We start from the raw sequence: 57,671 nt of genomic DNA, 5'->3' as shown, positions 1-57,671 counted from the left end.
TTTCTTCTTATAATCTAAACTTCTAACAATACTCGCCATAACCTCTTCAAGTTCTTCTTCATTTATTGGCTTTAATATATAACTTTCAACACCGTATTTTATTGCCTCTTTTGCATAAGCAAATTCATCATATCCAGTAAGGATTGTAAATCTTGTTTTTGAATTTATTTTTCTTATTTCACTAATTAGTTCTAATCCTGTTAATTTAGGCATGCTAATATCTGTTACAATAATATCTACTGCTTTTTCCTTAAATTTATTTAAGGCTTCTTCTCCATTATGTGCTATTTCTCTTACCTTTAACCCGAGGTTTTCCCAATCAATAATATTCATTAGCCCTTGTGTTATTAATTTTTCGTCATCAACTAACATAACATCATACATAATCATACCTCTTTACATAATATTTTAACTATTATAGTTATTCCTTTATCATCCTTTTTTAATATTTTTACTCCATACCCTTCCCCATATTCATTAATAATTCTCTTATTCACATTTGCTATACCTATCGAATTACCATCTTGTTTGCTACTTAATAATTTATCATTTATTTCCCCTAATTTTTCATCAGAAATTCCTCTACCATTATCTATGATTTTTATAAAAATATCATTTTCTTCTTTAGTTACATCTATCTTTAATTTATTATCATAATCTTCAAATCTAATCCCATGTATAAAATAATTTTCTATTAATGGCTGTATCGAAAATTTTATAATTTTATATTTTTCAAGATCATTTGGACAATTTATTTCAAAATTAAAATTGTCATAGTATCTAAATTTAAATATTTCTATGTATTTACTGCAATAATCTAATTCATCCTTTAATGTTATGATATTACTATCCTTTACTTGCTTTCTAAATAAGAAAGAAAGTGTATATAACATTTTTCCAACTTCTTTATCTCCATTGCAAATAGCTTTCATTCTTATTGACTCTAAAGTATTATATAAAAAGTGTGGATTAATTTGATTTTGTAACGCTATCATTTCTGCCTTTTTTTGTTCAATTTCTGCTAAATATATTTTTTTAATATATTCATTTAGGTCTTTACACATCTCATTAAAGTTTTCTGAAATATAATTAATTTCATCATTATCTGATGTTATTGGTATTTCTATATCTAAATTACCACTCTTTACTTCTTCCATAGCAACTAATATATTATCTGTTCTATCACTTAAGAATTTTAATTTAATGTATAAGATGGATAGAGAGATTATTAAAACTAAACTATCAACAAAAACTAAAGAATTAATTAATCCTATTGAAATTTTATTAACATCACGCTTTACCATTTTGGATACAGACATTATTGCTGACGAATTCACACTCTTATTTATATAATAGCTTTTATCTAATTTTACCTCTCCATCACTTTTTACTATTTCATCGTAATATTCATATTTTTCATAATTATAGTCTCCATCAGAGTTATAAATAATATATCCATTATTATCAAACACCATAACTTGATGTTCATTTTCATATTTTTTTACTATCTCTTTTATATGATTTAAATTATATGTAAGAATTATTATACCTTCGCTCTTTAAGTTAACTGGATCTCTTACTTCTCTTATAAATTTTAATGTATTTTTATCCCCAAAAATATTATTAAATCCTTCTTCTATTGGTATATCTTCCTTATTAATACTTGTTATTTTTATTTGATTTTTTCTATTAAAAGAACTCTTCTCCATTCTACTGTAACTTATAAATGCGATTTCCTCTAAATTATAATTTAAATTAAACGAAGATCTTACAAACCTTTCAGTACCATTGTAGTAATAACTAGAGCTTTCAGATAACCTGTCCAACTTATTTTTTAAATAAGAAATTGTATCTGTATTCATAAATCTAAGTATATCTTCAACAACACTCAAATCACTATACATATTTCTTACAATTAAATCACTTGAATTATTTATCTTATTTATTTCATCATTAACATCGTAAACAACTTTTTCATTTATATAGGATTTAGCATCTCTATTGTTATCTAAAAACTTTTTTACAAAATAAAAATCCAATGTTGCTATTAAAAAAATAGTAACTAATATATTAGCTGCAAATAACCTTTTATATACTGTTGACTTTCTTATTTCCATATCATCTATCCCTTCAGAGCATCCTATATATACATTTAATCATAATAATTTTCTTATTTAAAGCTTTTCATAAGTGCTGATTTATATTTTTATTGTACTTTTTCTAGATAAAAATATAATTTGTACATAAAAAATTGAATTTATGAATTCATTAAACTATACTACTTATTACAAGTAAACATTTACGGAGGGATTTGTGTGTTTGGTAATTTCTTTAATTTTGAAAAAATCTTTGATTCATTTAACTATGTTTTCTGGTTTTTCTTATTGAACTTATTTTTTATGCTATTTAATATTCCTTTAATATTATTCTTCATATTTATAGGTATCAGTAATATTTTTAGATACTTTCCTTTATTTTTAGTTTGTTTACTTCCAACCATGCCAGCATTTACAGCATTACTTTATTGCATGAATAAAATAGTTGTAAATAAAGATTTAAATATTATAAAAGATTTTATAAATGGAATTAAACTTAATTTTAAACAATCACTTCTAATCTGGTTCTTTGAACTATCACTAATAATTATAATTTACTTTAATATACGATTTTTCTCATTACTAAAGTATAATATTGTTTTAGTTTGTTTATTTTCTGCAATTGCTATTATCTTAGCTGCTGTTACACCTTTTATTTTTATACTTATCAGTAGATTTAAAATGAAAAATATTAATATATTAAGAACAGCTTTTATTTTATGCTTTACAAGACCAATACTAACTATAACAAATTTGTTATTATTTATTTTTTCACTTATTTTATTTGAACTAACTCCAGGAACAATAATATTATTTATTTCTAGTCTACTATCTTTTTCTTTACTATTTATAAATAACTCATTATTGCAAGAACTCGAAAGTCTATCAAAAAAACAAAATGTTTCTTAATTTAGATTATTGGTATTTTATTAGTATTCTAGATTACATTTATATAATAAATTTAATGTATAAACTCTAAAAATATATAACTTTTTCTAGAAAGTATGCTCATTGATATTTTATTTAAAAATGAAAACATATACAATGTGAATGTAAAGTTTAAACAATCTAAAATATTAAATTCTAAAGAAAATACAAGTTGTATATTACAAACTTCATATTGCAAATTATATCTTGTAAGCTTAATATTACAATCTTAATATTACAAGTTATATTATAGGAGGAAAATTCATGAAGAATATTAATAATGAAAAGCTAATTATTTTTAAAGATACATTAAAAGAAATAGGAACAAACCTTTCAAAATCAATTAAAGATGAGAAACTCAAAAAACTATTTTTCAATTGTTTTATAAATACTATTGATACAACTATGCTTTATGAAGAAAATGACACTTTTATAATAACAGGAGATATTCCTGCAATGTGGCTTAGGGATTCAACTTCTCAAGTAGAGCACTACTTACCGTTTGTTAATGAATATCCTATATTGAAAGATTTATTTACTGGATTAATTAATAGACAAGTTAAATGTATTATGATTGATCCTTATGCTAATGCTTTTAATAAAGAACCTAATGGTCAAAAGTGGGACAATGATATAACTAAAGACAGCCCTTGGGTATGGGAACGAAAATATGAAATTGATTCTCTTTGTTTTCCCGTAAGATTAATTTACAAGTACTGGAAAACCTCAAATGATACAAGCTTTTTTAACGATACTATTAAAGAGGTTTTTTATTCAATCATAAATTTATGGGAAATTGAACAATATCACTTTGAAAAATCTGATTATTCATTTCAAAGATTGAACTGCCCAGAAAGTGATACTTTAACTAACAATGGATTAGGAAATCCAGTTACTTTCACAGGAATGACATGGTCAGGTTTTAGAGCTAGTGATGATGCATGTAAATATGGCTATTTAATACCATCTAATATGTTTGCTAGCATTGCTTTAAAATATATAGAAGAGATTTCTGAATCAATATTTAATGATTATTCTTTAAGTCTTAAAGCTAAATCTCTAAGAACACAAATAGAGGAAGGGATCGAAAAATTCGGTATAGTTGAACATGAATGTTTCGGTAAAATTTATGCCTATGAAACGGATGGACTTGGTAACTATAATTTGATGGATGATGCTAATGTACCTAGCCTTTTATCTATACCATATTTAGAATATAGACCAATAGATGATGAGGTTTATCAAAATACTCGTAAATTTATTTTAAGCAAAAATAACCCTTACTATTATGAAGGTACATCCGCTTGTGGAATAGGTAGTCCTCATACTCCTGATCAATATATATGGCATATTTCACTTTCAATGCAAGGATTAACATCTAATAACGAATTAGAAATAAATGACTTATTGGAAACTTTAATTAATTGCGATGGAGATACTAACTATATGCATGAAGGTTTTAACTGCAACAACCCTAAAGAATTTACAAGAGAATGGTTTGCTTGGTCAAACTCATTATTTGCGGATTTTATATATAAAAAGTTCATTAAGTAATTTATATTTTAAAGGCTCCAGGTGCAATGCTCCTGGGGCCTAAACAAATTAAAAATTATATATCAAGGTACTGTGATTTATATAAATTATAGTACAATCCTTTTTGTTTTATTAATGAATCGTGAGTTCCCTCTTCTAATATTTGTTTTTCTCCTATATACATTATCTTATCTGAATTAACTATTGTTGATAATCTATGAGCTATAACAAAAGATGTTCTTCCCTTAAGTAGTTCTTCTATTCCCTCTTGTAATAATGCTTCTGTTTCTGTATCTATACTTGATGTAGCCTCATCTAAAATTAGTATCTTAGGATCAGATAATAACACTCTCGCAAATGATATAAGTTGCTTTTGTCCAACTGAAAGTCCATTTCCTTGTTCATTTAAATATGTGTTATACCCGTCCTTAAAATCTTTTATAAAATCATCAGCTTTAACTATTTTAGCTGCATTCATAACTTCTTCATCTGTGGCATCTAACCTTCCGTATCTTATGTTTTCCATTATAGTTCCTGAGAAAACAAATGGATCTTGTAGCATAACTCCTATTTCTTTTCTAAGGGATTTTAACGTAACCTCATTTATATCTACCCCATCTATAAGAATATTACCTGATTTTATCCTATAAAATCTTGATAAAAGATTTACTATAGTTGTCTTTCCTGCTCCAGTTGGTCCAACTAAAGCAATTTTTTCTCCTGAATTTACCTTCATATTTATATTTTCTAAAATAGGACTATTTTCTTCATATTCAAAATATACATTTTCAAAGTTTACATCACCATTAATATTTTGTAATGATATTGCATCTTCCTTATCGAATTCAGGTTCTTCGTCCATTGCTTCAAATATTCTTTCTAAATATGCCATTGCATTTATCAATGTATTATAGAAATTACCTATGTTAGTTATTGGTGCCCAGAATATCCATACATAAGATATAAAGGCTGTTAAAAGTCCAAGAGAAACACCATCTACAAATACTAAAATTCCAAATATATAAATAAGTGAAATTGATGTAACTGATACAGTTTCTATACTAGGCCAAACAAGAAAGTTTAACCTTACAGCCTTCATCCATGAATCACTACATTCATTGCAAAGATCTTTATATATTTCCATATTTTCTTTTTTTCTAGAAAATGACTGTGTTACCATTATTCCATTTATGCTTTCATGTATATAAGCATTTAAATTTGATTGCTTTGCACTTACTCTTTGATGAGCCCTTCTTTGTGCATTTTTAATAGATAACATAATGACTAATAATATTGGAATGCAAATAAGAGTTACTAATGTTAATTTTATACTTAAAAATGACATAAATATTATAGTCATAACTAAAGTAACCATATCTGCAATTAAATTAACAAATCCATTAGATAAAATATCGCTTAAAGAATTTATATAGTTTACAACTCTTACTAATATCTTTCCATGAGGTCTAGAATCATAATAGTTAAATGGCACATATTGAAGATTTCTAAATAAGTCATGTCTAATATCCACTAGAATATCTTGTCCCACTTCTCCCATTGTGTACATTCTATGTCGCATAATTACTGCTATGGATATAAATATTATCACATATAAAATAGACAATACTACAAGTCCACCAATATTTTTATTTGGAATATATACATCTAATGCAGTCTTTGCTATTACTGGTCCAATTAATGAAATTGAGCTTGATAATAACATTAATAATATTGAAGTGAAAATTTTAGTTTTATAAGGCTTCATATATTTTAATAATCTTTTCAAGTACTCTAAATTAAAGCCAACTTCTAATTCTTCATCGACATTATATTTATTTCTTGCCATTTATACTCCCTCCACTTCTAAATTCAAATTGCCATATTGAGTATAAAATATATTTGAATAGTATCCATCTTTCTTTACAAGCTCATTATGAGTTCCTCTTTCAACTATTTCTCCATTATCTAAAACTAATATTAAATTAGCTTGCTTTAATGAGGATATTCTATGAGCAATTATAAATGTTGTCTTTTTTTCTTCCATATTTTTAAGTTCATGTTGTATTTTCTTTTCTGTTTCCATATCAACAGCAGATGTAACATCATCTAATACAAATATTGATGCATTTTTCATCATTGCCCTTGCTAAAGATACCCTTTGCTTTTGACCTCCAGAAAGTCCTACTCCTCTTTCCCCTATAATTGTTTCATATCCCTCATCTAATCTCTTTATAAAATCATGAGCTTGAGCTTTTTTAGCTATACCTTTTACTTCTGTAAAACTTGCCCGTGGATTACTAAAAGCTATATTATCTTTAACTGTATCTGAAAATAAGAATATATCTTGCATAGCAGTTGCTATATTTCCTCTTAATATATCTAAATCTATATCCTTTATATTAATTCCATCTATAAAAATCTCCCCTTCAGTTGTATCATGAAATCTAGATAATAAATTTATTATTAAAGATTTTCCTGAACCCGTATGTCCAACTAGCCCTATTGTTTGTCCTGCTTTAACTTCAAATGAAACATTGTTTATAACTCTTCTTCCATCTAAATCTAGGCTTACATTTTTAAAGCTTATATCACCTTTAAATTTATTAAGATTAATTGTTTCTTCATTATTTTTTATATTACTTTCTGTTCTTAGTAACTCCATTATCTTTGCTGATGACGCTATAAATCTTTGAGTATCATTTATTAAATATCCACACATTCTCATTGGATTATTTAATGCCCATAATAAGCTATTAAAGATAACTAACTCTCCAAGAGTTATTTCATTTGTAACAACTAATATTCCTCCAACTAATATCATTACGACAGATAAACTGTTTGATAAAAACTCTAGCTTAGGAATATATTTTCTTGTAACCTTAATCGTATCTAAATTTCTATCTTTATAATTTTTATTCTCTACATTAAACTTATCTATTTCAAAATTTTCTCTTCCAAAAGCTCTAACAACTCTATTCCCACTTATGTTTTCTTGAACAACAGAATTTAATCTTGAATATGCTTCTCTTATATTGTGAAATGTAGGTGAAATTTCTTTGCTCATTTTAAAAGTAAAGAATCCAATTAAAGGTGATATCAAAAGCATAAATATTGTTAGAGTAGCATTTACATACATCATTGATATTATTGCAAATGCAAAAGTTGTTATAGAAGCAATAATATTATAAACTACCCATGCAACAAAGTGTCTTATGGCATCAGTATCCCCTGTCATTCTTGCCATTAGATCTCCAGTTTTAACTTTACTATAGAAATTAACATCTAATTCTAAAAGTTTATCGTATAAGTCCGTTCTTATTTCAAACAAAATATCTTGTGAAATCTTCTCTAATATCATTTGATATGCATAAGTTATAAATCCTTTAAACACAACAATTGCAATCATAATTAATATAAGCGGTATTAATAAATTTGTTTGCTTTGCTCCTAATACCTTATCTACTATTCTTCCTGATATAAATGGATTAACCATATTAATTGCTGATGTGAATAGTACTAATAATAGTGCAAATAAATATTTTAATTTGTACTTTTTTAAATAACTAAATATCCATTTTAAACTGTCCATAATCAAGCCTCTCCTTATATTATTTATTCGTAAATTTTCCTTTTTTAATAATTAAATACCCTCTTAAAAATATCCATAACCAAGTTCTCCTTATATTATTTATTTCTAAGTAAGATTATAGCTAAGTTATTGAAAATAAAAATGTATTATATTAAACTTTAAATGTATATTATTATACTAATTGAAGTAATTATTTTTGGAGATGTTAAAATGAATAGAGTACATGCAAATATAGATTGTTATAATCCTCAAATACTTTTTGTAATTGATGGATGGTGTTCACCAGAAATACCAGTTCCAGAAACTAATTATCACTGCCATGAAGATTTTATTGAACTTTCTTTTATTACTTCTGGTTCTGTAGATTATTTAATTGAAGGTGAAAAATATACACTAAAAAAGGGACAAGTGCTTATTTCTAATCCTGGAATATATCATAAGGAGCTATTCGATTCCAATACTAATTGTAGAGAATTGCATATTGGGTTAACTAATTTAAACTTATTTAGTAATATAAAAAAAGACTATATTGATACAGGTGATAAAAACGTTCTCACTTTTACTAAATATAAAGATGCAATATTGAAGAGTTGCTTAGAAATTGTTGAAGAACAAAAAAGCTATAATCAAACTTCTCCATTTATGCTTAAATCTTTAGTTATGAAATTGCTTATTTTGTTATATAGAGAAATAAATGATGAAGATACTATTATTGACTCCAGAGAATTTTCATTTAAATCTCGTGAAAAGAAAGCATTAGTCGAAAGCATAACAAAGTACTTAACTGAAAATTATACAGAAGACATTTCTTTGTATACATTATCAAAAAATATGTATTTAAGTCCTGTTTATATCTCTAAGATTTTTAAAGAGCTTATGGGAGATTCACCTATAAATTATTTAATACAAATAAGATTATCCAAAGCAAAGGATTTATTAGAAAACTCTAAGCTTTCAATAAAATCTATTGCTAAAATGGTTGGATATAGTGACCCATATTACTTTAGTAAACTTTATAAAAAGTATTATGGTGCTTCACCTAACAAAGCTAGAAAAACAAGCTAATAAAAATTTTTATGCTTAACTTTTACAACTAAAAAATAGCTATGAAACTTTAATTTCATAGCTATTTTTTAGTTACTTTGTTAATATATAGATTTTTGGATTAAATATTATTTAGTCTTTTTCCATTCATCTACTTGCTTTTGCATTTCAGTTATAACTTTATCTATTCCTTGCTCTTTTAACTTAGCATTTAATTTTCCTAAGTATTCATCAATATCTACTGATCCACTATAAAGAGTTGACTTAAATTCTTCTAAGACATTATTTATAGCTGCAATTTCATTAGAAACACTTGAAGAATCAAATTTAAATCCTAGTGCTGGTGATACTTTTGATTTATCATTAAAATCTTTAAACTCATCCCACTTAGTTGCAGGCTCACCTTCTAATTTATAAGTTATAAATAAATTTCCTAATGAGAAATATGGAACATCATAATTTTTTTGATCTGGATTAATTATCTTTATATTACCGCCATCTACTTTTTCATAATGAACATCTTCAACACCATAGTTTATTAAGTTTCTTAAATATTCGTCTGTATTTAATAATGTTAAGAATTCAAAAGCTTTATCTTTATTCTTTGAGTTGTTTGATATCGCAATTAATGATCCTGTTGTTGATCCATTAGTTATTAATGTATCAACTATTGGAGATGATACTACTGGATAATTCAATGCTTTTGACCAAAGTGTATCTGCATACGGTTGTCCATCGCCCTTTGTTACAAATCTCTTAACAGATTTATCATCTTGAGCTGTAGCAGAATCTGCATTTATATATCCAGCTTGATAATACTTCCTTAAAGTATTTAATCTATCTTTCATTTCTTGTGTTTCAAACATATTCTTTATAGTTAAAGATGTATCGTTAGCTTCTACTCCAACTGGATCTACTAATTGGTCAAAGAATACTGTGTAAGAGAATCCTTTAGTTATATATAAAGGAACTACTCCTGGTTCATTTTCCTTTATAACTTTTAGCCATGGTTCTAAATCTTCTAAACTGTGAATATCTTGATATGGTATATTGTATTTATCAACATATTCTTTAGTAAATGTCCACATAGGAGCTACTCCTAATTCTTTTTGATTTGGCACCCCATAAATCTTACCCTCTATAGTTGCTCCTTCCCAAAATCTAGCATCAACAGTTTCTTTTAATTTTGTTCCTGTATCAGAATTTAAATATTCATCTAACTCTAAGAAAGCTCCTTTTCTTGAGTTTCCTAAATAATCTCCAGCCCATGAGCATGTAAATGCTAAATCGTAATCTTCTCCTGAATTAATTACTACGGACATCTTTTGATTATAGTCACCAAACCCTATAAATTTCATATCTAGATTAGCATTTATTTTATCACCTAAATATTTATTGGCTTCAGCTAATACTTTATCAAGATCTTTTGGCTCCTCTCCAATTGCATACCAAGTTAAAGTAGTTAGCTTATCTCCATTTGAGCTAGAAGTCCCTGTTGACTTACCACATCCTGTGAATATAGCTGAAGTTGCCATTATTGCACAAGTTGCTAATGCAAGCATCTTTTTTATTTTTCTCATTATCTTTTCCCCCTTAATTTAATAACGTTTACAAAAATAATTATAATATTTTACATTAACACTTTATAGTGTACTTATTTCATATTTGATTAACTAACTCTAGGTAAATTCTATACTTTAAATGTAAAAAATAGGCCTTAGGGACACTGCCCCTAAGGCCTAAAAATCGTAATATACACAAGATATTTACTTTAATATTTCCTCAATACTTTCAAGTTCTTTATCACTAAAACTTAAATTATTTATTATATTCTTATTGTCTACTATTTGTTCTGGCTTACTAGCACCTATGAGAACTGTTGTAACAGCATCATTTCTTAATACCCAAGCTAATGCCATTTGTGCTAAAGTTTGTCCTCTTTTTTGTGCTATATAATTTAATTGTCTTATTTTTTCAATCTTTTCAGCAGTTATATCTTTTTCATTTAAGAATTTACTATTTACTTTTTTAGCTCTTGAATCTTCTGGAATTCCATGAAGATATTTATTAGTTAATAGCCCTTGAGCTAAAGGTGAAAATGCTATTGAGCCTATTCCTTCTTCCTTATGAACATCATGTAAGCCTTCTACCTCACTTAAGCGATTAAACATACTATAACTAAATTGATGGATAAGACATGGAGTACCGTTTTCCTTTAATATTCTAGAAGCTTCTTTTAATTCTTTTGGATGATAATTTGATAAACCTATATATAATGCTTTTCCTTGCTTTACTATATCAGTTAATGCTCCCATAGTTTCTTCAAGTGGTGTATCTGGATCTGGTCTATGGTGATAGAATATGTCAACATAATCTAAGTTCATTCTTTTTAAACTTTGATCTAAACTCGAAATTAAATATTTTCTTGAACCACCATTTCCATAAGGGCCTGGCCACATATCATATCCTGCTTTTGTTGATATTATCATTTCATCCCTATATTGATTAAGCTCACTATTTAGTATTCTGCCAAAGTTCTCTTCTGCAGAACCATATATAGGACCATAATTGTTTGCTAAATCAAAATGTGTTATTCCATTATTAAAAGCCTCAAATATTACTGTCTTTTGATTTTCAATTGGATCTACAGATCCAAAATTATGCCATAATCCTAAAGCAACCCTAGGTAAATACAACCCACTATTACCACATTTAATATATTTCATTTCATCATATCTGTTTTCGTTTATATCGTGCATATTCTCTTCCCCTCCATTAAAGCGGTGTATTCTCAATTATATTTTATTTCTTTGTAAATAATTAAATAATGCTCCTAATAAATTTGCATCATTTTCAAATTTACACTTTTCAATTATAGGCCTAACCTTTGCTTCTTTTACATTTTCCATTATTATATCTAATTTTTCATTTATTTTATCTATGAAATCCGGTCTACTACTTATCGCCCCTCCAAGAATAATTTTCTCTGGATCATACATATATTGAATATTGAATATCCCCATTGCGTTATTTAAATAAAACTCATCTATAGCATGAATACAATCCAAATCTCCATTTTCAGCTAACTCGAAAACTTTTTTTCCATCTATTTCATCTATAGCAATATTTTTTAATTCAGCTACATTTTCTAATAAAGCTCCAACAGCACCTGTCTTACTCCAAGTTTTAAAGCTTACTTTATCGCCTTCATAAACTCTATCTAAAATACAATATCCAAATTCTCCACCATGTAGATTATTTCCTTTATGAATTTTTTTATCTTTTATAACTGCTCCACCAATTCCTGTACCACATACTACAAATAATACATCATTATTATCTTTAGCAGCACCTTTCCATACTTCTCCTAAGGCAGCACAATTTGCATCATTTTCTATTTCTAAAGTTAATCCTAAGTCTTCCCCAAATACTTTTTTAAAGTTTGGTCCATGAATACAAGGTAAGGCACTTGCTCCTCCAATTAATCCTGATTCACTGTCTACTCCCCCTGGTGCACTTATTGCCACCCCATCTATGTTATGTTCTTCCTTTGCTTTATTAATTACATTAATCATAGATGCTTTGAATAATTGAAAATCATCTTTTTCTGATTTATAGCTTCCCTTTGATACAAATTCTCCTTCTTCTGTTATAATTGCATACTTTACACTACTTCCACCAATATCAAATACTATATATTTATTCATACTTTTCCATCTCCCATTATTAAAATTTTTATATAATTATAAAAACGTTTTCTGCAATTCCATAAACTAAAAACTACTTGCTAGTAGTTTTTATAGGCAAATAAAACTTTATATAATATACATCACTTACGCTTAACTAAATTATATTAAAACTAAATACCTAATATTATACTATATCAATATTATAACAAATATCTCTATCTTTATGAAGTACATATATACTTTTAAATCTATTATCATGCTTAATCTATATTAATTTTTCTTTGTTAATCTAATTTATTAAATAAAAAAATATCCCTATCTTACGATTATAGCTTTAAATTCATATGTATCATATCTATGTCTTGAAAATGAATATTCAAATACTTTACCATTGTCTAAATATCCTATTCTTTCAACTTCTAAAACTGGCTCATCACTCTCTAAATTTAAGTATTCATTATCTATTTCATTTGATTTTCTAGCTCTAACAGTTGAGTGAGAACTTTGTATTTTTAACTTCATCTTATCTTGTATATAGCTATATAAAGATCCCTCTGCATCAGATTTTTTTATTCCAGGGAAAAGATATAATGGCATATATGTCTTTTCAATTACTACAGCTTTTTCATCTACATATCTAACCCTATGTATAAAACATACAAAATCATCTTCATCAATTTTTAGATTTTCTGCTATTTTTGAATTTGCATTTATAATTTTAAAATCTAATAATTTACTCTCTATCTTATGTCCAGCATTTGATACTGTTAATCCTGCAAATTGATTTTTAATTGATAAATCTTCAATTTGATCCTGAGACATATCTTTTACAAATGTACCTGCTCCTCTTCTTTTAACTATTAATCCTTCCATTACTAATAAATCTAATGCTTTTTTTACAGTCATCTTACTAGCATTAAATTTTTCACAAATTTCCTTTTCAAAAGGTAATTGTTCATTTGCTTTATATTCGCCACTAATAATTTTTTCTTTTATGTAAATAGCTATTTGCTCATACTTAGTCATACTATTCTCCCTCTTATATATCAATATTATTTAATTTACCTTAAACATAAAAGATATATATTATAAACTATAATTTTACATTGTTAAATTTCCAATTTAATTACTATTATATACTAGCAAAGATATAGCTACAATCAAATTATACCCCTGATGCATAAATAATTGGAAACTTCCAATTTTTATTGACCTCAGGGGCATTAATTAACTAATTGTTATACTGGATAACTCTTTAAAACAGTAATATTACCTTTTATTTTATACTCTCCTAAAGTTGCTGGAATTAGATAGCTATCTCCCATTTTTATAGTTTCTGAAAAATCATTGCCTTCTATTGTTCCTTCTCCTTCAACACAAGTGTACATATCAAACTTTTCAATATCACTTGCATCTTTATATTCTGAAGTAATTGATATTTTTTCTATTCCAAAATACTCATTTTTGCATAATAAGCTATGATTATATCCATTATGCTTTACTACTTCTTTTTCACTTAGGTTTTCACATTGAAGATCAAAATTTATAACATCTAATGCTTTTTCAACATGAATTTCTCTTGGTCTTCCATAGTCATACACTCTGTATGTTACATCACTATTTTGTTGGATTTCTGCTATTATAACCCCTTCACATATAGCATGAACTAATCCACTATTTATTAAGAAACAATCACCTTTCTTAACTTCAATTTTATTTAAATAATTTTCTACATCATTATTTTTTATAGCTTCTTCAAATTGTTCTTTAGTACAATCTTTTGTTCCTACTATTAATGATGCACCTGGTTTAGCATCCATTACATACCAAGCTTCTGTTTTTCCATAATCCCCCTCATACTTTGCTGCATATTCATCTCCTGGATGAACTTGTACAGATAATTTTTCTTTTGAATTTATAAGTTTTATAAGTAAAGGGAATTTTTCAAGTGTTATCTTTTTTCCAACAAGTTTATGTTTATATTCTTTTATTAAATCATCAAATCTAGTTCCTTTTAATGACCCATTTGCAACAATTCCTATTCCATTTGGATGACATGCTATATCCCATGTTTCTCCTATTTCACCTTCAGGCATATTATTCCTAAAAGTTTCAAAATCTCTACCACCCCATATTTTTTCATAATAAAGGTTTTCAAATCTAATTGGATACATTAATCTTCCTCCTCTTGTAACTATGCTTATACTATTACTATTTTATAGTATACAATAAAGATATATACTTTTAAATATTTTTTCTATATTTATTGTATTTTTCTATACTTTTAAAATATTTTTTCTAATCTATTTCATATTATATAACCTTTTATAAACTTTCATAATAATATTATTCAAATACTTATTATTATGCAAATATCCAAATAATTTCTAACTCTATATTTTATACTCTTTATTCTATAAAATATATTCTTTTATACAATCTGCTACTGAATCAACTAAATATGATGCATGCTCCTTTAGTTCTTCTTCTACATGATGAAATGTAAATGAATTTTTAGTTATACTAAACATTGTAACATCATTCCACGAGTCACCTATAGTAAATATAACATCTTCTTTTATAAGTTCCTGATTTGCAAGATATTTTATTCCATTCCCCTTTGAACATCCTACTGGTACTATATCTATATAAATATCATTTCTGTATGCAATTATCTTATCTCCATATTTTTTATTAATTTTATTTTTCAATTCTTCTATTTCTAATTTATCTTTTTTAGGACTATATATAGAAATTAAGCTTAATTCATCTTCTATTTCATCTATGGAATTTACTCTTTCTTTTTTAGGATATGGTAAATTATCTCCATCAGTTAACAAATATGTAATAAAACCTGATTCCACCGAAATAGCTACATTTTCTTCTCTTATTTCATTTATAATACTCTTAATTATATCCTTTTCAATTATTTCTTGCTTAATTTTAGTTCCTAAACTATCTACTATTAAAGCTCCATTTAGTAATACATAATAATTTGCAAATATCTTATATTCATTTTTTAACATTTGTATTCCATTATACGGTCTTCCTGTTGAAACTACTAATAAATTTTTCTCTTTTTGAAGTTTACGTATAGCCTCTCTATCACATTCTGTAACTCGATCATTATTTATTAGTGTTCCGTCAAGATCTGTCGCTAGTAATTTAATCATTTATTCCTCCAGTAATATATTTATATTTTTATACTATAATATTATCATATTATTACTTAAGTTTTTACAAATAAATTTTTCAGTACTATATTTTAATCCCAAATAATCTTTTTGCATTTTTAGAAGATAATACTAGGAATTAAAAACTTCATATTTCAAATAATATAAGTATAAGGAGGGATTAATATGCCAACAAAACCTAACAACAAAAAAATTTATTTACCTAATGAGAGAACTGGATACGCTCCAGAAAAGCACGCTTTAGTGAGTCATGGAAAAATAGAAGGACCATCAAGTCCATTACCTAGCACAGTAGAAGATAATATAGTTGTAAATAATATTGCTTATATGGAGTTTGATTACACAGAACAACCAGAAGTAGATCTTGAAATTGATACAAACGCTCCAAATAAATAAACTATATTAATTGTATAATACCCTAAGAAAATAATTTATATGTTAATATTTCTCTAGTTTTTAAAATAATAAATTTATTATAAAGGAGAGATACAATATGTCTAACAATAAGAAAAAAAGAACAGATGGTAAAGCACCAATGAAAAATAAAAGTTTCGCGATTCCTGTTACTTCAAATAATACCTCTACCTCATTTTATGAATATACTAAGAAAGAACAAGTTGCTAGAAATACTAATAAAAATCAATTATATTAAAATATAAACAAATATTACATTTAAATGGACAACTACTAAATTATTGTGAAAATTTTCCGATAATTAAAGTAGTTGTCTATTTTCTTATTTTTATATAATTTATTTAAAACAATTTATATTTAGAATCTATGGGAGGTCATATGAAAAACTTTTTTGAAATTAAAAATAGAAATAAAGAAAAAAAATTTAAATTACAAAAAAATACAAAAATAAAAAGGCATAAAAAAACTAAAAATAAGAGAGCACATAAAATATCAAATAGGCTTATAAGCTGTTTCCTATTAACTATAGTCTTAATAATATTTATTTGGAGACTAGGACTTTATAATATGAAGCAAATTAATGATGCATCTGAAAAGCTCTATTTTAATAATACTTTAGGCATAACTTACATAAATGAACTATCAGAAAACTCCACATACAACTATCTTGCCAGTAAACAATTAATTATAAGTAGAGATGATAGTAATAATAAATTATTGATGCAAAATATTTATTATAATGATCAAAGAAATGAACAGCTTATACAGTTATATAGTAATTCAATTAGCAAAGAAGAAGATAGACAAAGATTTGATGAAATAGTATCTTCATTAAAGGCACTAGAAGAAACAACTAATAAAATAGTTTCATTAGTTAAAGAAAATAAATTTCCTGAAGCAAACGACTATGCATATGATTTAGATACTAATCGTGGATATTTTATTATAAAAATAGATAGATTGGTGGAATTAAATAGTAAGTGGGCCCAAGAGTCTATTGTATCTAATAAAGCTATCTATAATAATTCATTAAAACTTACTTCAATTGTAATAGTAATTTCAATATTAATAATTTTAATATCATCAGCAAGAATTACCATTAGAATTACGAAATCACTAAAGAAAATAATGTCTTTATCTAATAGAATTGCAAAATATGACTTAACAGAATCTATAGATGTTACTTATAATGATGAATTTGGAGCTATTGGTAAATCTCTAAACACAGCTCAAGAAAACTTAAAGAATATAATAAATTCTGTTAAAAACAGTACTGAAATGGTTAACTCTTCATGTGAAAATTTAGCTATATCAATAGAAGAAGTAACATGTCAATTTGATTTGATAAACGAATCTTCTAATGACATTAATTGTACAATTCAAGAAACTAGTGCCATAACTGAAGAATTATCAGCTTCAATTTTAGAAGTAAGCTCTAGTATAGACGTACTTTCAGAAAAGGCTAATGATGGAAATATGAATTCTGAAAAAATTCAAAAACGTTCAACTAATATTAAACAAAATACTGAATATGTTATTGATAATACAAGCAACTTATATAAAGATGCTGAAAACGATATAAAAGTATCAATTGAAAAAGGAAAGATAGTTCATGAAATAGTTAATATGGCTAACTCAATTGAAGAAATTGCTGAGCAAACTAATCTTTTAGCTTTAAATGCAGCAATAGAAGCTGCTAGAGCTGGTGAACAAGGAAAAGGATTTGCAGTAGTGGCTGAAGAAGTTAGAGCTCTAGCAGAACAATCTCGTTCATCAGTACAAAATGTAAAAGATACTATAAAGCAAGTTCAAATAGCCTTTAATAATATAACTGATAGTAGCAATAAATTATTACAATTTATGAATAATGAAATTATGAAAGAATTTAAGGGATTTATTAAAATTGGTGATAAATACGAGAAGGATGGAATATTTATAAAGGAAATGAGTGAAGATATTGCTGCAATGTCTGAAGAAGTTTCAGCAACAATGAATGAATTGAATAATGCTGTTCATTCTGTAGCCTCAATGACACAAAACTCATCAGCAAATGTAAATTCAGTTAAAGATAGCATAAATGATACTACAAATGCAATAATAACAATTTCCGATACTGCGCAAAAACAATCCCAGTTAGCTCAAGAACTTCTTGAATTAATTTCACAATTTAAACTTTAACAAAATAAGGGGCATTTTGATACACAGCCCCTATTATTTTTGCCATCCATATTAGAATCTCATCATAGACCCAGATCTTCCCCAAGATCCCCTACCTCTATTTCCTGAGTTAAATCCATATCCATTTCCTTCTTCGTTTCTTTGTTCTCTCCCTTGATATCCTTCACCATAATAATGACAATTTTGATTTCTCCAACTAGAATAATTCTTATCATCACTTATATTATAATCTTCATTTATATCAGAATTTTCTGATTCACTTATTACTGCTCCCCCTGTAGTATTTATTTTTGGACTATTTTCCTCTGTTGCAGAAGCTATAGCCCCTGTCCCTATTGTAATAGCACCTATTATTGATAACGATAAAATTAATTTTTTCATAGTTCTTATACCTCCAACAAATATTACTTTAATAAAATAAATATTTCTTTAACAAGCAAGTATTTTCATTAATTATCTTTACTTATTAAATATCTTTAAAGATATAATAACTTTTACTTTTAATAAGTTAATGATTAATTTGTGATGAATTTGTGAAAACTTATTTTTCTTTTATTAAAGTTTTAGGAATAATAAAATAAAATTTACTTCCTTCTCCTATATTGCTTTCAACTCCATAATTAAATCCATGTGCTAATATTATCTCCTTAGAAATTGCTAACCCTAAACCCATTCCCCCACTTTTATCTTCCTTATAATATCTATCCCAAATATACTTAATAGATTCTGGCCCTATTCCCTTTCCATAATCCTTCATATATATTTCTATATTATTTTCTACTTCTCTCATTCCAAATACTATTTTATCCTTACTTTCAGAATGTTTTATAGCATTAATAAAAAAGTTAGATACTACTCTAAATAAATAATTATTATCTATGGTCGTAAAGATATTCTTATTATCTAATTTTTTATCTATTTCAAGTTGTAACCTATAATTTTCATAACCCCCTTTAATTAAATAATTACTTAACTTATTATAGCTCTCTTTTATGAATTTCTTTATCTCATACTCTAATGGCTTAATTATTTTTTTATTATCTCTTAGTTTCGTTAAAACTAATATTTCTCCTACAAGTTCTGTTAACATATCAACTTCTTCAATTATACTAGAAGCATATTCAACAACTTCTTCACCAGAAACCAACTCATCCTTTATAACTTCACTATTAGCTCTAATTACACTTAATGGAGTTTTCAAGTCATGACTTACATTTGCAATAAATTCCTTTTGCATATTGTCTTTAATTTTAAGCTCATTAGCCATATTATCTATACTATCATTTAATTCCTGAATCTCATCTTTCGTATTAATTTCAAACTTACTACCATATATTCCTTTAGAGATATCATTAGCTCTTTTTCGTAAAGATATTATTGGCTTTGTAAATTTTTCTCCAAGGTAAATAGCTATAAAAGTGGATATAATTAATGAAAATATAAATATTGATATCATTATTAAATTAACACTCTTTATTAATGATTTTGTTCCTTCATAGCTTTTATAAACCACTATATCACCATAACTAGAATTCCTTTTAAGACCTATATATGTATTGCCATCACTAGACTTAAAAACCTGCCTACCTTCTATACTCTCGTAATCTATGGAATTCATTTGCCCCATCATGCCCATCTGACCCATTTGCCCCATATGCTCATGTCCATTATTAGCTTTACACATATTCTTAACTTTCCCATTATTAATTAATACAGCATATATATTTGCCAAATCTGTAACAGTATTATTCTTTGCTGCTTCCAAAACATACTCACTAGCTTCTTCCAAATCAATATACTCATTATTTATGTAAATTTTCGGTAAAATAAATGATGTTAAAATCAATCCAATTATCGCCACTACTAAATTCATTAATATCATATACTTAACTATTCTTTTACTTATCTTATTCATTATTCTATAGTAAGGCTATAGCCTACCCTCCATACAGTCTTTAGGTTTTCCCTAAAAAAGTCTAACTTTTCTCTAAGCTTTTTAACATGAGTATCTACAGTTCTAGTGTCTCCATAAAAATCATATCCCCAAACTCTAGTTATTAAATCTTCTCTTGTAAAAACCCTATTCTTATTTTTTATTAAAAACATTAATAAATCATACTCCTTAGGAGTTAAAATTATTTCTTTCTCATTTTCAAAAACTCTTCTATTATTATCATCTACTCTTAAATTGCCAAAGCTAATTTCCTTCATATATTCACTTTTACTACTATTAATCCTTAACATAACTCTTAAAATTAATTCTCTCATACTTATAGGCTTTACCATATAGTCATCTGCTCCAAGCTCAAATCCAAAAATCCTATCTTCCTCTTCACCTCTAGCACTAGTTATAATAACCTGTGTTTTATTATTTAAAGATTTTACTTTCTTTAAAAGGTACCAGCCATCCTTATTAGGCATCATTATATCTAATATAACTAAATCATATATATTATTTTCAATTAAGTCCTCTGCTACTTTGCCATCATTAGCTAAAGTAACCTCGTACCCCTCTTTTTCAAGATATAATTTCATAACTTTACTTATTTGCTTCTCATCTTCTGCTACTAAAATCTTTCTCATATATCCTCCAATTATAGAACATAAAATATAAATTATAAGATATTAAATATACTCATTAAATATAAGACATATAACATTTAATAATGAAATAAATATATATCCATAAGCAATTCATATTTTCATCTAATAAAAAACTTTACATTTTGCATTATTCTATATTTTTTACACATTTATATATTCTTTATTAACATTTCTCACTAATTATTTATAAATAATATATCATACCTTAAAAGATATATACAATTATTCAAGTTACAAAATAATTACCATATATTCATGCCATCGAACTCTCTAATTAACTCTATTCCATACTTCATACTTTTCCCTATGTAGATGTGTTTTAAAAACGTGTTGTTTTTAAATATTATTAAATTCTCATTGATTAATATATAACTTAATTGTCTAGAATTTAAATGTATATTATATACCCCTAAAAGAAAATATACTATTTCAATATTGAAAATAATAATATTATTAAGGATGATTAAAATGGACTGTAAAACTAAACCTCTAATAGAATATAGCAATGATCCTGTAAAAGAAAATACTATTAAAAGTAACTTTAACACAATTAATGATCATTTAAATTATCTTAACACAATAGACATATTTAAAAATAAAGAAATCAATTCTTGTCCTTATTGTCAAAATAGCAATTTTATTAAAAATGGAAAATTTAAAAACATTCAAAGATATAAATGTAAAAATAGAAACTGTTCTAAAACATTTTCTGCAAAAACTAATTCTCCTTTTAGTTACTCAAAGAAAAATATTACCTTATGGATGAGATATTTATCCCTTATGAATAGCGGCATGTCCATCAGGTCTTGTGCACACATTTTAGGAATAAATATTGCAACCTCATTTTATTGGAGGCATAAAATACTTGTTGCAGAAGCTTCTAATAATAATTTCAAGATTTTAAAAGATTATGTTGAAGCTACTAAAATAATGATAAAGGAAAACTTTAAAGGAGATAGAAAAGCTAAAAATATGAGCAAAGAAAAAATATTCATAATCTGCGCCATGGATAATAACAAATACATATTATCTAAAGCAATATGTAGATATTCTATTTCTTTAGCATCAATATCAAAAAACTTCTATCCTAATTTAGATAAATCAGCCTTTTTGGCTACCTCTGGGGATAGATGTTTAATTGCATTTGCTAAAAAGCATAACTCTACCCTCCCTAAAACAAAAGTAGATAAATTAAATGAAATTAAGTTTGGAAATTTAAATACTAAAAATACTTTTTCCTATACTGACTTGCCTCATATCCATAGTTTCTCTTTTAACATTTATAGATGGCTTAAGAGGTTTAAAGGTGTTGCAACAAAATATTTAGAAAACTATTTAAGCTGGTATATTCTTGATTATAAATCTAACCATTCTCTTGGTAACTCTAATCAAATTCTCTTATTCAGGAAACTGAGTTCTGAAACTACATATTTAAGAATCAAGGATTTCTCAACTTTTAAATTATCATATCAACATACTTGTATTGGTAATTATTAATTAATTTACTATACAATCAATTATTAATTGAAACAAATTTTATAGCCTATTTTTTATCTACTAACTTATATTTATTATAAAAGTTTCATAGTATTAAACAATTTTCACTATTGAAATTTAATATTAATTTGTATATTATTGTTTAAATTTATATTACTTTTATATATATTTATATTGTTTATATTGTTTTTATTATTTTTATTGTTTTTATAGTGACTCCCTATAAGCTCCTATAAATTTCCTGTAATACTCTCTTCATTTCTTTATAATCTTCCAAATTAATAGCGATATAAATTTTCATTGTTACTAACACATAAGTCTTTATTTCTATATAACTATTTTTATACTTTCAATTTATAAAAACAACAATTTGTTAAAACACATATCCATAGTATTAATATTTAAATCACATGTATAGATGTTATGCTAATATGTGTATGTAATTATCATTGTTCTAAAAAACCTATTTTTAAGGATAATATTCTTATATAATAATATTAAATTATATAATTCATAAACTTAATATTAAGCTCTTAAATTATTTAATTTATAAGCTTAACAAATAATACCTTTTATTTAAAATAAAAAATAGAGCAATGAATTTATTACTCTATTTTATATAAATACTTCTTAATATTATATAATTAATACTTTTTTTATCTGATATGAATTTCCTGATTAATAAGTATTATTTATATATCATTATATTACTTTGAGATAAAATCAATATTTTAAATTTATTTTTACTTTTACTATTTATATTCTACTCCTGCATCTACTTTTGTAACTTGAACTGCTGTCATATTTTTTTTATTCCCATTTGTAATTTCATGCCATTCTCCTGTAGGTATAAATACTGTGCTTCCTATACTAACATCAAATTCATTTTCTCCAACTTTCATTTTTCCTTCGCCTTTTAAAAATATAAATATTTGTTCTCCGTTTGGATGTCTATGTTTTTTTAGAACTTGACCTGGCTCAAAAAAATAAACTTCTGAAGTTATATCATTTCCTGAAAAAACTGGTATCTTTGGAACTACCATATCGTTATATTGCTCTATTGTCCCATTTAAAAGTTGTTTATTAATATCCATACTAAAACCTCCATAATTCTAAAGCTAAACACTATTTATTAAAGCTCTTTAACTTTAGTATTACTTTTCAGCAGTATATTATTCTATATAAATGTTATCATTCAACATTAATTTGAATGCAACTTTTATTAATTAACTTTAATTTATTTTATATAAATTTATATAGTAGTTTATTTCATTATCTATTCAATATAATTAGTATATAAAAATATATTAGATGTAGGAAAGTTTTATATGACAACTAAGTAATTATAACTATTGTAATAATATTTATTATAAAAAAAGATACTCATATAACATAAATCCGTTTATGAGTATCTTTTCTATATCAATATCTATTCGTTATCTTTAAATTAATATTTTAATTATAATAACATTAGGCTACTATTTCTGATTTTCTTCCTTCTATCTTTCCCGCTATTTTTTCACCAACATTTTTCAATGCTACAGAAATAGCTAAAAATACTACTAGTATTAATCCTAAAATTAAGAAATCTTTTCCTATTACGCCATAATTAATTACATCAGCAGAAATAACTTCTCTTAAAGCTTCAACTGCATAAGTAAATGGCATAAATGGATTTATAACTCTAAAGAATTTAGGTACTACTTCTAATGGGAATGTACCTGCACATGCAGTAAGTTGAAGTATCAATAATACTATACCTAATAATCTTCCAGCATCCCCTAATAATGAAATTAAACATTGAATAATTGAAACAAAAACCAATGATAAGAAAATATTAGTTCCTATATATGCAAGTACATTGCTTGTCTCTAACCCAAGCATTATTACTACTATGCTTACAAGAATAGCTTGTAATACACCTACAAATGCATAAGATAAATATTTGCCTACTACTCTATCAAACTTAGATAAATTTTCTTCATCTTTTATCTTAGCTGGTATTACAAAGAACATCATTATAGCGCCTATCCATAATGAAAGTGGAATAAAGTATGGTGCAAATCCTGTACCATAGTTTGGAACCTTATTTATTGAATCAAAATTCATATTAATTGGTTCTGATGCAAATTCACCCATTGTATTTGATGGATTTACTAAACCCTCTTTCATCTTATCTGCACCTTCATTTAGTTTAGTTGTTAATTCATTACTTCCATCATAAAGCTTTTTAACTCCATCACTTAATTCTGGAACACTTGATGTTAATTCTGATATACCATCATTTAATGCTTTTTGTCCACTTACTAATTGATTTGAACCATCAGCAAGTTTAACAGAACCATTGGCTATTTCATTTGAACCATCGTAAAGCGCTGTTATGCCTGATGCTAATGTTGGAATATTAGATTTTAAAGCACTAGTACCATCATTTAATTGTGATGCACCTGCGTTTAGTTTATTTAATCCGGCATTTAAATTTCCCATATTATCTGAGATAGCCTTTAATCCTAATCCAAATTCACTAGCATTAGGATCTAGATTAGCATATAAACCATTTAACCCTGTGTTTAATCTAGAAACTCCATCTTTAACAGTTCCAACTTTTGAAATTAAGCTAGTAGTTCCTGATGCTAAATTTTTTGATCCTTCTGCATAATCGCTTAATTTAGTTTTAAGTGTAGCATTTCCTTCTATTAACTTTTTAACTTCTGGTTGATTTTTTACAGAATCAGCTTGTATTTCTTGAAGTTTTGCCATTGCTTGATTCATAAACTCATCTTTATCCTTAGTATTATCTGTAGCTAATGCTTTATTTAAAAGCTCTTGTATTTCTACAGTTTTCTTTGTTGAAGCTGATGCTCCTAATACTAAGTTATTAATTCCATCACTTATTTGAGAATATCCTGCTACTAAAGGATCTGAACCATCAGTTATTAATTTTGCTCCCTCATTTAACTTAGCTATTTCATCTTGTCCTGCTGACAATCCTGAATTTAGTTCGTTAACTCCTGCTTTTAATTGACCAATAACTGGATATATTTTTCCTGTGTAAGCATTATATATATTTTTACTTCCATCTGATAATTGGTTTGCTCCTAATGAAGCTTCAGAAATTCCTGACTTTAAATCTCCTGTTCCTTTTGCTAATGCATTTACTCCATCACTTAATGTAGGAACTTTTTCATATACTTGACCAATACCTGAATTTAATGCTTTAGCTCCACCTATAAGTGTTCCTATACCATCGTTTAATGCTACTTGTCCATCTAATAATTGACTTGATCCATCACCTAGTTTATTTGCCCCATCGACTAATGTTGGTACTTTTTCATTCATTGTGCTTAGACCATCATAAATTTGTTTACTTCCATCAGCAGCTTGAGTTAATCCATCCTTAGCTTCATATAAACTATCGAATGCTACTTCCACATAATTACTAGATATTTTTTTAGTAATCTTAGCTTTAAGTTCTGCTTCTACTTTTGAGTTTATTTGTGATGCTAAAAAGTTTTTCTTATCATTTGATATAAAATCAACTTTTGCTACTTGTGGTTCACCTTCTTTTGCTGATATTACGTTTGATGAAAAATCTTCTGGAATAACTACTTTTGCATAGTACTCTTTTCCCTCTAAGCCTTTATTTGCTTCTTCTTCTGAGGTTATTTCCCATCCAATTTCTTTATTACTCTTAAGTTCTTCTTCCACGTCTTTACCATAGTTTACTTTGGCTCCATCTAAGATGGTCCCTTCGTCTTTATTTACTACTGCAATGTGGACATCTTCAAGTTTTGCATATGGATCCCAGAAAGCATATAAGTATAATAATGAGTATAATAGCGGTACTACAATAATTGCAATTATTGATACTCGTATGAATCTGTTTTTAAATATGCTCTTGATGTCTTCCCCTGCAATCTTTAGGAAATTCATACAATCACCTTCTGTTTATTTTTTGTACTGAGTAGTCAGTCAATCAGTATGATATATTTATACTACTTTTGTACTGAGTAGTCAATATAATTTTTGAAAATATATTTGTATTTTTTCACTAAATTTTGAAACATAGTTTGAAAGCATTTATTTATTTATTTATTTATTTATTTATTTATTTATTTAATAAATTTGTTAAATTATTTTAAATAAAAGCATACTATATAACATATACTCTTTTATTTAATAAAAATAAAAAGATTAGATTTATATATTTAATGTAAATCTAATCTTTTTATATTTCTATTTTTAAATATAATAATTTCTTATTTGAATTTATTTCTATATAACTAAAGTAATTATCTTTTTAATTTAGTTATAAATGACTTTTTAAATTAACAAAAATTGATATTTAAATTATAATTACTCTACATTTTTATTATCCTTGCTGGATTTCCACCAACTACAACATTATCTGGTACATCTTTTATAACTACTGAACCTGAAGCTATAATTACATTATTTCCTATAGTTACTCCTGGATTTATTGTTGAATGTCCACCAATCCAAACATTATCTCCTATAGTTACACTTTTTCCAAATTCATATTTTAGTCTTTCGTTTGGATTTATTGGATGCGTTGCTGTATAAATATGTACTCCTGGTGCAATAAAACAATTCTTTCCTATTCTTATTTCACATACATCTAACATTATGCAGTCAAAATTAGCATAAAATCCATCTCCAACATGTATATTATATCCATAGTCACATTTAAAATTAGGCTCTATATAAAAATTTTCTCCTGTAGATCCTAAAAGGTCTTTTAAAATCTTTTTACGTTCATCTCGTTCTGTTTCTATAGTATTATTAAATAATCTAGTTAATTTTCTTGCTCTTAATCTTCCATTTTTTAATTCTTCATCACTTGGATCATATGGTAAACCCTGAAGCATTTTTTCTTTTTCTCTCATATATTCTCTCCTTAAATATCCTTATTTTATCCTTACATGTTCTTATAAAAACAAACTCTATTTATATACAACTAATTTATTTTGGCTTAATTAAATAATAATCTTTTTATTTATCTATCTATTAAATATTTATAATTTGCTATATTCATATTTGAATTTATAAAAGAACGATTTCATTATCTTTTTACATTTATTCCATACTCAAAATACCTCATGAATTTCTCAACTACTTCCTCATGATCATATTTGTCTTCATTTAAGATTTCATAAAGAGCAGAAGAAACTAATACACCTATTAATCCATAGCTTAATAACATAGGATCATCATTTTCTATAACTCCCCCATCCATTACAGCTTTAAACTTAAGTGAACTTTTTTGTATAAGACTCTTTATTTCTTCTCTTAGCATACTATTTCTTTCACCAGTTCCCCAAAGTTGGCTAATTATTACTTTAAATAAATCCTTATTTTCATAAACATACTTAAGTTGAACTTTTGCTGAAACTTTTATTATTTCATACGGATCTTTAATATCTCTTGTTGCTTCGTCTATTTCCTCATTTATAAGGTTTATTCCTTCTTTAATTATAAAAATAAAGAGTTCTTCTTTACTTTTAAAATGATAATATAAGCTACCTTTTGCGACTCCTGCTCTAGCTACAACTTCATCCATTGTTGCTCCTGTATAGCCATAATTTGAAAAGACCTTTATAGCTGATTCAAAGATAGCTTTTTTAGTTTTATTCATTAAGATCTCCACCTTCTTAGAAATTATCTTTTCGTATTCTACCATAATAATCTATCACATTTTTCTCGTATTCTTCATTAAGCTTATTAGAGCTTAAAACAAAATCAGCTGTAGATTTACTCATTGCAACTATTACATCATATAATACAGCTATCCTAAGTAAGGCCTTAACATCTGGATCATGCGGTTGTGACGTTAGTGGATCCCAAAAGAAGATCATTATATCTATATCTCCATTTACAATGGCAGCTCCAATTTGTTGATCGCCTCCCATTGGTCCACTTTTAAATCCATAAACATTTAATCCAGTTTTTTCGCTAATTAGCTTAGCTGTTGTACCAGTCCCACAAAGTGTATGCTTTCTTAATATTTCCTTATTTTCATCTACCCATTCAATCAAAGCTGACTTTCTGTTATCATGGGCTATAAGTGCTATTTTTTTCACATCACCCATTTTATATTCATTCATACTTCTCCCCCTAATTCTACCGATAAAACAATTTAATAACTACATATAAAATAAATTTTCAATACTTATTTTATTAATTTTCTTATTCATTACTAAAATTATACATAACTAATTCTTATTTTACAATCTCACTAAATTTTTAAAGTACATTAATTTTTAAATTTCTCTACTTTATATTTTATTTTACCTTTGTATTATAATTGTAGATATGATAATAATACCTAAGCTCTTAGATATTATATTAAATAATAAGAATATTGCAAAAGTATAAGAATTATTTAAGATAAGGTTAAGAAAAAATAAATAGTTTCTAATTATAATTACAATTGACAATATTGATTATGGGAGATGAAACTTTTGAAAATAAAAGATAAGTATTTAACCGTAGTATTATTTGCATTATATTTTTTATTATTAATATGGATTATTTTATTTAAATTCAATTTTACATTTGAAGTTGGTAATTATCGTGACATTAATTTAATTCCTTTTGGAGGTTCATTAATAGTTAATGGAAACATTCAGTTAGATGAAATCATTAAAAATATCCTTATTTTTGTACCCTTTGGTATATATATATGTATGTTAGAACCTAAGTGGTCTTTTATAAAAAAGATTATGCCAGCTTTCTTTACAAGTTTAGTAGTTGAAATACTACAATATATATTTGCTATAGGAGCTACTGACATAACTGAGCTTATTGGAAATACTTTAGGTGGGATTATTGGTGTAGGAGTTTTCTATCTATTTGCAAAATTATTAAAGGAAAAAACTAATAAGTTTATAAATATTTTAGCTCTGATAACTACTATTATTGTGGTTTCGTTTTTGTCACTCATAATAGTTTTAAACTAAATATATGAACTATATATAAAAAAGCCATCTTACTGATATTTATATTTCAGTAAGATGGCTTTTTTTATCATTGTAATTTTATATTACAATTTTTTATTGCTGTAATTTCTAGGTCGTAATTTTTATATTATGACTTCTATATTAAGACTTCCTTTATCTTTTGGAATTAAATCATTATTAGCTTTTTCTCCATTGATTATAATTCCTTTATTGTCACCACGTTTAACTTTTATGTTGTAATCTTCTGTATTATTTTTAATATTTATATCATATTCATTCCACATTTCTGGAATACATGGTTCAATTTTATAGCCTTTTCCTTCTATTTTCTTTAAGCCTAATATATCTTCAAGTCCTACTTTATACATCCAACCTGAAGCCCCAGTGTACCAGCTCCATCCACCTCTTCCGCCATGAGGTTCTTTTATATATACATCAGCTGACATTACATAAGGTTCTACCTTATAGCTTCTTGCTTCAAGTTCTGTATTAGAATGATTTATAGGATTTATCATATTATAATATTTCCATGCCTTATCTCCTAAGCCAAGCTTAGTTAAAGCTAAAATAACCCATACAGCTGCATGTGTGTATTGCCCTCCATTTTCTCTAACACCTGCTACATATCCCTTTATGTATCCAGGCTCTAATGAAGATTTATCAAATGGTGGGGCCAATAATTTTATAAGCCCTTTATCCTTATCTACAAGATATCTATCAACTGCTTCCATAGCTTCTTGTGCTCTTGCTGATTTTGCTGCATTTGAAATAATTGACCAGCTTTGAGATAATGAATCTATTTTACATTCATCATTTTCTCTTGATCCTAAAGGCGTACCATCATCAAAGTATGCTCTTCTGTACCAGCCTCCATCCCAAGCATTTTTCTCTAAGTTTTCTATTATAAATTCTTGGAATGTATTATATTCATCTTCCTTTTCATTATCTTTCTTATAATTACAAATTTCTTTAAAGCCATCTAATATCTTATATAAGAACCATCCAACCCAGACGCTTTCTCCTTTTCCCTTGTTTCCTACAGTACTCATTCCATCATTCCAGTCACCACTACCCATAAGAGGAATATTATGCTCTCCAAATTTTAAACCTCTATCTATTGCTTTTAGACAATGTTCATATATGGTTCCTTTTTTATTTGATTGATTTACTATAGTATACCTTTCATCTTCTCCATTTCTTAATGGTTCATCCTCTAGGTAAGGAGCTTCTTCATCTAAAATACTATAATCACCTGTAGACTTTATATATTCAATAGTTACATAAGGTAACCATAATAAATCATCTGAAAATCTAGTTCTTATACCTGAATTAATTACTGGATGCCACCAATGTTGTACATCACCTTCAAGATACTGCCTTGACGCACTTCTTAAAATTTGCTCCCTTGTTATAGTCGGATTTAATATACCTATAGACATAGAATCTTGAAGTTGATCTCTAAATCCATATGCTCCACCACTTTGATAAAATGCTGTTCTTGATAAATATCGACAGCTTAAGGTTTGATACATAAGCCATCCATTTAACATATAGTCCATAGATGCATCTGGTGTCTTTACTTGTATATTTCCCAGGAAATTTGACCAATATTCTTTTACATTTTCTAATTCTTCATCAACATTCTTTATATTACTATATTTATTTATTTTTTCTTGTATTAATTTTTCATTTTCTTCTTCACCAAATATTATTACAATCTCTTTTTCCTCACCAACTTTTAACTCTATATCTAATGAAGCTGCTAAACAAGGATCATAAATACTTCCGGACACATTATTTAAGCTGTCCTTCAACAATGCATCAGGGCTACTTAAATCCTCACCAACTCCTAAGAAACTCTTTCTATCCCCAGTAAAACTTTGATTCTCTTCACCATTAATAGACAAATAAGCTTTTAATTTTCCAAAGTATTTTGAATAAGGATTTTGACCATATATATATTTGCCTTGGACATGGGTGCTTATATATTTAGCACTTCCATAATTATATACACCAAGTACTAACTGAGCATAATAGAACAATGATAAACTTTTATCTACATTTGATAAATTCTTAAGTGATATTTTACATAATTTTATCTTTTCATCTTGAGGACAAAATACCTTCATTTCTCCCCTTATATTATATGCAGTATGCTTAAAAGTCGAGAATCCAAAACTATGTTTTATAATATATTCTCCACCATCTCTTATTGGCATCGGAGTTATTGTAAAATATGCTCCACTACTATTATCTCTTATATATAAAGCTTCTCCTGTTGGATCTACTACCCAGTCATTGCTCCAAGGCGTTATTTTGTTTTCCCTACTGTTTCCACACCAGGTATAAGTTGAACCCACCTCGGATATATGGAACCCAAAATCCTTATTAGAAACTACATTTATCCATGGTGCTGGAGTATTTTCATAATCTTTAAGTCTTATAACATAACTTTTATCTGATTTATCAAATCCTCCATATCCATTAAAGAAATCTAAATCACCAACATTAAAATGTTCATTTCTAAGTTCATTTTTCCTTAATCCGTCTAATTTATACTCTTTTTCTTCATTAACATCATTAATCTCATTTATTTGTGTTGATTTGTCTAATTCATCATTATTATTTATTTCTTTATCTACAAAACTCTTTATATAATCACTTTCATTTATATTTACTTTTATTCTATTAATAGGAGCTATATCTTCGTTATTTATATATTCGTCAATATTATAATTTACAGCTTCTATTAATTGATTAGCTAAAGTTCCTTCTTGTGAATTTATATATAGCTTAGAAATACCAATAATAAAGTTTTTAATTTCATCACCCATAGTTGATTTATTATGAATAAAGATACCACCTGATTTATTTATATTTTCTCTTTCAACAGAATTTTTAACTGTTGATATAATATTCTTTTGAAGTGGCTCTTCATATGATATTTCTTCTTCATTATAAATTATTAAATCTGACTTTATTCCTTTATTTCTAAAATAATAGTGCATATTAATAACTTGCCTTAATAAATCTATATCATCTTCACCTTCAATAACTAATAGTATAATAGGTAAATCTCCGGATATTCCATAAGCCCATAAATTTTCTTGATTCATACTTATATTTCTTATATAGGTTTCTCTATTTTTTCTACCGCTATGTAAATATAAAATATATGAAGCTAAACTTTGATATATATTTGCTTGAGCTGATCTAATTCCTATATGCTTAAGCTCTAATTGATTTGAGTAATTATAAGCATTAGCACTTTTTTCTATCATTGGAACTTCCTTATACCTTCTAATAAGTTCTAATACTTCTTCTTTAGATTCCCCAACTCCTGTTAAATAATATATCTGCTTTTCCTCTCCAGGACTCAAAGTAATTCTACTTCTCATACTCATTATAGGATCTAGTACTGTTCCAACTGTATTTTGAAGTGGAGCATCATTATCCATAACTTCTGGTGATTTTAAATTTCTATTTCTTCCTATAAAATTTAATCTTGATGTTTCATAAGTTAAATCACCATCTAAATCAAAATTAGTAGCTATTGTATGGAATATATAATGAGTAGTTGCACCTTCTGCTCTTGGTCTTCTATTTCCAATTAAGCTTTTAGTTTCTTCATCATATTCTGTGCTTATAAATAAATTAGAGAAACTTGGATGCACCGCATCCCCTTCAAAGGATTGCAATGTTACTTCTAAATAACTTGTTATTTCTAAAGTTCTTAGTTTTTCACCTGTATTCTTTAAAGATAATTTTCTTATTTCCAAGTTGTCTTCACAAGCTACTGTAACTTCATAACTAGTTTTTATACTTCCATCTTGTCTTTCATATTTTGCTTTATCAAGTGTGAACTCTACTGCATAATCATCATTACTTTCCTTACAAGGTTCATAAGTAGCACTCCAATAGTCATTTGAATTTAAATTCTTTATATAAAAGAACATTCCACTGGAGTCAGATGTACTGTCTCCCTTCCATCTATAAATAGTCATATCATCTTTTTTAGAATATCCACTACCACTATCAGTAACCATTGTAGAGTAGCTGCCATTTGATAATAATAAAACTTCTGGATTTTCTCTTTTGCTTCCTCTAAATATTCTTGGGATAAAGTCTTCTTTTTCTAGTTTTTTATTATTAACACTACTTATATCAATTTCTCTTTCAAATGTTATATTTTGAGGAATCTTTTCTTTTAATAAAAGTTCTACTGCTTTTATCTCTGGAATGCTATGAAATCTTTCTTTTAATATATTGTTATTTAAAACATTATCTAAAGCTAAAAGAGACATCCCTAAGTGGTGAACCATATAGCATCTTACTTCTTTAGCTTCATCTTTAGCTTTTTCTTCACTATAATCTATTGCTTCTATAAATCCATATCTTCCATAAGATTTATTATTATATAACCTTCTAAGGTTTTCTATTGATCCTTTTTTATCATATGGAAGTGTCATAATTGATGAATAAGGTGACACTACAACTTCTTGTTCAAGTCCTCTCTTTAAACCTATCCCAGGTACACCAAAGGCTTTATATTGATAATTTTGGGCAACATCAAATTCATAATAAGCCGATTCTGATATTCCCCATGGGATATTCTTCTTTTCTCCATATATCTTTTGTGCATTTACAACTGAAGAATACGTTAAGTCCCAAATTGTATTCTTAAAATCCTTCATTATTTGGAATGGCATAAAGTATTCAAACATTGTACCACTCCAAGAAACTAAGCTCTTTTGACCAAATGCTTTTGTCATATTTCTACTTAAGTTATACCAGTGCTCCTTAGGAACTTCACTTCTTGCTATTGATAAGAATGATGCTATTCTTGCTTCCGATGCCATCAAATCATAATAAGAATTTCCTAAAGATTTTTCTTCAACATTATATCCTATTGCAAAAAGACCTCTATTCTTGTTATATAAGAATTTAAAATCCATATCGTCCATAATACTATCTATTTCAGATGCTAAAAGTTTAAGTCTTTCATCAAATTCTTTTAACTTATTTATCTTCTTATTCAAGATTTCTTTAAATTCTTCACCTGACGCACTCTTTATATCTTCCAACAAATCTATAATTTGCAATAGACTTGGAGCTTTGTAACTTTTAAATGAATCTATGACTATTTTTTCTATTCCATCAAATATAAAATCATAAAAATCTATTTTAGTTTCTATTTCTCTTTTCAGCTTCTTTAACCAGTAACATTCCCTTTTATCCTTTTTATCTTTCTCACTATTTTCTTCATTTTTTTCTAATTTGTCATTTATTCTTTTTAATTCATCTAACAATATATTTTTATAATCTTTTAAATCTATAACATCAGGTAATCCATCATAAAATTCTTCTTTTTCATCTTTTCTGATTAAGTTATATGTATCTTTTATTGCTAAAACTTCTTTTTCTCTAATTATAGGATCATTAGTAATACTTCTAATACTTTCTTTAATTATCCACAGGTATCCTAAAAGGTTTCCACTATCTACTGTTGATACATATCTAGGCCATAGTGCTTCCTTCGTTTTAGTATCATACCAATTTAAATAATGACCATTATACTTTTCTAATCCCCTCATTCCATCTAGTATTGATTCTAATCTAAAAATAACTTCCCCTATTGATATATAGCCTAAGTCATAAGCAGTTAAATTAGTAATTAAACCCATACCAATATTAGTTGGAGATGTTCTGTGAGCAACTCCTTTAAAAGGCTTTTCTTGATAATTATCTGGAGCTAAATAATTATTTTCTTCATTAACAAAGTCTTCATAATAAGCCCATATTCTTCTGCTGCTTTCTCTTAAGAATTCTTCATCTTCTAACTCTAATCTATCCTTTATAACTACTTCTTCTTTTGATATTCTGCATGCTATTGCAGGTGCTATAGCCCAAAGAATAGATATTAACAATGTAGCTATTAAAATTTCTATAGAATTATCTAAACTAAGTAATAGTACTACTAAAGCTATTCCTACTGATATCCACATTTTTTGATAGTACCACATATAAGTATTTTTGACTGACTTCTCAACTCTATCAGCAGTTTTCCATTGAAGTAAATTCTTTTTAGATATAACTAATCTATAAATTGTTCTAAATATAGCATCAAACATTAGCCAAGCTTGATATGGAGTAAAACTCAATATCAATAGTATTTGCTTTAGAGTTTTAAATGTACCCATAAGTTTATTTTTAGGAGTTACAACAAAATCAGTTACAGTAAATACTAATGGCGTTATTAATGCTAAAAATAGTAATACTGATATTTGAACTGCTCCGCTTAACACTGTTAATATTGCAATAAGTCCTAACAATAAACTTGGTGCAAGTAAACTTCTTCTAAGATTATCAATAATCTTCCATTTAGATATTGTTGATATCTTCTTTGAAAAAACAAGGCTTCCTATCTGCCAATCTCCTCTTACCCATCTATGAAGTCTTAAAGCACTAGCTAAATAACTAGATGGATATCCATCTATAACTTCAACATCTGTTACTAATGCACATCTTGTTAAAATACCTTCAATTAAGTCATGGGATAAAACTCTATTTTCTGGTATTTCATCTTTTAATACATTATAAAATGTATCTATTTCTATTATACCTTTTCCAGTAAATATTCCTTCTCCAAATAAATCTTGATATGTATCAGATGAAGCTGTAGAATAAGCATCTACTCCTGCATCTCCAGCAAAGATTTCTGAGAAATATGTTTTATGCTTATCTTCTAAATTAACCCCAACTTTAGGTTGCATTATGCTATATCCTCTAACTACAACCTCATCTTCTATATATGGAGTATTTAATATATGTCCCATTGCCCCTATAAGTTTCTTTGCACTTCCTATAGGTAAAAATGTATCACTATCTAATGTAATTATGTATTTTGCACTTATTAATGGCTCTATATTGCTACTTATTATATTATAAGTAGTTTTTTTACTTCCTCTAATTAGTGCCATAAATTCCATGAGCTTTCCTCTTTTTCTTTCGTAGCCCATGTAAACTCCCTCTGAGTCATTATATAATCTTTTTCTATTTAAAAAGAAAAATCTATCTTCTCCATCGTTTGCATATTTCTTGTTTAGCTTATTTACAAAACTTATTCCTTCATCATTTATAGCCTTATCTTGAGGCTCATTTTCATTACTGCTATCACTTAAATCTCCAAGTAAAGCAAATAATATATTTTTATCTCTATTTGCTAAATAGTATATTTCTAATTTGCTTATTAATTCAATTACACTTTTACTATTGCTTAATATTGCAGGTATTACAACAATAGTTCTTTCACTATCTGGCACTCCTTCTGAATAATCCATCTTTGGTATAAAGCTAACAGGCGTTACTTTTGCTATAAACCAATTTAGAAGTGATATTACCACTTCACTAGAAGGAATTATCATTAGAATAAATGCTAATATATATTGACCTATACTAAAATTCAGTGGTATTAAATATGTTAAAAGTAATACTACTAAATCTATTAGTATTGTTCCCAAAAATATAGTCGACAAATAGGTTGCTTTTGACATTCTTTTATCTATATTTTTATTTATATTAAATCTCTTTAAAAGGTCATTTATACCATCATCAACTAAGTAATAACCTATATGTCTCTTATAAAAATCTTTATTTCCTAAATGTAAGCTACTAAGTTCTAATGCAACTTTAACTAATTCTATTTCTTTTATATTAGTCTTTCTAGATATTTCTTCTATCTTATGCCTATAGTAATCTTTCGTTTCAAAATCCATATCATTGTAAATATTTGCTGGATCTTGTTTTAATATCTTTTCTATATCCGATGTTTCAGCAAAAAAGTCTTTCCAATTAATAGAATCCATCACCCTCAAAGAATTTATAGTTATTCCTATAGCTGTTGCGATATTCCCCTCTTTTATATGATCCTTTAATATTTCTTTTTCGAAGCTTGTATTTTCTTTTTCCTTTAATCTATCTAAAGCAAACTTGTATATTCTTTCATCTTCTATTGAATTATCTCTTAAGATATTGAAAAACTTATCTATAAATTCTGGAGAAAATAATCCATCATGAAGACTTTCATCCTCTCCCATATAATTACTATTTTGTAATTCACCTTTATTAACTTCCACATCCTTCAATGGATATTTACTTTCTAACTTAGAAAGTAATATATCTAGCTTCCCATTACTATATGAATCTATAACTGTATTGGCTAAATCCTTTGCTCCTAGACGTTGCTTTTGAAGAACTACCATATCATTAGTTATAACACCTAAATTAATTATAAGTGCAACTCTAAGCATTAACGGAAATGCCCATAGCTCTCCTATTGTAAATATTTCACCTTGGTCATTTATAAATTTTGTTAGTTCACTTTCTTCAATTATATTTTGACACTTTTCAATGTAATTTTTAGCCAAAGAATAAACCCTTGGATAATTTACTCCTTCAATATCCATAGTAGGTAGATTATTAAAATAATTAATTGGCAAATTAAACTTGATTGTCTTATATTCCTTTTCTATTAGATATATATTATCAAGCAACCATTCAGCTGAAGAGATAACATCTTCTCCATGCTTAACAAGTTTATTTAAATATCTATGATTATGGACAATTCCCTTAAATGCTTCATTTAACTCTGTAAGCACATTTCTTCTACTACTGTTTAAAATCTCATCCTTCATAAACTTACTCCTCTCCTTATTCATTTGTTTAAGGCATTTTTAGAAATAGGATAAGTTTATTATTTACAATATTGAGGAATTTTACTCTAAAAATAGTGAAAGAATGAAAAAATGAAAGAGTTAAAGGTTATTGAAGTAATTCACATACGTTGAATTATGAAAAATAAAAAGAGAAATTCTTTCGAATTTCTCTCCTAATAATTCTCAAACTCCATAGGAGTTTATTCCCTAATTCTCCATTGTCAATTATCAATTGAATTTTATTCTTTCACTAAAATTTCAAATTTATATTTCAAATGAATTTTCATTCTTTCATTTTTTCATTATTAATTATTCCATTAGTTCTTCAGTTCTTCTACAGCTTTTCTTGTTACTCTAAGTTTTTCTTCTACGCCTTTTAGGTTTGTTTTTGCCATTCCTATAAACAGCATATCTATTATTGAAAGTTGTGATATTCTTGAACTCATTGCACCTTCTCTTAAAGTCTTTTCTACAAAAGGTACTTGCAGTACTATATCTGATATACCTGCTAACGTATTGTTTATACTAGCCTTTGTAATTGCTATAACTGGGACCTTAGCTTTTTTAGCATTTTCTGCACATTTTATTACTTCTTTTGTTTCTCCTGAATAAGATATAGCTATTGCTACATCACCTTTTTCCATAAGGGCTGAAGATGTTATTTGAAGATGTGTATCAGAATGTGCAATACATCTCTTATTGATTCTGCTTAACTTATAATAGAAGTCCATCCCTACTAAACTAGAAACACCAACGCTAAATATATATATATTTTTAGCTTTATTAAGTACATCTATAGCTTTTTCTAATTCTTCTTCTTTTAAAATTCCTATTGTTTGATTCATAATAGAATCTATAGATCTTTTTATTCCATGAATTATATTTTTCGTTGATAAGTCACCATGTAGATATTCAAAATCTGTATTATCTTCATCACTTTTCAAATTTAAAGATAACTGTAATTTCATTTCATTAAGTGAATCAAAGCCTATCTTTTTTGAAAATCTTACAACTGTTGGAGCTGAAGTATTTGTAATATCTCCAATTTCCTTTGCTGACATACCTATGATACTTTTTTTATTACTAAGTAAATACTCGGCTATTAATTTTTCTCTATCTGTAAAGCTCTCGAAGTTCTGTTTTATATACTGCAATACGTTCATTTTAACACCCTACTATTCTTTGATTTATTTATTAACTATATTAAAGTGAAATTTTTTTCCACCATGTATATATTTTAATAAATAAAAATCTTTTTGTAAAACAGAAGCTACAATATTTGTTCTAAAATCTTCATTTTGATTTGTTTTTAATATTTGAAGTTCACCCATATATCTCATGTATTCTTTATTATCTATTGAAATATCTCCAATTTTCTTATTTACTGTATTAAATGGCTCAATAATATCGCCATTTAATATTAATCTACTTTCACTTGCTCTAATAGCATCTCTAGCTTCATCTGTTCTGGCTGTGTATATCCCATCTAAGATTCTAAGCATAACTTTATCTGTAGTTTTAACCTCTATATCTAGCTCTATAACCTCAGAATCTAAAGATGATAAATTCTTTAGTTCTTCTAAACTTGGAAGAGAATCTCCTATAAAAACAGATTTATTTCCTAATGCAAACAAATGATTAGCAGCTTCCCTAACAGCCATTCCCCTATGATCTTCAAGTGTTGGTAATCCATCTTTTAATGGACTTCTTTTTCTATTATTTGATTGCACAAAGGCACAAGGAGTTATATTTCTTTTCCTAAGAATATTATTTTTATTTATCATACATTCTTCTGAAATTGCAGTTCCAACTCTTGGATAAAAATTATGTAATGCATCTACATTACTATAATCTGGTGAGAATTTATCAAGCTTGTTAAAAAACTCTTCTGTAATAGTTGAAGCATTTAATTGAATCTTAACTCCATATTCATTTCTACTCATTTTAGCTATATCTTCTTCACCATATCCAAAATCTATTCTTATAGTTTTAACTCCCATATCTCTTAAACCCTTTAAATCCATATCTTCTAAATCTAAAAATTTAAAAGTATTAGGAGATATATCACTAATTATATCCATATCATATTCTTTAGCTAAAGCAAAAAACTCTCTAACTTCCCTCTTTAAAACTTCATAATTAGCTTCTGGTATATGAAGTGAAGTAAAAATTCTACTAAATCCTAGGCTATGCGCATCCTTTAGTAATTGAATATTTTCTTCCTTTGTATTATCTAAGCCAAAATAAACCGAAAATCCATAACTCATATTAACACTCTCCTTAAATCAAATACTATAAAAGTATTAGGCATATTAAGAAACACCTCATAATATGCCTAATATTTTAATTTAAATTCAAATACTTTATTTTTTCAATCTATTTAATCATCATCTTTTCCATTGCACTGTCCATTATTAAAGTAAAGTGTAGAGATTAAGTAATCACCCATTACTTATAGTAACTTAGGCTTACATAATAACTACACTTATTATTTAATTTATTATTTAATTATTCTACTGGATCTTCAAATCCAAGCATTTCTGTAAATAGATATCCTGCTACATATGATACAACTACTCCTATTAAGAAAACAAGCATTTTTCCGTCTGCTATTAGTAATGCAAGTGGCAATCCTGAAACTCCCATTGCAACTGCTCCAACCTTTAAGAATGCCATTATAGCTCCACCAACTCCAGCTCCTAAACAAGCGCCTAAGAATGGTTTTCCTAGTGGTAAAGTTATACCGTATATTAATGGTTCTCCAATTCCTAAGAATCCTGGTACTAATCCATTTTTAGCTGTCTTCTTTAATCTTTCATTTTTTGTTCTTCTAAGAACTGCTATAGTAGCTCCAACTTGAGCCATACCTGCTGTTGCTAATATTGGAAGTAATACTGTATATCCTGCATTTGCTATTAAATCTGCATGTATTGGAGTTAATGCTTGGTGCATTCCTGTCATAACTAATGGTAAGAATAACGCACCTGAAACTGCTCCTGAAATTACTGATATAATTGTATTATCTGATGCAATTGTTTGAGCAACTATAGTTCCTATTGAGTCAGAAATAAATCCACCAACTGGTTGAAGAATAAATAAAGCTGCTAATACTGATAAAGTTAATGTAAGTAATGGTGTTACAAATAAATCTAATACATCTGGTACAAACTTTCTACAAGCTTTTTCTATATAAACCGCTAAAACTACAACTAATATAACTGATATAATACCGCCTCTACCTGGTGTTAAAGGTTTACCTAAAAGGGTAATGTTCGCTAAAGCTGCTGATGAAAGTATTCCACCTAATACTCCACCCATCATTGGCATATCTGAGCCAAACTCCTTAGCTGCATTTACACCTACTAAAATTGAAAGAATTGAGAATACACCGTTACCTATAAGTCCGATAATTTGACCTGCTGTACTTGTCTTATATGCATCGCCAAATTGTACACCACAAATATTATTAATTGCTAAAACAAGTCCGCATGCTACAAATAAAGGTATTAAAGGAATAAATACATTTCCTAATTTCTTAAGTAAATTTTTGAACTTAGTATCATTTTTTGCTTTTAATTTTTCCTTTGTTGCTTTCACAGCATCTTCTCCTAAAAGAACTGGCTTTCCAACTATTTTACTAACTTCTGCTGTTACTTTATTAACCTTACCTGGACCATATATTACTTGTAATTGTCCTTCTGCATTAACTACCCCTAAAGCGCCTTCTGATTTTTTTATCTTTTCTAAATCAGCTTTTGAGTAATCTCTAAGTTCTAATCTGCAGCGAGTCATACAGTTCGCTACAGATTTTATATTTTCTTTTCCACCTACTAATTCAACTAAATTTTTAGCTATTTCAGCATTTGTCATTTTAACTTCCCTCCATTTTAATTTTAATTTTTATACATTCTTTAATGCTTCAGCTATATATCCATTATTATTTTCAAGTATAGTCTTAGCTTCATCTTTATTTAGCTTTGATAATATCATGAATATTGATAGCTTAACATCGAAGTCTGTTTCATTTAATATTTTTTCTGCTTCTTCTCTTTGTACTCCAGTTGCTTCACAAACTATTTTTTTTGCTCTTTCAACTAATTTTGCATTAGTTGCTCTTACATCTACCATTAAGTTTCCATAAACTTTTCCAAGCTTAATCATTACTCCTGTAGATAGCATGTTTAAGACTAACTTTTGAGCTGTTCCAGATTTTAATCTTGTTGATCCTGTAACCACTTCTGGTCCTACTACTGGTGCTATTGAAATCTTAGCAGCTTTTGAAACCTCTGAATTAGCATTACATGTAACTGCTACAGTTAATGCCCCTATTTCATTTGCATAATTTAACCCACCTATTACATAAGGTGTTCTACCTGATGCAGCTAATCCAACAACTGTGTCATTTTCATTAATATTCTTAAGTTTTAAATCTTCTACAGCTAACTCTTTTGAATCCTCTGCACCTTCTTTAGCTCTAAAAATTGCTTCTTTTCCACCTGCGATAATTCCTTGAACTAACTCTTCTGATACTCCATATGTAGGTGGACATTCAGATGCGTCTAATATTCCTAGTCTTCCTGAGGTTCCAGCTCCTATATAGATTAATCTTCCTCCTTTATGCATTCCTTTTACTATTCCATCAATGGCCTCTGCAATTTTCGGTAATTCTACTTCAACTGCTTCTGCAACCTTCTTATCCTCGTTATTAATTTTTTTTACCATTTCTAAGGTTGAAACCTTATCTATATCTATGGTATTTTGATTTCTACTCTCTGTTGTTAATTTTTCTAAGTCTATTTTATTCATATAAATACCTCCGAAATAAAGTATAAACTTCCAGTTCCTTGACTACGTTTTCATCACAATATTATATTATCACTATTGAAACAATATTTCAATACTTTTTATTAAAATATTTTATTTTATTTCATAATTATTTTTCTTGTAACTAAAAATATTAGGGTGCAAAATAAAACCTTTACGTAAAAAAAGATTAGGATAATGAAATAAATTCGTTATCCTAATCTAATAAGTTTACTTTTAATATAAAAATTATTTAGTTATTAAATGCTAAAAAATTCAGTAAACAGCTTAATAGTATAATAATTATCTTTTACAGCTGCTAGTTCTCTTATTGAATGCATTGAAAGTAATGGTGCCCCCATATCCATAACTGGAATTGTTAATAATGATGATGTTATTGGGCCTATAGTAGTTCCACCCCTTACATCGGATCTGTTAAAGAACTTTTGATAAGGAACCTCTGCTGATTTACAAATTCCTTCAAATATAGCTGCATTATAACTATCTGTACTATAACTTCCTGATGCTGCCGTCTTTAAAACAGGCCCATTCCCCAAAACTGGTCTATTTGTTGGATCATGTTTTTCTTCAGCATTTGGATGTACAGCATGAGCTAAATCTGCAGATATCATTATTGAATTTGATAAAGCTCTATGTAAGCCCTCTCTATCTTTTCCTAAAGCTAAAGTTATTCTTTCTAAAATATTTAATAATAATGCTGAGTTAGCTCCCTGAGCTGTAAGGCTTCCAATTTCTTCATTATCTATGCATACCATAACCTTAGTTGATTTATTTGCTTTACTATCCACTAAAGCCTTAATTCCTGCATAAACCATCCACATATCATCTAATCTTCCTGATGATATAAATTCTTCATTTAATCCTGTTAGACATCCTTTTTCTACTTCATATAATCCTAAGTCAAAGCCTAATATTTCACTTGCATCAACCTTTAATTCTTCTGCTAATATACTAACTAAGTATCCATCTTTTTCAAACTTTTCATTTATTAAGCTTAATAAAGGCAGCGTATCCTTTTGCTTATTTACTGCAAATCCATCATTTACAGTTCTATTCATGTGAATAGCAACACTTGGTATTATAAGAAGTGGTTTATTAATATTAACAAGCTGAACTTCTGGATTTATAGGTGACTTGCCTTTTAATGTAACCTTTCCCGCTAAGCCTAAAGGTCTATCAAACCATGTATAAAGTATTGGTCCACCATATCCTTCAGTATTTAATTTTAAATACTTTCCTTCTGAAACCATTTCTGGATTTGCCTTAACTCTAAATCCTGGTGAATCAGTATGAGCTCCAATTAATCTAAATCCATCTTCTTCAACATCTCCATTACCAATAGTGAATGCTATAAGTGCTGAATCATTTTTTATAACATAATACTTACCTTCATTTTGTAAGTTCCATTTTTCACTTTCTTTTATTTCATTAAAACCATTTGAATCTAGTTCTTCTTTTATAGTCTTAACTGAATGATATGCTGTTGGACTTTTATATAAAAAGTCTATTAAATCTAATGCTAATTTCTTTTCCATTTTAACTCCTCCTAAAATACAACTTAATAATATTATACCATATTTATGAAAATATACTTATGTTATAAATTGATAATGGACATTTGATACTGCACAATTATAAAAACGTTCGCATTTTTATACATATATTTCAAAGAGTCTCACGTTTCGTTAAGTCCTTTCAAAGTATTCATCTACTTTATATTCGGAAAATTTATTATAATTGAAATTAGTAAATTTTAGTATATAATAATTCTTATATGTATAAAAATAATATGAATATAGTGGAAAATTCTTATTGAATAGATAATTGCTTCAATGGGAAAATATTATATAGATAGGAGTGATAAGATGATTTCTAAATTTCTAGTTAAATCCTTCGTTAAAAATAGTGAAAATATAAGGGACTCAAGGGTTCGTAATTCTTATGGAACCTTAGGTGGAGTTGTAGGAATTATAGTGAATTTTATTTTATTTCTAATAAAATTTTCAGTTGGTATGTTAGTTGGTTCTATTGCTATTTCTGCTGATGCATTTAATAATTTATCTGATGCAGCATCATCTATAATTACTATAATTGGATTCAAAATGTCAAACAAGCCTGCTGATGCTGAACATCCTTTTGGACATGGAAGAATCGAATACTTATCTGCACTTTTAGTTGCATTTTTAGTAATGCTTGTTGGAGTTCAATTCATTAAATCTTCTATTGAAAGAATTTTAAATCCGACAACAATAACTTTTGAGCTTGTACCATTTATACTTTTACTAGTTTCTATTGGCTTTAAGATTTGGTTATCTTCATTTAATAGATTTGTAGGCAATAGAATTAATTCTTCTGCTTTAAAGGCTGCTGCAACTGATGCTCTTGGTGATGTTTTCACATCAAGTACTGTTGTAATATCATTTTTATTTGCTAAATTTACGACACTTCCTATTGATGGATACATAGGAGTATTTGTAGCACTAGCTATATTATATGCTGGTTTTGGTTTAGTTAAGGAAACATTAAATCCATTACTTGGAGAAGCTCCAGATCCCGAACTTGTAAGTGAAATATGCGAAAAAGTATTATCTTATCCACATATTTCAGGTGTTCATGATCTTATAGTTCATAACTATGGTCCTGGAAGAATTATAGCTTCATTACATGCTGAGATTCCATCCGATATAGATATAATGGAAATTCACAATGTAATAGATAAAGCAGAAAGGGAAGTCTCAAGAGATCTTAATTTACATTTAGTTATACACATGGATCCAATTTGCATTATTACAGATGAAATTAAGGAAACATGGGATTATGTTGAAAAAATTCTTAGAAAATATCCAGAAATAAAATCAATGCATGATTTTAGAATAGTTGGTGAAGGGGAAATTAAAAATTTAATATTTGATATAGTATTAGACGCATCAGAATCAGGTAATAAAAAGAAACAAGAAAAAATACTAGCAGAGATAAAAACTGCAATAAGAAAAGAACACCCACAATATAATTGTGTTATTACTATAGACTATGATTTTATGTAATGGATAATTTATAATGCATAATTAATAATGAAACCATGAGAATTCATCTGATATAGATATTTCAAATTTCAATGAAAAAATTAATGAAAAACTCCTTAGGAGTTTAGAAAGATAAAAAGAGAAATTCTTACGAATTTCTCTTTTTATTCATATATATATTAAAGATAAATTATCTATAAAATTTTTTTCATTTTTATTTTAATTCGACCTAGGCTGAATTATTTCCAAAATTATTTAATTATTTCATTCTTTCATTTCCATTATCGTTTCTTCAGTAACTTTCTTTCCAGAATTCATATATGCTAATAAACAGGCTCCTAAATCTGGACTTAATTTAGGTTCTACCAATTCAGCATTATATCCATTTAAATATTCTCTTAATGGCTTAAGAATCAATTCTCCACTTCTGAAAACTCCGCCTGTATATGAAACTTTAACTATATCTTTATTATAATTTTTTAATAAAGTTTTTATCATTTCTGCTATTTCTTTTGCTGCTTCATCAAAGATTGCTATTGCGCCTTCATCTCCTTTTTCAGCTGCATCAGAACATAATTTAGCAAGCTTTGCTATTTCGCCTCTATCACCTTTTAATTTGTCATTTACATATGAAACTATTTCAAAGTCAGTTTTTAAATCGAGTTCCTTCTTAAATATTTCATATAATGATGCTTTTTCTACTCTTCCATCACTTTGCTTACTAAATAGTGTTAATGATTTTTTCCCTATCCAATATGCTGAAGCTTCATCACCTATGGAGTATCCCCATCCACCACATCTTAAAACTTTTTCATCCTTTAGTGCTAAGGCTATTGACCCAGTTCCTGCAACAACATTTATTCCATCTTCACCTGCTAATGCACCTGCTATTGCAACTCTAACATCATTATTCAATATATAGTCCATTCCATCAAATGCTCTTGAAACTACTTCTGCTATTCCTTCTGCAATTTCTTTAACTATTCCATATCCTGCTAAACCTAAATAACTCTTTGTTATTTCTTTTTTAGAAATATTACTAGAGTTTGTTATTTCTTCTAATCCTTCTATTAGTAGTTTTTCTAAGTTGTTAAAGCCTATTTGAGTTGGATGGCAAGTTCCTTTTATAACTCTATTAATAACATTTCCATTTTCATTTATTAATGTAAAACAAGTCTTTGTTCCACCACCATCTATTCCTAAAAAATACATGAATTAACCTCCAATTACTTAATCAAGTTGAAGTTGAATTTTTGCCATGGTTTTATATAATCTAAAATAAATATTTCTTCTTCTTTAATATGTCCTACAACATTAGATTTTCCACTATTCTTCATATCATTTAAAGCTATTTGTAGTTCTCCAGCATAGTGTCCATATTCACTACTTTCTATAACTACATCTCCTTTTTTAATTATTTCAGGAGCATTAAATAATTTAAAGTTATGTCCTTTATACTTAACCCTACTTTGAGTAGATCTAATTAAGTTATCTGAGAAATCTCCTCTATTAAAATGCTTTTCTTCAAATAATATCTTTTGCTCTACTTCAGGAACTCCATCTACAAGGTGTAAATCAAAAGTTACCATATCTTTTCTCATAGAACCTAACTTCTTCATTTCTTCTTCTGTAGGATAACAGTTTGAGATTATTATGTCGTTTATATTACCTAATGCTATTAAATGTTTAGCTTGAACGTCTATTGGTAAGTTACGATGAATTTCTAAAGTTGGAAGTCCATCTGTAACAGGCCATGGACCAAATGTTCCTTCATTTTGACTTGTTATAAATGCAGCAGTTCTTAATCCATACTTATTAAATCTTTCTGTGCATTTCATAAAATGATCAAAATTTAAACCACTATATCTATGTGGATAAAAATTATGACAAGCTATTAAATTATCCTTATTAGGCATATAATCTATTATTGTATCTATATAATTAGTATTATTACTCATATTGATTTCAATTTTAAGATTTTCATCATTATATGTCATTAATGATTCTTCTGAACCAGTAAATCCCATATCTAATCTTAAGCCATCTGCTCCAATTTCCCTAAAGAAACTTAAGTCATTATAACTTATTCCCAAGTCATCAAATACTCTTGGACTAACATCTACTATAATTTCAAATCCTTTTGATTTTGCATATTCATTTATTTTCTTAAACTTATTTTTTATATTTTCTTTAGTATCATTTACTGAAAGTAAACATGAAAATATTCTACTAAATCCATATTCACTCGCTGTATCTATATAGTTATATATTGCTTCTTCTGTAGTTTTTTCTGAATAAATTGATATTCCTAATTTCCCCATACAATTCACCTCTAATTTTTTTAAAATAAAGTGGTGAATTTCTTCACCACTTTAAATTATTATTTTATTAAGCTTGTTCGCCTTGTTCTTCTAGTAATAATTTCTTATCATAGATTTTTACAAATGGATAGTAAATTACTACTGCAATCAATATGCAAATTATATTTAATACTGATGCTCTCCAGTCACCACCTGTTGCTACAAATGCTCCTATAGGTCCTGGTAAAGTCCAAGGTGCTGTTACTACAACTCTTGATACTAACCCCATACTCATTGCAAACCATGCTAATGTTGAAGTTACTAATGGTGTAATTATAAATGGTATAATTAATGTTGGATTTAACACTATTGGTGCACCAAATATAATTGGTTCGTTAATATTAAATATTCCTGGAACTAATGTTGTTCTACCTAATTGCTTACCGTAAGTAGACTTAGCAAATAAAGCTAAAGCTATAACTAATCCAATTGTACATCCTGATCCTCCAATCCATATAAACCATTGGAAGAAAGGTTCTGCTGCTATCGCAGGTAATTGTGTTCCAGCTACACCTGATGCTGCAGCTGCTGAATTTTGGTCTATTAATTGTAACCATAAAGGTCTAGCAATTGATCCAACTATTGAAACTCCATGGATACCAAATGACCAGAAGAATGTAACTAAGATTACTAGTATCCAAACACTTGGTAATGTATCAGTTGCTGATAATAATGGTTGAACTATTTTTCCTACAAATGCATGCCAATCAAATCTTGCATAGTATGTTATGCTTCCTATAATAAATACAACTATAGCAGTTGGTGTTAATGCTTCGAAAGATCTTGCAACTGATGGTGGTACTTGTTCTGGCATTCTTATTCTAAAGTTTTTAACTGTAGTAAATCTTAAAACTTCTACAGCAAAAATCGATACTAATATACCAACGAACATTCCGCCTCCGCCTAAGTTAGCCATAGGCATCATCCATCCCATACCTTCAACGCTTACAGGAACTATAGTTAATAGGAATGCTATCGCTGAAAGTACTCCTCCTGTAACTCCATCAAGTTTATAGGATTTGGCAAGACTATAACCAATTCCCCAGGTTGCATATAAAGTCATAATGTACATTGTCATACGATAAGGTAGCATTATAACTCCATTGTTAGCTTTTAAAAATTGAGTTATTGCCCAATCTTCTGGTAGTGGTGGTATCCCTATTATAATAAATAGTGAACCAACAATAATTAATGGTAATGTAGCTATAATACCATCACGCACAGCACGTAAATGACGTTGCTCTGCTAATTTTGCCATTGGAGTAGATAATTTTTTGTCTAAAAATTCAGCAAAATTATTCATAATTTAATTCCCCCTTAATAATAAATAAAATAAAATGAAAAGTAAATATTTTATAAAACTTGTATGAATCTATTTAGATTCTGCAAGTTCTTTAACTTGTTTAAATAGCTTTGGGCCTCCTAAAGGACTATAAGCTTGTGGTTGTATTAATGCACATGGAACATTAGCTGCATCTGCATATTCTTTTAAATAATCAAAACGATGTCTTACTTGAGGTGCAACCATTGCTACATCGTAGCCTCCTTTAACCTCTTCTTCAAACTCCTGTGTACTTACAGCTTTTACCTCCATATTTACACCATTCTTCTCTGCTTCTTTCTTTAATGCATTCACCGCGATGGCACTTGACATTCCTTGTGAGCATACAAATAATACTTTCATAAATAATACCTCCTAATTTTTTCTTCTTTATTTTCTAATAATTAATTCAATTCACTAATCGTTTTCAATAAAATTATAATAAATTATTTTAAATTTATATAATATTGTTGATATTTTAATTATATAAATAATCCGATATATCTCCAGAAATATGATATTATCCCAAAAGATAATGCGAATAATCCATAGTTTATCCAAAATGCTTTACAATATCCTCTTTTTGTTTCAATAAAAAATCTTGAATATGCAATAGCTAAGCTTGTTATAAATGTATTTCCTAATACTATTGATAAATTTAAACTTATTCCAAATGAAGTTAATATCATAGGTAATATCATAGTTCCAGCTATCCCACCTGCAATTATTAATAAAGCACTTTTATATCCAAAGGTTGGTATATTATAATCTGTTTTCTTTGCTTGTAGTTCACTTACATTCGAACCCTTTTTCATAAGCTTCAATACCTCCTTTAACTATAGATTCAATGTAGATTTATTTATCTGCTATTTTTTTATGCAATTTAATAATATGCTCTATTAATGTTTTAGCTTCAATAGCTGTCATTAAATGGTCTTGTGCATGTACAAATAATACTGATACCTCAGTTTTTTCTCCTCTTGCTTCTGCTTGAATTATACCAGTTTGTATTTTATGTGCTTCACCTAAGCAAGCATCTGCTTCTTTTAAAAGTTCCTCTGCTTTGTCAAAGTCTCCTTCTTCAGCAGCTGCCAAAGCTTCATAAGCTAGTCCTTTTGCTGTGCCACCTTGACTAATAATTTCAAAGATTATTACTTCCATATCTTCTGCCATAAATATTCCTCCTATAATAAGTTTACGTTTACACGAGCCTGTTATTTTTTATTACACCTTTATTATACACTAATATTTTTTTATTTCAATATTTTTAAAAAATTTTGAAATTTCATTCTATACTAGTCTTAATTTTATTAATTTCCAATTATTTATTGTTCATTTTTTATAAATATATAAATTTTATGATAAAGTTATATTTTTTCATTAATAATCATATAATTTATATCTTTAATATTATGTGTGCTATTACAAAAATATAGGAGCATAGAAATTTTATGCTCCTTTTTAATCTAAATATCAATACAATAATAAACTAATTTTTGCTTATACTTATATAATTCAATTAAGTTATCTTTGCTTTTTTCTTCATTTTCATAATAATCTATAATATCTTTTATAGCATCATAAAATCCTAAATGAACACTTTTCTTTAACTTGATAATTCCAGATTTAATCAACTCACTTTTATTTTCTTGTTTGCCTTTAACTATCTCATTTTTTCCTTCTATAAATGTACTTTTTCCTTGATCAAGCCTATAATTATTTTTACCTATAATATCTATTAAATCTTCGAATTCATCTATTTTTCTTCCATTCTTATATAAATAATATTCTAGATTTGAATATGCTTTTGATTCCCCTAGTGAGATGGCCTTAAGATAATATTCAATTACATCTTCTTCCTTTTTATTAAATAATTTTTCTTCTGATAATTCACCTAATAAATTATATGCCTTGCCTTCATCTAAAATTAGTAACTCTTCTATATATTCATTTACCTTGCTATTAGATTGCTCTACTCCTATCCCCTTTGCATGATAATAGGCAAGTTTAAGATTTCCTTCAACTATGTTAATTTCTCTTAAAAGATATGCTCCTTCTAAAGCCTTTCCAGGATCCTTATCTATTCCTATGCCCTTTTCATGAATTTCTATTATATTTAATAGTGCTTCTGTATTATACTCTTCAGCTGCTTTTTTATACCACTCTATAGCTTCTTTTGAATTTGCCTTAACGAATATTCCATGCTTATACCAATTCCCAAGCTTTATCATAGCTTTTTGAGATCCTTTTTCAGCAGCCTTTATAAAATATTTGAAAGCTTCCTCATTATTTTTTTCTACACCCACGCCATACACATGAAGTAATCCATAATAATATATAGCTTCTATCATATCATTTTCCATAGCATAATTTATATATTCTAATAATTCATCTTCATCTATTTCTTTTTCTTTTAATAAATCAATTAAATACTCACTTGCAAGAGCTTCTGCTGCATAGTGAGATCCCATTTTATAAGCCTCTTTTAAATATTCTAATCCTTTTTCTCTATGCTCATTTAAATATGCAACCCCAATAACATACAAAGAGTGAGGATCCTCATTTTCTATGGCTGCCTTCATGTAAATTAATGCTTTTTTCTTATCTATATCAACTCCCTCTCCATTATAGTACATTATTCCAAGTCGCTGAGTTGATTTTAAATCTCCATTATTATGCCCTTTTAAATAATTTAGCAATGCCATTTTTAGATTATTATCTTCCTCGTATAGCTTACCAAGCTTATAATATAGAGATATATTACCTTCTTCTATGCTTTTATCATATAGTGAAAATGCTTTTTCTCTATCTTCATCTACATATAGTCCCCAATAATACATATCTCCTAAACTCTCCAGACAATTCATATCATCTTTTTCTACACCCTTTGATAAATAAAAAAAGGCTTTTTTATAATTAGTATCTATAACATTACCCTCTAAATAAGATTGTCCTAAAATATAATAAGAGTCTTCAAAATCATTTTCTGCTGACTCTTCCAACCAATAATATGCTTTAAATATATTTTTCTCGCAACCTTCTCCATTTTTATAAAGATATGATAGTGCATACTGAGCTGGAGCAAATCCATTTTCTGCTGCTTCTTTATACCATTTAAATGAATACTCTAAATTTTGCTCTACTACTTCTCCTGTGAAATAGATATACCCTAATGAATATTGAGAAAATGCATTTCCTTTTAAGGCTGCTTTCTTATACCAATACAAAGCTTTTTCTATATCTTTTTCTCCTCCATAACCTTTTTCACAAAATAGCCCAAGATAGCATTCTGCATATTGATTTCCTTCTTCTGCTGCTTTCTCAAAACATTTCTTTGCTTTATAATAATCCTTTTCCACATTTTTTCCTAAATAATATAACTCTCCAGCTAATAAATACTCTTCTACAGAATTAATATCCTCATGCTCAACATCATCTTCTTCATATTCAATTTCATTTATTGAGTTTAATAAATCAATCTCATCACTTTCTTCATCTAATTCATCATAGTTTAAATACTTATCAAATATCTTTTTTTCATATTCTGCTAATTTATCATAAAATAAAGAATAATCCTCTTCTCCACAATTAATAACTAGCCAAACACATATTTCATAAATAATCCCTTGAACATTTAACAATTCTGCAAACTCTTTCTTCTTATCCGTGCTTACATCATCATCATCTAATATATCCCTTATATAATATAAATCCTCTACGTAATTAACTAGGCACTTCATAAGATTATATGGAATTATATCTTTTCTAGATAAATATTCAATATTTTCTACTAATGAGTTCTCACTATTATAAAACAACTTATTATTTAAGTGTATCGTTATAATTATTTGCTTAATTATTTTTATTAGCCTCGAGCATCTTACTTTAAAGTCTTTTTCTTCTCCCATTTTGTTAATAATATAATATAAATCTCTAAATTCAAGTAATAAAAAATTGAAGTCAAATTTAAGTTTCATCATTCCCCCATAAACTATCTATTTAATTTCTTAGTTATATTTTATTTACAGGAAAATTTTTATAGAACACTAAAATAAATTGCAATGCAATTTATTAGAGAAAAGTTAAAAGTAAAAGAGTGAAAAAATTTCGGATGTTTTACTACGTAAAACTAAGAATTAAAATATACTTTGAATATTTTATTCCAAAATCCCTTAGGGATTTTTTCCTTTATTCTTTCACTCTTTCATTTTTTGTTAGTATTTTTAAATATACTAGAACATGCAAAGATAACTAGACTGTGAAATAAGCCTAGTACTTCTTTGCACAGATTTATATCTTATTAAACATCTCTAGTTATCTTAACCATTTAAAATTATTAAATACAGAATTATTCTCATTAACGATATGTATTAAATTGGAGATTTTATTATAATGAGAAAGTTAATACATATCATTAAATTTAATTCGCAAAATCCTATTCTTCTTCCCAGCTTAAAGATCTCTTAACAGCTTTTTTCCAGCCCTTATAATACTTATCAACCTTTTCTTTATCAAGCTTAGCTTCAAATTCATCAGCCATATGCCAGAACTTTTTAACTTCTTCTTTATCCCTCCAGAATCCTACTGCAATACCTGCTAAATAAGCTGCTCCTAGAGCTGTTGTTTCTGATATTATAGGTCTTATAACATTCTTTCCTAATAAATCTGCTTGGAATTGCATTAAGAATTTGTTTCTGCTTGCCCCTCCATCTACTTTTATATTCTTAAGATCTGATCCTATATCTTCTTTCATTGCATCTATAAGATCCCTTGTTTGATATGCTATTGATTCAAGTGCAGCTCTTATAAGATGATTTCTATTACTTCCCCTAGTTAATCCAAGTATTGCTCCTCTAGCATACATATCCCAATGAGGTGCGCCAAGACCAACAAAAGCTGGTACTATATAAACTCCTCCATTATCATCAACCTTAGATGCAAAATATTCAGTATCTGATGAATCATTTACTATCTTTAGTTCATCTCTAAGCCATTGAACAACTGCGCCACCAACAAATACAGATCCCTCTAAAGCATATTGAACTTTTCCATCAATACCTATTGCTATAGTAGTTAAAAGTCCATTTTTGCTTTCTACCATTTCTTCTCCTGTATTCATTAATAAGAAGCATCCTGTTCCATAGGTATTTTTTGCTTCACCTTTTTCAAAACAAGTTTGACCAAATAAAGCTGCTTGTTGATCCCCTGCAATACCTGCTATAGGGACATCTGATTTACCTCCAAGATTTATATGTCCATAAACTTCAGATGAATTTCTAACTTCAGGTAACATTGATTTAGGTATATCTAATTCTTCTAATATTCTTTCATCCCATTTTAATTCTTTTATGTTATAAAGCATAGTTCTAGATGCATTAGTGTAATCTGTAATATGAACTTTACCATTAGTTAACTTCCATACAAGCCATGTATCTACAGTTCCAAATAAAAGTTCTCCTCTTTCTGCTTTTTCTCTTGCACCTTCTACATTATCAAGTATCCATTTTATTTTAGTCCCAGAGAAGTAAGCATCTACAACTAATCCTGTATTTTTTTTAATATAATCTTCCCATCCATTAGTTTTTAAGTTATCACATATATCGGCTGTTCTTCTACATTGCCATACTATTGCATTGTAAATAGGTTTTCCTGTACTCTTTTCCCAAACAATTGTAGTTTCTCTTTGATTTGTTATACCTATTGCTGCAACTTCATCTCTATCTATATTAGTTTTAGCTATAACTTCTTGTAGAACTCCATATTGTGTTGCCCATATTTCCACTGGATCATGTTCAACCCATCCTTCTTTAGGATAAATTTGTGTAAATTCCTTTTGGCTTATCCCTATTATATTTTGCTCTTTATCAAATACAATTGCCCTTGAACTTGTTGTTCCTTGATCTAATGCTATAACATACTTTCCCATAATCATCTCTCCCTCTATTTACAAATTTATAATTTAATAATAAAATCAAATACTAAACTTCCAAAAACTCCTCCAAGTATAGGTCCTAATATTGGTATTAAAGCATAACTCCAATCTGAATCAATCTTATTCTTTATAGGTAAAATAGCATGTACTATTCTTGGTCCTAAATCTCTAGCTGGATTTATAGCATATCCTGTTGTACCACCAAGAGATAAGCCTATTCCCCATACTAAGATACCTACTAAAAATGATCCCATAATCCCTACCGTTCCTATTATTTCTCCCCCTGAACTTTGGAAAGTAGTCTTAAATACTTCACTATAAGTTATCCCTCTTATTCCTATTAATAATACAAAAGTGCCAGTGAATTCGCAAATAAAATTATAAAACTTATTTCTTATAGCAGGTGCTGTACAAAATGTTCCTCTTACGTCCTCTCCAGTTGAAGTTTCATCATAGTGTAATTTGTAGTTTAGATAAACAACAAGCATTCCAGCCATTGCTCCTAACATTTGACTTATGATATATCCTGGTACTTGACTCCATTTAAATAACCCTGATGAAGCTAGTGCAATAGTTACTGCTGGATTTAGATGAGCTCCACCCATCCATCCTGTAATATAGGCTGCTACCGCTACAGCGAACCCCCATCCTGCTGTAATTACAATCCAACCTGAAGAATTACCTTTAGTGTTTTTAAGCACTACATTTGCTACTACCCCATTACCAAGTAGTATTAAAATAAGAGTACCTAAGAATTCTGAAAAATAAGCTTGCATTTTGCTCTCCCCTTTATTAAATTTTTTATAAAAAAACTACATAAGATCGCCAAAAACAATCCTATGTAGCTTTCTCTCCAATTCTCCATTTCTACATATACCAAATTTCTTTTTTAGTTGTAGATATACATGTTGCACCACTTTTTAATGTTTCCATTACATCTTCTTTATCAGAAATTAATCCTCCAGCTATTAAAGGTTTATTAAGACTTACTGAAAGTTCCTTAATTATCTTAAAAAGTAATCCTGGAAGAATTTCTACTGCATCACATTCTTCTACTAAATGATTCTTCATATTTTCTTTAGATAAACTATCTATCATAAAAACTCTTTGAATGGCTATAAATCCAAGCTTTTTGCCTGATCTTATCATTTGAGGTTTTGTACTAATTATTCCTTGAAACTTTGTATTTTCTTTAATAAATTTTAAAGCTATCTCTTTACTAGAAATTCCCTCAACTAAATCAATATGCAAAATTCCAATCTTTCTATGTTTGAATATTTTTTCACTTAAATTCTTAATGTTTAATATGTCCCCGAATAAAATAAAAATAACTTGTATGTCACTTTGCAGTGCTAAGTCTAACTCCTTTTCATCCTTAACAGCTGCTACTATTGGGTTATCTTCCAAAATCCTTTTAAAATTATTCATTTCATCCCGCCCTTTGTAATCATTTACACCAATGATATAATTATATCTTCAATATATAAAACTTGCAAATATATTAATTCTTAATTTAAATAAATAATTAAATAAATAAAAAAAGAGCTTAGCAAAATGAGGGTATTATATCCCCTATTTGTGCTTAACTCTATTCTCTCTTGCACTTAATATTCAATTTATTGTACTTTTGTTTTCTACATTTTTATTCTATCACTATTATTTATATTTTACTACATATTTTTAACAAAAGATTTAATATTTACTTAACACCGCAATAAGAACTGCAATCATAATTCCTATAAATGCGGGAAT

43 protein-coding genes (1 of these 43 running past the window's edge) are annotated in these 57,671 nt (G+C 27.5%); 9 read left to right on the top strand and 34 right to left on the bottom strand.

The features are described 5' to 3' along the window. Nucleotides 1-384 carry the 5' end (the start) of a response regulator gene (locus J7M87_RS10540; protein WP_291651018.1) on the bottom strand. It extends 1,137 nt beyond the left edge of the window, so the window shows 384 of its 1,521 coding nt (coding positions 1-384); the start codon lies at nucleotides 382-384; its stop codon lies off the left edge, out of view. Nucleotides 385-386: 2 nt separating this feature from the next. Next, a complete protein-coding gene (locus J7M87_RS10535; RefSeq protein ID WP_291651017.1) occupies nucleotides 387-2,117 on the bottom strand; it encodes a histidine kinase in 1,731 nt (576 codons plus the stop codon). A 198-nt stretch (nucleotides 2,118-2,315) separates the two neighbouring features. Between J7M87_RS10535 and J7M87_RS10530 the strand changes: the two genes are divergently transcribed. Then, nucleotides 2,316-3,005, top strand: coding sequence for a DUF624 domain-containing protein (locus J7M87_RS10530; protein ID WP_291651016.1), 690 nt, complete (start codon nucleotides 2,316-2,318; stop codon nucleotides 3,003-3,005). Nucleotides 3,006-3,287: 282 nt separating this feature from the next. After that, nucleotides 3,288-4,577, top strand: a complete 1,290-nt coding sequence (locus tag J7M87_RS10525) for a glycoside hydrolase family 125 protein (RefSeq protein ID WP_291651015.1) — start codon at nucleotides 3,288-3,290, stop codon at nucleotides 4,575-4,577. Between the two features lie 55 nt (nucleotides 4,578-4,632). Here J7M87_RS10525 and J7M87_RS10520 read toward each other — a convergent pair whose 3' ends face one another. Further along, entirely contained in the window at nucleotides 4,633-6,402 is a 1,770-nt protein-coding gene (locus J7M87_RS10520; RefSeq protein ID WP_291651014.1) for an ABC transporter ATP-binding protein, read from the bottom strand. Beyond that, nucleotides 6,403-8,145, bottom strand: a complete 1,743-nt coding sequence (locus J7M87_RS10515) for an ABC transporter ATP-binding protein (protein ID WP_291651013.1) — start codon at nucleotides 8,143-8,145, stop codon at nucleotides 6,403-6,405. Nucleotides 8,146-8,355: 210 nt separating this feature from the next. Here J7M87_RS10515 and J7M87_RS10510 point away from each other — a divergent pair, with 210 nt between their 5' ends. Next, nucleotides 8,356-9,210 carry an AraC family transcriptional regulator gene (locus J7M87_RS10510; protein ID WP_291651012.1) on the top strand — a complete coding sequence of 285 codons (855 nt, stop codon included), beginning with the start codon at nucleotides 8,356-8,358 and terminating at the stop codon, nucleotides 9,208-9,210. 107 nt (nucleotides 9,211-9,317) lie between these two features. On the opposite strand, the gene J7M87_RS10505 is transcribed toward J7M87_RS10510, so the two are convergent. The 6 genes from J7M87_RS10505 to J7M87_RS10480 all read right to left on the bottom strand — a co-directional run bounded on the left by J7M87_RS10505 (nucleotide 9,318) and on the right by J7M87_RS10480 (nucleotide 16,051). Then, a complete protein-coding gene (locus J7M87_RS10505) occupies nucleotides 9,318-10,769 on the bottom strand; it encodes an ABC transporter substrate-binding protein (protein ID WP_291651011.1) in 1,452 nt (483 codons plus the stop codon). Between the two features lie 186 nt (nucleotides 10,770-10,955). Beyond that, the gene (locus J7M87_RS10500; protein WP_291651010.1) at nucleotides 10,956-11,948 is read right to left on the bottom strand and encodes an aldo/keto reductase; all 993 of its coding nucleotides are present in this window, start codon (nucleotides 11,946-11,948) and stop codon (nucleotides 10,956-10,958) included. Between the two features lie 36 nt (nucleotides 11,949-11,984). Then, nucleotides 11,985-12,896: an ROK family protein gene (locus tag J7M87_RS10495; RefSeq protein WP_291651009.1), complete on the bottom strand. Its 912-nt coding sequence runs from the start codon at nucleotides 12,894-12,896 to the stop codon at nucleotides 11,985-11,987. A 297-nt stretch (nucleotides 12,897-13,193) separates the two neighbouring features. Further along, a complete protein-coding gene (locus tag J7M87_RS10490) occupies nucleotides 13,194-13,904 on the bottom strand; it encodes a GntR family transcriptional regulator (protein WP_291651008.1) in 711 nt (236 codons plus the stop codon). A 212-nt stretch (nucleotides 13,905-14,116) separates the two neighbouring features. Then, nucleotides 14,117-15,052, bottom strand: coding sequence for a type I phosphomannose isomerase catalytic subunit (locus tag J7M87_RS10485; RefSeq protein WP_291651007.1), 936 nt, complete (start codon nucleotides 15,050-15,052; stop codon nucleotides 14,117-14,119). Nucleotides 15,053-15,292: 240 nt separating this feature from the next. Beyond that, complete coding sequence (locus tag J7M87_RS10480; protein WP_291651006.1) at nucleotides 15,293-16,051, bottom strand: HAD family hydrolase; 759 nt, start codon at nucleotides 16,049-16,051, stop codon at nucleotides 15,293-15,295. A 186-nt stretch (nucleotides 16,052-16,237) separates the two neighbouring features. Between J7M87_RS10480 and J7M87_RS10475 the strand changes: the two genes are divergently transcribed. The 3 genes from J7M87_RS10475 (at nucleotide 16,238) to J7M87_RS10465 (ending at nucleotide 18,664) form a co-directional block, all read left to right on the top strand. Next, nucleotides 16,238-16,468: a hypothetical protein gene (locus tag J7M87_RS10475; protein ID WP_291651005.1), complete on the top strand. Its 231-nt coding sequence runs from the start codon at nucleotides 16,238-16,240 to the stop codon at nucleotides 16,466-16,468. A 97-nt stretch (nucleotides 16,469-16,565) separates the two neighbouring features. Further along, entirely contained in the window at nucleotides 16,566-16,724 is a 159-nt protein-coding gene (locus J7M87_RS10470; protein WP_291651004.1) for a hypothetical protein, read from the top strand. Nucleotides 16,725-16,864: 140 nt separating this feature from the next. Then, complete coding sequence (locus J7M87_RS10465) at nucleotides 16,865-18,664, top strand: methyl-accepting chemotaxis protein (protein ID WP_291651003.1); 1,800 nt, start codon at nucleotides 16,865-16,867, stop codon at nucleotides 18,662-18,664. Nucleotides 18,665-18,715: 51 nt separating this feature from the next. Here J7M87_RS10465 and J7M87_RS10460 read toward each other — a convergent pair whose 3' ends face one another. The 3 genes from J7M87_RS10460 to J7M87_RS10450 all read right to left on the bottom strand — a co-directional run bounded on the left by J7M87_RS10460 (nucleotide 18,716) and on the right by J7M87_RS10450 (nucleotide 21,247). Further along, nucleotides 18,716-19,045, bottom strand: a complete 330-nt coding sequence (locus J7M87_RS10460; protein ID WP_291651002.1) for a hypothetical protein — start codon at nucleotides 19,043-19,045, stop codon at nucleotides 18,716-18,718. 160 nt (nucleotides 19,046-19,205) lie between these two features. Then, nucleotides 19,206-20,579, bottom strand: coding sequence for a HAMP domain-containing sensor histidine kinase (locus tag J7M87_RS10455; RefSeq protein ID WP_291651001.1), 1,374 nt, complete (start codon nucleotides 20,577-20,579; stop codon nucleotides 19,206-19,208). Next, the gene (locus tag J7M87_RS10450) at nucleotides 20,579-21,247 is read right to left on the bottom strand and encodes a response regulator transcription factor (RefSeq protein WP_291651000.1); all 669 of its coding nucleotides are present in this window, start codon (nucleotides 21,245-21,247) and stop codon (nucleotides 20,579-20,581) included. The genes J7M87_RS10455 and J7M87_RS10450 overlap by 1 nt, the downstream gene beginning before the upstream one ends. A gap of 489 nt (nucleotides 21,248-21,736) precedes the next feature. On the opposite strand from J7M87_RS10450, the gene J7M87_RS10445 reads away from it, so the two are divergent. Further along, nucleotides 21,737-22,765, top strand: coding sequence for an IS1595 family transposase (locus J7M87_RS10445; RefSeq protein WP_291650999.1), 1,029 nt, complete (start codon nucleotides 21,737-21,739; stop codon nucleotides 22,763-22,765). Between the two features lie 752 nt (nucleotides 22,766-23,517). On the opposite strand, the gene J7M87_RS10440 is transcribed toward J7M87_RS10445, so the two are convergent. The 5 genes from J7M87_RS10440 to J7M87_RS10420 form a co-directional block, all read right to left on the bottom strand. Continuing rightward, the gene (locus tag J7M87_RS10440; RefSeq protein ID WP_291650998.1) at nucleotides 23,518-23,859 is read right to left on the bottom strand and encodes a cupin domain-containing protein; all 342 of its coding nucleotides are present in this window, start codon (nucleotides 23,857-23,859) and stop codon (nucleotides 23,518-23,520) included. A 376-nt stretch (nucleotides 23,860-24,235) separates the two neighbouring features. Next, nucleotides 24,236-26,698, bottom strand: coding sequence for a YhgE/Pip domain-containing protein (locus J7M87_RS10435; RefSeq protein WP_291650997.1), 2,463 nt, complete (start codon nucleotides 26,696-26,698; stop codon nucleotides 24,236-24,238). A 428-nt stretch (nucleotides 26,699-27,126) separates the two neighbouring features. Further along, nucleotides 27,127-27,672: a sugar O-acetyltransferase gene (locus J7M87_RS10430; protein WP_291650996.1), complete on the bottom strand. Its 546-nt coding sequence runs from the start codon at nucleotides 27,670-27,672 to the stop codon at nucleotides 27,127-27,129. Nucleotides 27,673-27,848: 176 nt separating this feature from the next. After that, on the bottom strand, nucleotides 27,849-28,421 hold the full coding sequence (locus J7M87_RS10425; protein ID WP_291650995.1) for a TetR/AcrR family transcriptional regulator: 573 nt from the start codon (nucleotides 28,419-28,421) through the stop codon (nucleotides 27,849-27,851). A 16-nt stretch (nucleotides 28,422-28,437) separates the two neighbouring features. Beyond that, entirely contained in the window at nucleotides 28,438-28,890 is a 453-nt protein-coding gene (locus tag J7M87_RS10420) for a methylglyoxal synthase (RefSeq protein WP_291650994.1), read from the bottom strand. A 348-nt stretch (nucleotides 28,891-29,238) separates the two neighbouring features. On the opposite strand from J7M87_RS10420, the gene J7M87_RS10415 reads away from it, so the two are divergent. Further along, complete coding sequence (locus J7M87_RS10415; protein ID WP_291650993.1) at nucleotides 29,239-29,745, top strand: VanZ family protein; 507 nt, start codon at nucleotides 29,239-29,241, stop codon at nucleotides 29,743-29,745. Nucleotides 29,746-29,867: 122 nt separating this feature from the next. On the opposite strand, the gene J7M87_RS10410 is transcribed toward J7M87_RS10415, so the two are convergent. From J7M87_RS10410 to J7M87_RS10385, 6 genes are all read right to left on the bottom strand, one after another. Then, complete coding sequence (locus tag J7M87_RS10410) at nucleotides 29,868-38,438, bottom strand: glucoamylase family protein (protein ID WP_291650992.1); 8,571 nt, start codon at nucleotides 38,436-38,438, stop codon at nucleotides 29,868-29,870. Between the two features lie 338 nt (nucleotides 38,439-38,776). Next, nucleotides 38,777-39,622, bottom strand: a complete 846-nt coding sequence (locus J7M87_RS10405) for a MurR/RpiR family transcriptional regulator (protein WP_291650991.1) — start codon at nucleotides 39,620-39,622, stop codon at nucleotides 38,777-38,779. Between the two features lie 24 nt (nucleotides 39,623-39,646). Continuing rightward, a complete protein-coding gene (locus J7M87_RS10400) occupies nucleotides 39,647-40,726 on the bottom strand; it encodes a MupG family TIM beta-alpha barrel fold protein (RefSeq protein WP_291650990.1) in 1,080 nt (359 codons plus the stop codon). Between the two features lie 241 nt (nucleotides 40,727-40,967). Next, nucleotides 40,968-42,329 carry a PTS transporter subunit EIIC gene (locus J7M87_RS10395; protein WP_291650989.1) on the bottom strand — a complete coding sequence of 454 codons (1,362 nt, stop codon included), beginning with the start codon at nucleotides 42,327-42,329 and terminating at the stop codon, nucleotides 40,968-40,970. A 30-nt stretch (nucleotides 42,330-42,359) separates the two neighbouring features. Continuing rightward, the gene (murQ, locus tag J7M87_RS10390; RefSeq protein ID WP_291650988.1) at nucleotides 42,360-43,265 is read right to left on the bottom strand and encodes an N-acetylmuramic acid 6-phosphate etherase; all 906 of its coding nucleotides are present in this window, start codon (nucleotides 43,263-43,265) and stop codon (nucleotides 42,360-42,362) included. A gap of 257 nt (nucleotides 43,266-43,522) precedes the next feature. Further along, nucleotides 43,523-44,818 carry a M18 family aminopeptidase gene (locus J7M87_RS10385; protein ID WP_291650987.1) on the bottom strand — a complete coding sequence of 432 codons (1,296 nt, stop codon included), beginning with the start codon at nucleotides 44,816-44,818 and terminating at the stop codon, nucleotides 43,523-43,525. 330 nt (nucleotides 44,819-45,148) lie between these two features. Here J7M87_RS10385 and J7M87_RS10380 point away from each other — a divergent pair, with 330 nt between their 5' ends. Next, nucleotides 45,149-46,327: a cation diffusion facilitator family transporter gene (locus tag J7M87_RS10380; RefSeq protein WP_291650986.1), complete on the top strand. Its 1,179-nt coding sequence runs from the start codon at nucleotides 45,149-45,151 to the stop codon at nucleotides 46,325-46,327. 243 nt (nucleotides 46,328-46,570) lie between these two features. On the opposite strand, the gene J7M87_RS10375 is transcribed toward J7M87_RS10380, so the two are convergent. The 10 genes from J7M87_RS10375 to J7M87_RS10330 form a co-directional block, all read right to left on the bottom strand. Further along, the gene (locus tag J7M87_RS10375; protein ID WP_291650985.1) at nucleotides 46,571-47,518 is read right to left on the bottom strand and encodes a BadF/BadG/BcrA/BcrD ATPase family protein; all 948 of its coding nucleotides are present in this window, start codon (nucleotides 47,516-47,518) and stop codon (nucleotides 46,571-46,573) included. 14 nt (nucleotides 47,519-47,532) lie between these two features. Beyond that, nucleotides 47,533-48,627, bottom strand: a complete 1,095-nt coding sequence (locus tag J7M87_RS10370) for a MupG family TIM beta-alpha barrel fold protein (RefSeq protein WP_291650984.1) — start codon at nucleotides 48,625-48,627, stop codon at nucleotides 47,533-47,535. A 67-nt stretch (nucleotides 48,628-48,694) separates the two neighbouring features. Further along, a complete protein-coding gene (locus tag J7M87_RS10365) occupies nucleotides 48,695-49,969 on the bottom strand; it encodes a PTS sugar transporter subunit IIC (protein WP_365845243.1) in 1,275 nt (424 codons plus the stop codon). Between the two features lie 69 nt (nucleotides 49,970-50,038). Then, nucleotides 50,039-50,350 (bottom strand): PTS sugar transporter subunit IIB, encoded by a 312-nt coding sequence (locus tag J7M87_RS10360; protein ID WP_291650983.1) that lies wholly within the window; start codon nucleotides 50,348-50,350, stop codon nucleotides 50,039-50,041. Nucleotides 50,351-50,469: 119 nt separating this feature from the next. Then, nucleotides 50,470-50,802 (bottom strand): hypothetical protein, encoded by a 333-nt coding sequence (locus tag J7M87_RS10355; RefSeq protein ID WP_291650982.1) that lies wholly within the window; start codon nucleotides 50,800-50,802, stop codon nucleotides 50,470-50,472. Nucleotides 50,803-50,842: 40 nt separating this feature from the next. Beyond that, complete coding sequence (locus J7M87_RS10350) at nucleotides 50,843-51,160, bottom strand: PTS lactose/cellobiose transporter subunit IIA (RefSeq protein ID WP_291650981.1); 318 nt, start codon at nucleotides 51,158-51,160, stop codon at nucleotides 50,843-50,845. Nucleotides 51,161-51,453: 293 nt separating this feature from the next. Beyond that, the gene (locus tag J7M87_RS10345) at nucleotides 51,454-53,964 is read right to left on the bottom strand and encodes an SEL1-like repeat protein (RefSeq protein WP_291650980.1); all 2,511 of its coding nucleotides are present in this window, start codon (nucleotides 53,962-53,964) and stop codon (nucleotides 51,454-51,456) included. A gap of 458 nt (nucleotides 53,965-54,422) precedes the next feature. Then, nucleotides 54,423-55,913, bottom strand: coding sequence for a glycerol kinase GlpK (gene glpK / locus J7M87_RS10340; RefSeq protein WP_291650979.1), 1,491 nt, complete (start codon nucleotides 55,911-55,913; stop codon nucleotides 54,423-54,425). A 26-nt stretch (nucleotides 55,914-55,939) separates the two neighbouring features. Next, the gene (locus J7M87_RS10335) at nucleotides 55,940-56,695 is read right to left on the bottom strand and encodes an MIP/aquaporin family protein (protein WP_291650978.1); all 756 of its coding nucleotides are present in this window, start codon (nucleotides 56,693-56,695) and stop codon (nucleotides 55,940-55,942) included. A gap of 91 nt (nucleotides 56,696-56,786) precedes the next feature. After that, nucleotides 56,787-57,347, bottom strand: a complete 561-nt coding sequence (locus J7M87_RS10330; protein WP_291650977.1) for a glycerol-3-phosphate responsive antiterminator — start codon at nucleotides 57,345-57,347, stop codon at nucleotides 56,787-56,789. Between the last annotated feature and the right edge of the window lie 324 nt (nucleotides 57,348-57,671).

Origin of the sequence: Clostridium sp. (assembly GCF_017888565.1) — a bacterium.
GTDB lineage: Bacteria > Bacillota > Clostridia > Clostridiales > Clostridiaceae > Clostridium.
The sequence above is the reverse complement of the archived record's forward strand: the minus strand, read 5'-3'. Positions and strand labels throughout refer to the sequence as shown.

Excerpts from the sequence above, each read along its gene's own strand:
- J7M87_RS10535 (WP_291651017.1), bottom strand. The coding sequence starts at position 2,117 with ATGGAAATAAGAAAGTCAACAGTATATAAAAGGTTATTTGCAGCTAAT.
- J7M87_RS10525 (WP_291651015.1), top strand. The coding sequence starts at position 3,288 with ATGAAGAATATTAATAATGAAAAGCTAATTATTTTTAAAGATACATTA.
- J7M87_RS10520 (WP_291651014.1), bottom strand. The coding sequence starts at position 6,402 with ATGGCAAGAAATAAATATAATGTCGATGAAGAATTAGAAGTTGGCTTT.
- J7M87_RS10515 (WP_291651013.1), bottom strand. The coding sequence starts at position 8,145 with ATGGACAGTTTAAAATGGATATTTAGTTATTTAAAAAAGTACAAATTA.
- J7M87_RS10510 (WP_291651012.1), top strand. The coding sequence starts at position 8,356 with ATGAATAGAGTACATGCAAATATAGATTGTTATAATCCTCAAATACTT.
- J7M87_RS10505 (WP_291651011.1), bottom strand. The coding sequence starts at position 10,769 with ATGAGAAAAATAAAAAAGATGCTTGCATTAGCAACTTGTGCAATAATG.
- J7M87_RS10500 (WP_291651010.1), bottom strand. The coding sequence starts at position 11,948 with ATGCACGATATAAACGAAAACAGATATGATGAAATGAAATATATTAAA.
- J7M87_RS10495 (WP_291651009.1), bottom strand. The coding sequence starts at position 12,896 with ATGAATAAATATATAGTATTTGATATTGGTGGAAGTAGTGTAAAGTAT.
- J7M87_RS10490 (WP_291651008.1), bottom strand. The coding sequence starts at position 13,904 with ATGACTAAGTATGAGCAAATAGCTATTTACATAAAAGAAAAAATTATT.
- J7M87_RS10485 (WP_291651007.1), bottom strand. The coding sequence starts at position 15,052 with ATGTATCCAATTAGATTTGAAAACCTTTATTATGAAAAAATATGGGGT.
- J7M87_RS10480 (WP_291651006.1), bottom strand. The coding sequence starts at position 16,051 with ATGATTAAATTACTAGCGACAGATCTTGACGGAACACTAATAAATAAT.
- J7M87_RS10475 (WP_291651005.1), top strand. The coding sequence starts at position 16,238 with ATGCCAACAAAACCTAACAACAAAAAAATTTATTTACCTAATGAGAGA.
- J7M87_RS10470 (WP_291651004.1), top strand. The coding sequence starts at position 16,566 with ATGTCTAACAATAAGAAAAAAAGAACAGATGGTAAAGCACCAATGAAA.
- J7M87_RS10465 (WP_291651003.1), top strand. The coding sequence starts at position 16,865 with ATGAAAAACTTTTTTGAAATTAAAAATAGAAATAAAGAAAAAAAATTT.
- J7M87_RS10460 (WP_291651002.1), bottom strand. The coding sequence starts at position 19,045 with ATGAAAAAATTAATTTTATCGTTATCAATAATAGGTGCTATTACAATA.
- J7M87_RS10455 (WP_291651001.1), bottom strand. The coding sequence starts at position 20,579 with ATGAATAAGATAAGTAAAAGAATAGTTAAGTATATGATATTAATGAAT.
- J7M87_RS10450 (WP_291651000.1), bottom strand. The coding sequence starts at position 21,247 with ATGAGAAAGATTTTAGTAGCAGAAGATGAGAAGCAAATAAGTAAAGTT.
- J7M87_RS10445 (WP_291650999.1), top strand. The coding sequence starts at position 21,737 with ATGGACTGTAAAACTAAACCTCTAATAGAATATAGCAATGATCCTGTA.
- J7M87_RS10440 (WP_291650998.1), bottom strand. The coding sequence starts at position 23,859 with ATGGATATTAATAAACAACTTTTAAATGGGACAATAGAGCAATATAAC.
- J7M87_RS10435 (WP_291650997.1), bottom strand. The coding sequence starts at position 26,698 with ATGAATTTCCTAAAGATTGCAGGGGAAGACATCAAGAGCATATTTAAA.
- J7M87_RS10430 (WP_291650996.1), bottom strand. The coding sequence starts at position 27,672 with ATGAGAGAAAAAGAAAAAATGCTTCAGGGTTTACCATATGATCCAAGT.
- J7M87_RS10425 (WP_291650995.1), bottom strand. The coding sequence starts at position 28,421 with ATGAATAAAACTAAAAAAGCTATCTTTGAATCAGCTATAAAGGTCTTT.
- J7M87_RS10420 (WP_291650994.1), bottom strand. The coding sequence starts at position 28,890 with ATGAATGAATATAAAATGGGTGATGTGAAAAAAATAGCACTTATAGCC.
- J7M87_RS10415 (WP_291650993.1), top strand. The coding sequence starts at position 29,239 with ATGAAACTTTTGAAAATAAAAGATAAGTATTTAACCGTAGTATTATTT.
- J7M87_RS10410 (WP_291650992.1), bottom strand. The coding sequence starts at position 38,438 with ATGAAGGATGAGATTTTAAACAGTAGTAGAAGAAATGTGCTTACAGAG.
- J7M87_RS10405 (WP_291650991.1), bottom strand. The coding sequence starts at position 39,622 with ATGAACGTATTGCAGTATATAAAACAGAACTTCGAGAGCTTTACAGAT.
- J7M87_RS10400 (WP_291650990.1), bottom strand. The coding sequence starts at position 40,726 with ATGAGTTATGGATTTTCGGTTTATTTTGGCTTAGATAATACAAAGGAA.
- J7M87_RS10395 (WP_291650989.1), bottom strand. The coding sequence starts at position 42,329 with ATGACAAATGCTGAAATAGCTAAAAATTTAGTTGAATTAGTAGGTGGA.
- murQ (WP_291650988.1), bottom strand. The coding sequence starts at position 43,265 with ATGAATAAAATAGACTTAGAAAAATTAACAACAGAGAGTAGAAATCAA.
- J7M87_RS10385 (WP_291650987.1), bottom strand. The coding sequence starts at position 44,818 with ATGGAAAAGAAATTAGCATTAGATTTAATAGACTTTTTATATAAAAGT.
- J7M87_RS10380 (WP_291650986.1), top strand. The coding sequence starts at position 45,149 with ATGATTTCTAAATTTCTAGTTAAATCCTTCGTTAAAAATAGTGAAAAT.
- J7M87_RS10375 (WP_291650985.1), bottom strand. The coding sequence starts at position 47,518 with ATGTATTTTTTAGGAATAGATGGTGGTGGAACAAAGACTTGTTTTACA.
- J7M87_RS10370 (WP_291650984.1), bottom strand. The coding sequence starts at position 48,627 with ATGGGGAAATTAGGAATATCAATTTATTCAGAAAAAACTACAGAAGAA.
- J7M87_RS10365 (WP_365845243.1), bottom strand. The coding sequence starts at position 49,969 with ATGAATAATTTTGCTGAATTTTTAGACAAAAAATTATCTACTCCAATG.
- J7M87_RS10360 (WP_291650983.1), bottom strand. The coding sequence starts at position 50,350 with ATGAAAGTATTATTTGTATGCTCACAAGGAATGTCAAGTGCCATCGCG.
- J7M87_RS10355 (WP_291650982.1), bottom strand. The coding sequence starts at position 50,802 with ATGAAAAAGGGTTCGAATGTAAGTGAACTACAAGCAAAGAAAACAGAT.
- J7M87_RS10350 (WP_291650981.1), bottom strand. The coding sequence starts at position 51,160 with ATGGCAGAAGATATGGAAGTAATAATCTTTGAAATTATTAGTCAAGGT.
- J7M87_RS10345 (WP_291650980.1), bottom strand. The coding sequence starts at position 53,964 with ATGAAACTTAAATTTGACTTCAATTTTTTATTACTTGAATTTAGAGAT.
- glpK (WP_291650979.1), bottom strand. The coding sequence starts at position 55,913 with ATGGGAAAGTATGTTATAGCATTAGATCAAGGAACAACAAGTTCAAGG.
- J7M87_RS10335 (WP_291650978.1), bottom strand. The coding sequence starts at position 56,695 with ATGCAAGCTTATTTTTCAGAATTCTTAGGTACTCTTATTTTAATACTA.
- J7M87_RS10330 (WP_291650977.1), bottom strand. The coding sequence starts at position 57,347 with ATGAATAATTTTAAAAGGATTTTGGAAGATAACCCAATAGTAGCAGCT.